Annotated in this window: 58 protein-coding genes, 3 tRNA genes, 1 other RNA gene and 1 pseudogene (2 of these 63 cut by a window edge); 47 read left to right on the top strand and 16 right to left on the bottom strand. The window is 33.1% G+C overall.

Going from position 1 to position 57,671, the window contains the following annotated elements; genetic code table 11:
- From ANASTE_RS05190 to ANASTE_RS11355, 25 genes are all read left to right on the top strand, one after another.
- Positions 1–332, top strand: the end of a protein-coding gene (locus ANASTE_RS05190) for a dihydrolipoamide acetyltransferase family protein (protein ID WP_007049919.1). The gene continues 928 nt to the left of window position 1, outside the view; 332 of the gene's 1,260 nt are visible here — the last part of the coding sequence; its start codon lies beyond the left edge, outside the window; the stop codon is at positions 330–332.
- Between the two features lie 14 nt (positions 333–346).
- Entirely contained in the window at positions 347–1,708 is a 1,362-nt protein-coding gene (gene lpdA / locus ANASTE_RS05185; protein WP_007049918.1) for a dihydrolipoyl dehydrogenase, read from the top strand.
- Between the two features lie 12 nt (positions 1,709–1,720).
- Positions 1,721–4,183 (top strand): alpha-ketoacid dehydrogenase subunit alpha/beta, encoded by a 2,463-nt coding sequence (locus ANASTE_RS05180; RefSeq protein ID WP_007049917.1) that lies wholly within the window; start codon positions 1,721–1,723, stop codon positions 4,181–4,183.
- A gap of 407 nt (positions 4,184–4,590) precedes the next feature.
- The gene (locus ANASTE_RS05175) at positions 4,591–8,313 is read left to right on the top strand and encodes a phosphoribosylformylglycinamidine synthase (protein ID WP_007049916.1); all 3,723 of its coding nucleotides are present in this window, start codon (positions 4,591–4,593) and stop codon (positions 8,311–8,313) included.
- A gap of 12 nt (positions 8,314–8,325) precedes the next feature.
- The gene (gene purE, locus ANASTE_RS05170) at positions 8,326–8,814 is read left to right on the top strand and encodes a 5-(carboxyamino)imidazole ribonucleotide mutase (RefSeq protein ID WP_007049915.1); all 489 of its coding nucleotides are present in this window, start codon (positions 8,326–8,328) and stop codon (positions 8,812–8,814) included.
- 14 nt (positions 8,815–8,828) lie between these two features.
- Entirely contained in the window at positions 8,829–9,533 is a 705-nt protein-coding gene (purC, locus tag ANASTE_RS05165; RefSeq protein WP_007049914.1) for a phosphoribosylaminoimidazolesuccinocarboxamide synthase, read from the top strand.
- A gap of 42 nt (positions 9,534–9,575) precedes the next feature.
- Positions 9,576–10,994 (top strand): amidophosphoribosyltransferase, encoded by a 1,419-nt coding sequence (gene purF, locus ANASTE_RS05160; RefSeq protein WP_007049913.1) that lies wholly within the window; start codon positions 9,576–9,578, stop codon positions 10,992–10,994.
- 1 nt (position 10,995) lies between these two features.
- Positions 10,996–12,027 carry a phosphoribosylformylglycinamidine cyclo-ligase gene (purM, locus tag ANASTE_RS05155; RefSeq protein ID WP_007049912.1) on the top strand — a complete coding sequence of 344 codons (1,032 nt, stop codon included), beginning with the start codon at positions 10,996–10,998 and terminating at the stop codon, positions 12,025–12,027.
- The gene (gene purN / locus ANASTE_RS05150; protein ID WP_007049911.1) at positions 12,018–12,638 is read left to right on the top strand and encodes a phosphoribosylglycinamide formyltransferase; all 621 of its coding nucleotides are present in this window, start codon (positions 12,018–12,020) and stop codon (positions 12,636–12,638) included. The genes purM and purN overlap by 10 nt, the downstream gene beginning before the upstream one ends.
- Positions 12,639–12,665: 27 nt before the next feature.
- Positions 12,666–14,207 (top strand): bifunctional phosphoribosylaminoimidazolecarboxamide formyltransferase/IMP cyclohydrolase, encoded by a 1,542-nt coding sequence (gene purH / locus ANASTE_RS05145; RefSeq protein WP_007049910.1) that lies wholly within the window; start codon positions 12,666–12,668, stop codon positions 14,205–14,207.
- Positions 14,208–14,221: 14 nt separating this feature from the next.
- Entirely contained in the window at positions 14,222–15,472 is a 1,251-nt protein-coding gene (purD, locus tag ANASTE_RS05140) for a phosphoribosylamine--glycine ligase (protein ID WP_007049909.1), read from the top strand.
- 12 nt (positions 15,473–15,484) lie between these two features.
- Positions 15,485–16,381: a ComEC/Rec2 family competence protein gene (locus tag ANASTE_RS05135; protein WP_007049908.1), complete on the top strand. Its 897-nt coding sequence runs from the start codon at positions 15,485–15,487 to the stop codon at positions 16,379–16,381.
- Between the two features lie 3 nt (positions 16,382–16,384).
- Positions 16,385–16,567: a DUF3006 family protein gene (locus ANASTE_RS05130; protein ID WP_007049907.1), complete on the top strand. Its 183-nt coding sequence runs from the start codon at positions 16,385–16,387 to the stop codon at positions 16,565–16,567.
- Between the two features lie 18 nt (positions 16,568–16,585).
- Positions 16,586–17,377, top strand: coding sequence for a MerR family transcriptional regulator (locus ANASTE_RS05125; protein ID WP_039945165.1), 792 nt, complete (start codon positions 16,586–16,588; stop codon positions 17,375–17,377).
- A gap of 10 nt (positions 17,378–17,387) precedes the next feature.
- Positions 17,388–18,464, top strand: coding sequence for a metallophosphoesterase family protein (locus tag ANASTE_RS05120; protein ID WP_052294595.1), 1,077 nt, complete (start codon positions 17,388–17,390; stop codon positions 18,462–18,464).
- Positions 18,465–20,915 (top strand): ATP-binding protein, encoded by a 2,451-nt coding sequence (locus ANASTE_RS05115; RefSeq protein ID WP_007049904.1) that lies wholly within the window; start codon positions 18,465–18,467, stop codon positions 20,913–20,915.
- Positions 20,916–20,927: 12 nt separating this feature from the next.
- Positions 20,928–22,013 (top strand): tRNA 2-thiouridine(34) synthase MnmA, encoded by a 1,086-nt coding sequence (gene mnmA / locus ANASTE_RS05110; protein ID WP_039945164.1) that lies wholly within the window; start codon positions 20,928–20,930, stop codon positions 22,011–22,013.
- A gap of 69 nt (positions 22,014–22,082) precedes the next feature.
- Complete coding sequence (locus tag ANASTE_RS05105; protein ID WP_007049902.1) at positions 22,083–22,556, top strand: hypothetical protein; 474 nt, start codon at positions 22,083–22,085, stop codon at positions 22,554–22,556.
- Between the two features lie 33 nt (positions 22,557–22,589).
- A complete protein-coding gene (locus ANASTE_RS05100; protein WP_007049901.1) occupies positions 22,590–23,741 on the top strand; it encodes a M20 metallopeptidase family protein in 1,152 nt (383 codons plus the stop codon).
- Between the two features lie 150 nt (positions 23,742–23,891).
- The gene (locus tag ANASTE_RS05095; protein WP_039945161.1) at positions 23,892–25,388 is read left to right on the top strand and encodes a ComEC/Rec2 family competence protein; all 1,497 of its coding nucleotides are present in this window, start codon (positions 23,892–23,894) and stop codon (positions 25,386–25,388) included.
- 42 nt (positions 25,389–25,430) lie between these two features.
- Positions 25,431–26,441: a DNA polymerase III subunit delta gene (gene holA, locus ANASTE_RS05090; RefSeq protein WP_039945159.1), complete on the top strand. Its 1,011-nt coding sequence runs from the start codon at positions 25,431–25,433 to the stop codon at positions 26,439–26,441.
- 9 nt (positions 26,442–26,450) lie between these two features.
- Positions 26,451–27,296: a histidinol-phosphatase gene (locus tag ANASTE_RS05085; RefSeq protein WP_007049898.1), complete on the top strand. Its 846-nt coding sequence runs from the start codon at positions 26,451–26,453 to the stop codon at positions 27,294–27,296.
- 135 nt (positions 27,297–27,431) lie between these two features.
- Positions 27,432–28,025 carry an RNA polymerase sigma factor gene (locus ANASTE_RS05080; protein ID WP_007049897.1) on the top strand — a complete coding sequence of 198 codons (594 nt, stop codon included), beginning with the start codon at positions 27,432–27,434 and terminating at the stop codon, positions 28,023–28,025.
- Positions 28,018–29,040 carry an anti-sigma-I factor RsgI family protein gene (locus ANASTE_RS05075; protein WP_007049896.1) on the top strand — a complete coding sequence of 341 codons (1,023 nt, stop codon included), beginning with the start codon at positions 28,018–28,020 and terminating at the stop codon, positions 29,038–29,040. The genes ANASTE_RS05080 and ANASTE_RS05075 overlap by 8 nt, the downstream gene beginning before the upstream one ends.
- A gap of 159 nt (positions 29,041–29,199) precedes the next feature.
- The gene (locus ANASTE_RS11355) at positions 29,200–30,003 is read left to right on the top strand and encodes an anti-sigma-I factor RsgI family protein (protein WP_007049895.1); all 804 of its coding nucleotides are present in this window, start codon (positions 29,200–29,202) and stop codon (positions 30,001–30,003) included.
- A 43-nt stretch (positions 30,004–30,046) separates the two neighbouring features.
- On the opposite strand, the gene ANASTE_RS05065 is transcribed toward ANASTE_RS11355, so the two are convergent.
- The gene (locus tag ANASTE_RS05065; protein WP_007049894.1) at positions 30,047–30,268 is read right to left on the bottom strand and encodes a helix-turn-helix domain-containing protein; all 222 of its coding nucleotides are present in this window, start codon (positions 30,266–30,268) and stop codon (positions 30,047–30,049) included.
- Positions 30,269–30,377: 109 nt separating this feature from the next.
- On the opposite strand from ANASTE_RS05065, the gene ANASTE_RS05060 reads away from it, so the two are divergent.
- The gene (locus ANASTE_RS05060) at positions 30,378–30,677 is read left to right on the top strand and encodes an FxLYD domain-containing protein (RefSeq protein WP_007049893.1); all 300 of its coding nucleotides are present in this window, start codon (positions 30,378–30,380) and stop codon (positions 30,675–30,677) included.
- 65 nt (positions 30,678–30,742) lie between these two features.
- Here ANASTE_RS05060 and ANASTE_RS05055 read toward each other — a convergent pair whose 3' ends face one another.
- Positions 30,743–31,006 carry a cell division topological specificity factor MinE gene (locus ANASTE_RS05055; RefSeq protein ID WP_007049892.1) on the bottom strand — a complete coding sequence of 88 codons (264 nt, stop codon included), beginning with the start codon at positions 31,004–31,006 and terminating at the stop codon, positions 30,743–30,745.
- Between the two features lie 8 nt (positions 31,007–31,014).
- Complete coding sequence (minD, locus tag ANASTE_RS05050) at positions 31,015–31,806, bottom strand: septum site-determining protein MinD (protein WP_039945156.1); 792 nt, start codon at positions 31,804–31,806, stop codon at positions 31,015–31,017.
- Positions 31,807–31,999: 193 nt separating this feature from the next.
- On the opposite strand from minD, the gene ANASTE_RS12225 reads away from it, so the two are divergent.
- From ANASTE_RS12225 to ANASTE_RS05035, 3 genes are read left to right on the top strand one after another with little or no spacing between them, the layout of a single operon-like run.
- Complete coding sequence (locus tag ANASTE_RS12225; protein WP_007049890.1) at positions 32,000–32,575, top strand: hypothetical protein; 576 nt, start codon at positions 32,000–32,002, stop codon at positions 32,573–32,575.
- A gap of 14 nt (positions 32,576–32,589) precedes the next feature.
- Entirely contained in the window at positions 32,590–33,306 is a 717-nt protein-coding gene (locus ANASTE_RS05040; protein ID WP_007049889.1) for an MBL fold metallo-hydrolase, read from the top strand.
- A gap of 37 nt (positions 33,307–33,343) precedes the next feature.
- Positions 33,344–34,114, top strand: a complete 771-nt coding sequence (locus ANASTE_RS05035) for a TraX family protein (protein WP_007049888.1) — start codon at positions 33,344–33,346, stop codon at positions 34,112–34,114.
- A gap of 23 nt (positions 34,115–34,137) precedes the next feature.
- On the opposite strand, the gene ANASTE_RS05030 is transcribed toward ANASTE_RS05035, so the two are convergent.
- The 6 genes from ANASTE_RS05030 to ANASTE_RS05005 form a co-directional block, all read right to left on the bottom strand.
- The gene (locus ANASTE_RS05030; protein ID WP_007049887.1) at positions 34,138–34,614 is read right to left on the bottom strand and encodes a hypothetical protein; all 477 of its coding nucleotides are present in this window, start codon (positions 34,612–34,614) and stop codon (positions 34,138–34,140) included.
- A 20-nt stretch (positions 34,615–34,634) separates the two neighbouring features.
- Positions 34,635–35,906, bottom strand: a complete 1,272-nt coding sequence (locus tag ANASTE_RS05025; protein ID WP_007049886.1) for an ArsB/NhaD family transporter — start codon at positions 35,904–35,906, stop codon at positions 34,635–34,637.
- A 289-nt stretch (positions 35,907–36,195) separates the two neighbouring features.
- Positions 36,196–36,280 (bottom strand) — tRNA-Tyr (locus ANASTE_RS05020).
- A 15-nt stretch (positions 36,281–36,295) separates the two neighbouring features.
- Positions 36,296–36,372 (bottom strand) — tRNA-Asp (locus ANASTE_RS05015).
- 15 nt (positions 36,373–36,387) lie between these two features.
- Positions 36,388–36,462 (bottom strand) — tRNA-Glu (locus ANASTE_RS05010).
- 167 nt (positions 36,463–36,629) lie between these two features.
- The gene (locus tag ANASTE_RS05005) at positions 36,630–37,178 is read right to left on the bottom strand and encodes a DUF3795 domain-containing protein (RefSeq protein WP_039945154.1); all 549 of its coding nucleotides are present in this window, start codon (positions 37,176–37,178) and stop codon (positions 36,630–36,632) included.
- A gap of 453 nt (positions 37,179–37,631) precedes the next feature.
- On the opposite strand from ANASTE_RS05005, the gene ANASTE_RS05000 reads away from it, so the two are divergent.
- From ANASTE_RS05000 to ANASTE_RS04990, 3 genes are all read left to right on the top strand, one after another.
- Entirely contained in the window at positions 37,632–38,045 is a 414-nt protein-coding gene (locus ANASTE_RS05000) for an acyl-CoA thioesterase (RefSeq protein ID WP_007049884.1), read from the top strand.
- A gap of 166 nt (positions 38,046–38,211) precedes the next feature.
- Entirely contained in the window at positions 38,212–39,675 is a 1,464-nt protein-coding gene (locus ANASTE_RS04995; protein WP_083781753.1) for a UDP-N-acetylmuramyl-tripeptide synthetase, read from the top strand.
- Positions 39,676–39,690: 15 nt separating this feature from the next.
- Positions 39,691–39,960, top strand: a complete 270-nt coding sequence (locus tag ANASTE_RS04990) for a DUF1905 domain-containing protein (protein WP_007049882.1) — start codon at positions 39,691–39,693, stop codon at positions 39,958–39,960.
- A gap of 26 nt (positions 39,961–39,986) precedes the next feature.
- On the opposite strand, the gene ANASTE_RS04985 is transcribed toward ANASTE_RS04990, so the two are convergent.
- Positions 39,987–40,775 (bottom strand): HAD-IIA family hydrolase, encoded by a 789-nt coding sequence (locus tag ANASTE_RS04985; protein ID WP_007049881.1) that lies wholly within the window; start codon positions 40,773–40,775, stop codon positions 39,987–39,989.
- A 224-nt stretch (positions 40,776–40,999) separates the two neighbouring features.
- Here ANASTE_RS04985 and ANASTE_RS04980 point away from each other — a divergent pair, with 224 nt between their 5' ends.
- A complete protein-coding gene (locus ANASTE_RS04980; protein ID WP_052294594.1) occupies positions 41,000–41,878 on the top strand; it encodes a metallophosphoesterase in 879 nt (292 codons plus the stop codon).
- 100 nt (positions 41,879–41,978) lie between these two features.
- On the opposite strand, the gene ANASTE_RS04975 is transcribed toward ANASTE_RS04980, so the two are convergent.
- Complete coding sequence (locus ANASTE_RS04975) at positions 41,979–42,356, bottom strand: helix-turn-helix domain-containing protein (RefSeq protein ID WP_007049879.1); 378 nt, start codon at positions 42,354–42,356, stop codon at positions 41,979–41,981.
- Positions 42,357–42,579: 223 nt separating this feature from the next.
- On the opposite strand from ANASTE_RS04975, the gene ANASTE_RS04970 reads away from it, so the two are divergent.
- From ANASTE_RS04970 to ANASTE_RS04950, 5 genes are all read left to right on the top strand, one after another.
- Positions 42,580–42,795: a hypothetical protein gene (locus ANASTE_RS04970; protein WP_007049878.1), complete on the top strand. Its 216-nt coding sequence runs from the start codon at positions 42,580–42,582 to the stop codon at positions 42,793–42,795.
- Positions 42,796–42,962: 167 nt separating this feature from the next.
- A complete protein-coding gene (locus ANASTE_RS04965; protein ID WP_007049877.1) occupies positions 42,963–44,204 on the top strand; it encodes an immunoglobulin-like domain-containing protein in 1,242 nt (413 codons plus the stop codon).
- A 106-nt stretch (positions 44,205–44,310) separates the two neighbouring features.
- A complete protein-coding gene (locus tag ANASTE_RS04960) occupies positions 44,311–44,571 on the top strand; it encodes an ArsR/SmtB family transcription factor (protein WP_007049876.1) in 261 nt (86 codons plus the stop codon).
- A 94-nt stretch (positions 44,572–44,665) separates the two neighbouring features.
- The gene (locus ANASTE_RS04955; RefSeq protein WP_007049875.1) at positions 44,666–45,679 is read left to right on the top strand and encodes a permease; all 1,014 of its coding nucleotides are present in this window, start codon (positions 44,666–44,668) and stop codon (positions 45,677–45,679) included.
- A gap of 18 nt (positions 45,680–45,697) precedes the next feature.
- On the top strand, positions 45,698–46,048 hold the full coding sequence (locus tag ANASTE_RS04950; protein WP_007049874.1) for a thioredoxin family protein: 351 nt from the start codon (positions 45,698–45,700) through the stop codon (positions 46,046–46,048).
- 104 nt (positions 46,049–46,152) lie between these two features.
- Here the strand turns inward: ANASTE_RS04950 and ANASTE_RS04945 are convergent, their stop codons facing one another.
- The 3 genes from ANASTE_RS04945 to ssrS all read right to left on the bottom strand — a co-directional run bounded on the left by ANASTE_RS04945 (position 46,153) and on the right by ssrS (position 47,784).
- On the bottom strand, positions 46,153–46,668 hold the full coding sequence (locus ANASTE_RS04945; RefSeq protein ID WP_007049873.1) for a ferritin: 516 nt from the start codon (positions 46,666–46,668) through the stop codon (positions 46,153–46,155).
- A 123-nt stretch (positions 46,669–46,791) separates the two neighbouring features.
- Positions 46,792–47,310: a methyltransferase family protein gene (locus tag ANASTE_RS12385; RefSeq protein ID WP_007049872.1), complete on the bottom strand. Its 519-nt coding sequence runs from the start codon at positions 47,308–47,310 to the stop codon at positions 46,792–46,794.
- Positions 47,311–47,617: 307 nt separating this feature from the next.
- Positions 47,618–47,784: non-coding RNA, 6S RNA (gene ssrS / locus ANASTE_RS11725), on the bottom strand.
- 221 nt (positions 47,785–48,005) lie between these two features.
- On the opposite strand from ssrS, the gene ANASTE_RS04935 reads away from it, so the two are divergent.
- The 9 genes and pseudogenes from ANASTE_RS04935 (at position 48,006) to ANASTE_RS04900 (ending at position 56,896) form a co-directional block, all read left to right on the top strand.
- On the top strand, positions 48,006–49,223 hold the full coding sequence (locus ANASTE_RS04935; RefSeq protein ID WP_007049871.1) for an argininosuccinate synthase: 1,218 nt from the start codon (positions 48,006–48,008) through the stop codon (positions 49,221–49,223).
- 139 nt (positions 49,224–49,362) lie between these two features.
- Positions 49,363–50,175, top strand: a complete 813-nt coding sequence (locus ANASTE_RS04930; RefSeq protein ID WP_007049870.1) for an aldo/keto reductase — start codon at positions 49,363–49,365, stop codon at positions 50,173–50,175.
- A 185-nt stretch (positions 50,176–50,360) separates the two neighbouring features.
- The gene (locus ANASTE_RS04925) at positions 50,361–50,963 is read left to right on the top strand and encodes a hypothetical protein (RefSeq protein WP_148344964.1); all 603 of its coding nucleotides are present in this window, start codon (positions 50,361–50,363) and stop codon (positions 50,961–50,963) included.
- 420 nt (positions 50,964–51,383) lie between these two features.
- Positions 51,384–52,754, top strand: coding sequence for an argininosuccinate lyase (gene argH, locus ANASTE_RS04920; protein ID WP_007049868.1), 1,371 nt, complete (start codon positions 51,384–51,386; stop codon positions 52,752–52,754).
- 166 nt (positions 52,755–52,920) lie between these two features.
- Positions 52,921–53,925: a hypothetical protein gene (locus ANASTE_RS04915; RefSeq protein WP_039945149.1), complete on the top strand. Its 1,005-nt coding sequence runs from the start codon at positions 52,921–52,923 to the stop codon at positions 53,923–53,925.
- A gap of 350 nt (positions 53,926–54,275) precedes the next feature.
- Positions 54,276–54,725 carry an LPXTG cell wall anchor domain-containing protein gene (locus ANASTE_RS04910; protein ID WP_007049865.1) on the top strand — a complete coding sequence of 150 codons (450 nt, stop codon included), beginning with the start codon at positions 54,276–54,278 and terminating at the stop codon, positions 54,723–54,725.
- A 201-nt stretch (positions 54,726–54,926) separates the two neighbouring features.
- Positions 54,927–55,076: pseudogene (locus ANASTE_RS11720) on the top strand (DUF815 domain-containing protein); the annotation flags it as partial.
- A gap of 336 nt (positions 55,077–55,412) precedes the next feature.
- A complete protein-coding gene (locus tag ANASTE_RS04905; protein ID WP_007049864.1) occupies positions 55,413–55,916 on the top strand; it encodes a hypothetical protein in 504 nt (167 codons plus the stop codon).
- A complete protein-coding gene (locus tag ANASTE_RS04900) occupies positions 55,883–56,896 on the top strand; it encodes a hypothetical protein (protein ID WP_007049863.1) in 1,014 nt (337 codons plus the stop codon). Before ANASTE_RS04905 ends, ANASTE_RS04900 begins: the two co-directional genes overlap by 34 nt.
- Positions 56,897–56,967: 71 nt before the next feature.
- On the opposite strand, the gene ANASTE_RS04895 is transcribed toward ANASTE_RS04900, so the two are convergent.
- Both ANASTE_RS04895 and ANASTE_RS04890 read right to left on the bottom strand, forming a co-directional pair.
- The gene (locus tag ANASTE_RS04895; protein ID WP_007049862.1) at positions 56,968–57,516 is read right to left on the bottom strand and encodes a 5-formyltetrahydrofolate cyclo-ligase; all 549 of its coding nucleotides are present in this window, start codon (positions 57,514–57,516) and stop codon (positions 56,968–56,970) included.
- An 8-nt stretch (positions 57,517–57,524) separates the two neighbouring features.
- Positions 57,525–57,671, bottom strand: partial view of a deoxyribonuclease IV gene (locus tag ANASTE_RS04890; protein ID WP_007049861.1) — the end only. It continues 687 nt past the right edge of the window; 147 of the gene's 834 nt are visible here — the last part of the coding sequence; its start codon lies off the right edge, out of view — the gene reads right to left on this strand; it ends in the stop codon at positions 57,525–57,527.

Below are 57,671 nucleotides of genomic sequence, written 5' to 3'. Positions count from 1 at the left end.
TATCTATAAGAGCCAAAGAACTCGGTTCTATGGCAGGAGAAGGGAAAATAAGTCCAGATCTTCTTACGGGAGCCAGCTTTACGGTCAGCAACCTTGGTTCATTCGGTATCGAAAGTTTTACACCTATAGTAAATCCTCCTCAAACAGGGATACTCGGTGTATGCGGGCTTACGGACAAAGTAAAAGTGGTAGAAGGGAATATCGTTCCTTATAAATCTATGAACTTATCATTTACTTGTGACCACAGAGCTGTTGACGGAGCGGACGCGGCAAGGTTACTCAAAGATTTATGCGAAAACTTGGAAAACTTTAGTGCATTACTTGCAAAATAGGAGGAAATATTTTTATGTATGATGTAATCGTTATTGGAGCAGGTCCGGGCGGATACCTTGCTGCCGAAAGAGCGGCGGAAGGCGGAAAGAAAACTCTTTTGATAGAAAAGGAACATATCGGCGGTGTATGTCTTAACGAAGGATGTATACCTACAAAGACATTATTATATTCAGCCAAATTATACGACGGAGCTCTTCACGGAGATAAATACGGAGTTAAGGCTGAAAAGATAAGTATAGACCATAAAGCCGTAATAAAAAGAAAAGATAAAGTAATAAAGACTTTGGTCGGTGGTGTATCTGCGGCTCTTAAATCGAAAAAAGTGGATGTAATAACAGGAAGTGCCGTTATAAAAGGTAAAAAGGACGGCAAGGTACAAGTCGAAGTAAATGGAGAAATAAAGGAAAGTACATATTTGATAATCGCCAGCGGTTCGGACAGTGTTAAACCTCCTATCCCCGGGGTTTTAGAGGGGCTTGAAAGCGGATTTGTGCTTACGAACAAAGAAGTATTAAAGCTTGATGAACCTCCGAAAGAGTTCGTTGTGATAGGAGGAGGAGTCATAGGTCTTGAAATGGCAAGTTATTTCAACAGTATCGGAAGCAAAGTGACAGTAGTTGAAATGCTTGATAAAATTGCAGGGCCGACCGATGCTAAAATTTCCGGGATTTTAAAGAAAGAATACGAAAAGAAAGGCATAACATTTAACTTAAGTTCCAGAGTAACGAAGCTTGATAATGAATATGTATATTTTGAAAAGGACGGAAAAGAAGAAAAAGTAAAAGCGGATAAAGTCCTTCTTTCAATAGGCAGAAGAGCAAATACGATAGGTCTCGGTCTTGAGAATTTAAATATATTTATAGAACGCGGATGTATAAAGGTAGATGAAAGACAGGAAACGAACGTAGCGAACGTCTATGCCGTTGGAGACTGTGTAGGAGGTATCATGCTTGCTCATACCGCTTACAGAGAAGCGGAAGTAGCGGTAAACAATATCCTCGGTAAAAAAGATAGGATGAAGTATAATGCGGTTCCGAGCGTTATTTATACAAATCCCGAAATAGCCTCTGTTGGAGAGAGCGAAGAAAGCGCAAAAGAAAAGGGAATGGACGTAATTGTAAAAGAACTTCCTATGCAGTATTCCGGAAGATACGTTGCGGAAAACGAAGGCGGAAGCGGTATCATAAGAATAGTCGTGGATAAAAAATGGAATACGCTTGTTGGCGTACATATGATAGCGAACTATGCAAGCGAACTCATACTAGGTGCCGTGACTATGGTAGAAAGCCAAATTAGTATAGATGAAATCAAGAAAATAATATTCCCTCATCCGAGTGTAGGCGAAATTATAAGAGAAGCGATATTTACTTTATAAGGAGAGTTAAAAATGACTAAAAGCATATTTGTAGACCCTAATGAAATGAGAAAAAAGGGTGAAATAAAGTTTGAAAATATAAAAGTTAACGAGTATCAAAAGAAAGTTAAAGATGTTACAGATGAATTCTCTAAAGATGATTTTAAGAGGATTTACAGAGATATGTGGTACATAAGAGAATTTGAAACGATGCTCAATCTAATAAAGACCACGAACAGCTATGAGGGTATGGAATATAATAACCCGGGACCGGCGCATCTTGCAATAGGTCAGGAAGCGGCTTATGTAGGTCAGGCTTACGACCTTACAATAGACGATTTTTCTTTCGGCTCTCACCGTGCCCACGGAGAAGTATTGGCTAAAGGTCTTTCCGCAATAGAAAAATTAAGCGATGAAGAACTTATTAAAATCATGGAAGAATTCGATGAAGGAAAGATATATAAGATAATAAAAGAAAATACGGATACTGATGATGTAAAAGAAATAGCAAGAGACTTTTATCTGTATGGTTTCCTTGCTGAAATATTTGCAAAAGAAACGGGATTTTCAAAAGGTCTCGGGGGTTCGATGCATGCTTATTTCTTGCCTTTCGGACTTTATCCTAACAATGCCATTGTAGGAGGTTGTGCTCCTATAGCAACGGGTGCGGCACTATTTAAAAGAGCTAACAAGAAAAAAGGTATAGTAATTTCCAACTGCGGAGACGGAGCAATCGGCTGCGGTCCCGTATATGAATCAATGAACTTTGCGAGTATGGACCAGCTAAGAGGACTTTGGGAAGAGGGATATAACGGCGGACTTCCTATAATATACAATGTATTCAACAACAGCTACGGAATGGGTGGACAAACAAAAGGCGAAACCATGGCTTACGATATGGTGGCAAGACTTGGTGCGGGAGTGACTCCTAACCAAATGCACGCGGAAAGAGTAGACGGATACAATCCTCTTGCGGTAATAGACGCATACAGAAGAAAGAGAAAGATAATCGAAGAGGGCGAAGGTCCCGTTCTGCTTGAAGTGATTACATACAGGTTTACAGGACATTCTCCTTCAGACGCTTCTACATACAGGACAAAAGAAGAAGTTACCGCTTGGGAAGCTCAGGATTCTATAATCGATTTCGGAAATCAAATGATTGAAGCCGGTATATGCGACGAAAAAGATTTAAAAGATATCGAACTAAAAGTAAGAGAAGATATCAAAAAAGCCGTTAAACTTTCCATAGACCCTGAAATCTCTCCTAGAATGGATTTGGATAATCATCCAGAACTTATGGAAAACATCATGTTCAGTGATGAAAAAATAGTAAACAGAGATGAAAGCAGGACTCCAGAGATAAACCTTGAAGATAATCCGAGAGTAAATGCCATATCAAGAAAAGTAAGGTCTGCTTATGATAAAGACGGAAAAGCAGTGTCCAAGAATAAGACATTCCAAATCAGAGACGGCTTATTTGAGGCTATACTGGAAGGATATAAAAATGACTCTACGTTAATAGCGTACGGCGAAGAATGTCGTGACTGGGGCGGAGCCTTCGCCGTATACAGAGGTCTTACGGAAGCACTTCCTTATCACAGACTATTTAACTCTCCTATTTCTGAAGCAGCCATAGCAGGTACCGCAGTAGGATATGCAATGGCGGGCGGAAGAGTCATAGCTGAACTTATGTATGCAGATTTCATAGGAAGATGCGGAGATGAAGTATTCAACCAAATGGCTAAATGGCATGCGATGAGTGCGGGGGTACTTAAGATACCTGTAATACTGAGACTTCCTGTGGGCAACAAATACGGTGCACAGCATTCTCAGGACTGGAGCGGACTTTGTACCCATATACCGGGACTTAAAGTAGTTTATCCTAATACTCCTTACGATGCAAAAGGTCTTATGAATTCTGCCCTAAGAGGAACCGACCCTGTAATATTCGTTGAAAGCCAAAAGATGTACGATAAAGGCGAAGAATTTGAAGCGGAAGTTCCCGAAGGATATTACGAAGTGGAATTCGGTGAACCGAGCATAAAGAGAAAAGGAACCGATGTAACGATACTTACGATAGGACCTACATTATATACCGCAATAGAAGCTGCGGATAAACTCAGCGAATATGGTATAAGTGCGGAAGTAATCGACGCAAGGAGCCTTGTTCCTTTCAATTATGAAGTTGTTATTGAATCTGTTAAGAAAACCGGCAAGATAATCCTCGCATCGGATGCGGTAACCAGAGGTTCACATCTTCAGGATATGGCAAGTAACATAACAAGACTTGTATTCGATTATTTGGACGGACCTCCTGTAGTAGTGGGAGCTAAAAACTGGATAACACCTGCACATGAACTTGACCATACATTCTTCCCTCAGCCTGAGTGGATAGTAGACGCATTCCATGAAAATATAATGCCTATACCGGGATATTCACCATCTCATAATTTCACCGATACCGAACTAATCAGAGAAAGTAAACTAGGCGTATAATACTGAATAATTTTATTTATCCCTTCCTTTAATCATGAGGAGGGGATTTTATATTTCGGGGCACTACGCCTGCCTTCGGCAGATTCCGCGTCCCTTACTTTTCTCTCTTAACTGAAAATTCGAATCTTTTTAATTAAATAACCTAAAATTAAAACTTAAAAACATTGAAAAAAATCATCATATAGTGTAAAATTTAGCGTATTTCTTTTAATGAAAAACACATAATGTGACACATGTTATATAAAAATTTATTTAAGAGAAATTGTCTGATTTATAACAAAATTTTATAGTTTTTTATATAAAAAAGTATAAAAAGACTAATTACTTTTTATAAAAATGTGGTATTATTAAATAATACACAAAAAGTTATAAAATTTTTAATATTATTACATGATTTGGAGTAAAAGATGATAAAAAGAGTATTTATAGGTAAAAAAGATGGATTTGACACTTCAGGTGCAAATTTACTGTCAGACTTAAAAGTAAACTTAAATATATCGGGTTTAGCGAAGCTTAGTATATTCAATCGTTATGACTTACTTGTAGACAGTGAGGAACATTTTGATAATCTTGTTAAAAATGTTCTGAGCGAAGTAAATGTAGATGATGTGTTTGTCGATGAACTTCCTAAATTTGACGGTGCTAAAATTTTTGGTGTTGAATATCTTCCCGGACAGTACGACCAAAGAGCAGATTCTGCGGAACAATGTGCAAATTTGATCATGTCCAATAAAGATTTAAAAATCAAAAACGCAAGGATATATATACTTGAAGGGGATATAACAGATAAAGATTTGGAAGAAATAAAAAATTATCTTATAAATCCCGTTGATTCAAGAGAAGTTGATGTAAACAGTAAGATAGATCTAAGCGAAGAAGAAGTCGAAGTTAAAAAGACTCCGATAATAGAAGGATTTACAGATGGTGATGAAGATTATTTGAATAATCTTTTAAATGAAATGGGTCTTGCTATGGATATAAATGACCTAAAACTAATTCAGGAGTACTTCAAAAATGACGAAAAGAGAAATCCGACTTTAACCGAAATCAGGGTTTTGGATACATACTGGTCGGATCACTGCCGTCATACTACTTTCTCTACTCATCTTACAGATATAGAAATCGAAGAAGGCGGAGTAAACGACGAAATCAAGTCGGTTTATGATGAATACTTATCACTCAGAGATAAATTATATGCGGGAAAAAATAAACCTGTTACATTAATGGATATGGCTGTGATAGGTACGAAAGAAATAAAAGACAGAGGACTTGTTCCCGATCTTGAAGAAAGCGATGAAATAAACGCATGCAGTATAAGGGCGGATGTCGATGTTGACGGTAAAGACGAAAAATATCTGATCATGTTCAAGAACGAAACACATAATCACCCTACGGAAATAGAACCTTTCGGGGGTGCCGCAACTTGTCTTGGCGGAGCTATCAGAGATCCTCTTTCGGGAAGAGCTTATGTTTATCAGTCTATGAGAGTAACGGGAAGTGCAGACCCTACAGTTCCTTACGATAAGACTTTAAAGGGTAAACTCTCTCAAAGAAAGATAACTACAGGTGCATGCCACGGTTTTTCTTCTTACGGAAACCAAATAGGTCTTCAAACAGGACAAGTCAAAGAATATTATCATCCGAATTATGTAGCAAAAAGAATGGAAGTCGGAGCTGTTATAGCTGCGGCTAAAGAAGAAAACGTAAAAAGACTTACTTCCGACCCGGGAGATGTAATAATCCTAGTTGGAGGAAGAACGGGAAGAGACGGTATCGGAGGCGCTAGCGGTTCGTCAAAAGAGCATACCGAAAAATCCGTATTGACAGCGGGAAGTGAAGTTCAAAAGGGCAACCCTATAGAAGAAAGAAAGCTTCAAAGACTGTTCAGGACAGATGAAGTTGCGAAGATGATAAAAAAATGCAACGACTTCGGAGCAGGCGGCGTAAGCGTTGCAGTAGGCGAGCTTGCAGACAGTTTGAATATAAATCTCGACAGTGTACTTAAAAAATATGACGGACTGGATGCTACGGAAATAGCAATAAGCGAGTCTCAGGAAAGAATGGCTGTCGTAATAGCAAAAGAAGATAAAGATAAATTTATCGAAGCCGCTAAAAAAGAAAATCTTGAAGCCGTTCAAGTGGCTACCGTTACAAACGACGGAAATATCGTAATGACAAAAGACGGCGAAGAAGTACTTAAAATAAAGAGAAGCTTCGTAGATACAAACGGAGCAAGCAAGAATGCTTCTATAAAAGTAGGAAAAACTTCCGATGAAATATCAACTTTAGCAGATAAAAACAAATCTCATAAAGAAAACTTTATAAATATACTCACAAATCACAATGTTTGTTCTCAAAAGGGTCTTGTTGAATATTTTGACAATACTATCGGGGCAAACAATGTTTTGATGCCTTATGGCGGTAAATATATGTTAAGTGAAGTGGACGGAATGGTTTCAAAAGTACCTCTTGAAAAAGGTGATACAACTACCGCTACGGTTATGACCAACGGATTCGACCCTGAGCTTTTAAGTGAAAATCCATATATAGGAGCGGTTTATGCGGTGCTTTCTTCCGTATCGAAAGCTGTAAGCATGGGTGCCGATTATAAGAAACTCAGACTTTCGTTCCAGGAATATTTCGAAAGACTAAGAAAAGACCCTACCAGATGGGCTAAACCTTTCATTGCACTTCTCGGTGCTTTAAAAGTTCAGCTTGAATTAAATACTCCCGCAATAGGCGGAAAAGACAGTATGTCGGGTTCTTTTGAAGATATAGACGTTCCTCCTACGCTTATTTCATTCGCTGTTGGTGTGGTGGATGCAAATAAAGTTGTAAGCAGTGACTTTAAAAATGCAGGTAATAATGTATATGTAATAAAAATAGATAAAACCGAAAACAATACTCCAAACTACGACAGCGTAAGAAGTGCTTTTGATTTGGTTCATAAGTTGATCGAAGAAGGAAAAGTAAAATCAAGTAAATCCATTACCGTAGGCGGAGTCGCAGAAGCGGTATCAAAAATGTGCTTCGGTAATAAAATAGGTTTTGAATTCTTGGATAGTGATTATGATATTTACGCTAAAAACTACGGCGACATAATAATCGAAACAAGCGAAGATTTGAATGATAAGAATGCTGTTTTACTGGGTAAGACAACAGAAGCAAAAATCATCAAGGTAGGAAATGAAGAATTAGACCTCGATACACTTATAGAAAAATGGGAAAATCCTCTAACAGGCGTATTCCCAATCGACAGCGGTGTCGAAACAAAAGTTAAAGAAATCGAATATACAAAGGGAAGCATTATCACGAGAAAGACGAGCATAGCTTCTCCGAAAGTCCTCGTTCCGGTATTCCCGGGTAACAACTGCGAATATGATACGACGAAAGCCTTTGATGAAGCAGGGGCAGAAAGCGATATATTCGTATTTAAAAATAAAACTCAAAATGATATCGAAGATTCCGTAAAAGAACTTGAAAGAAGGATAAGAAGCTCACAAATGATAGCTCTTCCGGGAGGTTTCTCTGCGGGAGATGAGCCTGACGGTTCGGCTAAATTCATCGTAAGTGTATTTAAAAACGAGAGGATAAAAGATGCTGTCATGGATCTTCTTAAAAAACGTGACGGTTTGATGCTCGGTATTTGCAACGGCTTCCAAGCACTTATAAAGACGGGTCTTGTTCCTTACGGAGAAATAAGGGATTTGGACGAAACCAGTCCTACGCTTACATTTAATTTAACAAACAGACATATTGCGAATATATCTTATATAAAAGTTGCTTCAAACTTATCGCCTTGGTTCAAAAACGTAAAGGTAGGAGATACTTTCATAAATCCTATCTCACACGGAGAAGGAAGGTTTGTATGTAACGATGAAGTGCTCTCTTCACTTATAGAAAACGGACAGGTCGCAACTCAGTACGTAGATGCAGACGGAAACTTATCCTCTTCTCCTAGAGTAAACCAAAACGGAAGTGTATGCGCCATAGAGGGTATAACATCTCCTGACGGAAGGATCTTGGGTAAAATGGGACATAGTGAAAGAAAAGGCACAAACCTATATAAGAATATCTATGGTGAAATGGAACAAAATATATTCCTTAGCGGTGTTGAATATTTTAAATAAAAGGAGAGAAAAATGGGTAAAGTAGCAGTTATAATGGGAAGCGACTCCGATTTAGGAGTTGTTGAAAAAGGTTTAAAAGTATTAAAGGATTTCGGTGTTGAATATGAAGCGAGAGTGATCTCCGCACACAGGACTCCGAAGCAGGCGGAAGACTTTGCGAGAAATGCAAAGGAAAACGGATTTGATGTTATCATTGCGGCGGCAGGTAAAGCTGCTCATTTAGGCGGAGTTTTGGCGGCTATGACTACTCTTCCCGTTATCGGTATACCGATAAAGACATCTTTGATGGGCGGTATGGATTCGCTTCTCAGCATAGTTCAAATGCCTAAAGGTATACCCGTTGCAACGGTAGCGGTTGACGGTGCGGAAAATGCGGCTCTTTTAGCTATTCAAATGATTGCCCTAAAAGATAAAGACTTGGAAAAGAAGCTTGAAGAATATAAAGTAACAATGGAAAAAGAAGTTGTTGAAAAAGATAGAAAGTTACAAGAAAGAATTTAAGGAGAGTATTTAAAATGGAAAAATTAGAAATGTTATACGAAGGAAAAGCAAAAAAAGTATTTAAGACCGACAAGAAAGATGAATATATCATCGAATATAAAGATGACGCGACAGCATTCAACGGAAAGAAAAAAGATACTATTTCAAATAAAGGTGTAGTAAATAATAAGATGACGAGCATTATCTTTGGTATGCTTGAAGAAAAAGGTGTTCCTACACATTTTATTAAAATGCTTGACGACACACATCAGCTTGTAAAAGCAGTTGAAATCGTGCCTGTTGAAGTAATCATCAGAAATGTTGCTGCGGGTTCTATTTGTAAAAACTTAGGTTTGGAAGAAGGAATGGAGCTTGATCCTACAGTATTCGAATTCTGTTATAAAGAAGATAAATACGACGATCCTTTGATCAATGACTACCATGTACTTGCAATGGGACTTGCTACAAAAGAAGAAATCGAAACTATAAAAGATTATACTTTTAAAATCAATGAACTTCTAAAAGAATTCTTTATGAAAAGCAATCTAAAACTTATCGATTTCAAAATCGAATTCGGAAGATATAACGGACAAATCGTTTTAGCTGATGAAATCTCTCCTGATACTTGCAGACTTTGGGATAAAGATACAAACAGAAAAATGGACAAAGACAGATTTAGAAGAGACCTTGGTGATGTTGAAGAAACATATAAAGAAGTTTTAGACAGAATAAGCAAATAGTTTAGTTTGATTTAGTATTTAATACTTATGAAATAAGGAGAAATGACTTTGTATCAATCAGATAAATTTAAAGATGAATGCGGTGTAATGGGTGTCCTTCAGGATACACCCGAAAATACTGCTGCATATGTATATTTGGGACTTTATGCTCTTCAGCACAGAGGACAGGAAAGCTGCGGTATAGCAGTAAACAACGATACTGAGATCACTCAGCACAGAGGAATGGGACTTGTCGGAGATGTATTCACATCCGAAGAGTTAAGGAAACAAAAAGGCGATATTGCCATAGGACATGTAAGATATTCCACGGCGGGGGACAGCGATATCAAAAACGCTCAGCCTCTTACGGTAAATTGCAAAGACTGGCAGATAGCCCTTGCTCATAACGGTAATCTTGTAAATGCAGACGCAATAAAAAATATGCTTCAGGATGACGGTGTAATATTTATGACCAGCTCCGATACCGAGGTTATCGCGAACTTGATTGCGAGAAACTATAAATTCGGTATAGTAGAGGCTCTTAAAAGAGTGGGTCAAATAGTTAAAGGTGCTTATGCTCTCGTCCTTACTATGGGAGATATGCTTATCGGTGTAAGGGATCCTTACGGACTTAGACCGTTATGCTTAGGTCAGCTTGATAACGGCGGTTACGCCTTGGCAAGCGAGTCCTGTGCACTTGACGCAATAAACGCCAAGTTTGTAAGAGACGTCGAACCGGGAGAAATAATCGTTATAAGCGATAAGAATATAGAAAGCTACAAAATAGAAAGCTGGGCAAAACCTAGAAGATGTATATTCGAACTCGTATACTTTGCAAGACCCGATAGTTTGATCGACGGCGATGAAGTCCACGAATCCAGAGCCAGAGCGGGAAAACTCCTCGCGAAGGTAGACGAAGGAAAGATAAATGCGGACGTAGTAATGGCGGTTCCCGACAGCGGAGTTTCCGCTGCGATAGGATATGCGGAAGAGTCCGGTATACCTTACGGCGTGGGGCTTATCAAAAACAGATATATCGGAAGGACTTTTATTCAGCCTACTCAGTCTATGCGTGAAGAAGGTGTCGATATAAAACTAAATGTTTTAAGGTCAAACGTTGAAGGAAAAAGCGTAGTTTTGATAGACGACTCTATAGTCAGAGGTACTACTTCAAAGAGGATAGTCGATAAACTTAAAAAAGCCGGTGCCAAAGAAGTCCACTTCAGAGTTGCTTCTCCTCCGACATCATACAGCTGTTTCTTCGGTATCGATACACCGAACAGAGATAAGCTTATTTCTTCCAAGTTATCAATGGAAGAAATCAAAGATTTCATAGGTGCGGATTCTTTATATTATTTAACTATAGATGAACTTAAACAAACAGTCGCCGACTTTGACAAAGGTTACTGTATGGCATGTTTCAACGGTGATTATCCTATGGAAGTGCCTTTTAAAGAAGAACAGGTAAGGAGCAGTAAATAAAGTGGAAAAATTAACATATAAAAACAGCGGTGTAGATAAAGAAGCCGGATATGAAAGTGTTGAACTTATAAAAAAACACGTTAAGGAAACATTCAGCGAATATGTTTTAACGGGGCTTGGCAGTTTCGGAGGAGCGGTGGAGCTTCCCGAAGGATATAAAAAGCCGGTTCTTATAAGCGGTACCGACGGTGTCGGTACAAAGCTTGTACTTGCTCATAAACAGGATATCCACGATACGGTAGGTATCGACCTTGTCGCAATGTGTGTCAACGATATTTTATGTCACGGTGCAAGACCTTTATTTTTCCTTGATTATATAGCCTGCGGGAAAAACTTCCCCGAAAAAATCGAAGCTATAGTAAAAGGTGTAAGCGAAGGCTGTAAACAGGGAGAATGTGCATTGGTAGGCGGTGAGACCGCCGAAATGCCTGGAATGTATAAAGAAGAAGACTATGACCTTGCGGGTTTTTGCGTAGGTGTTGTAGACAAAGATAAATTTATCTCCGGAAAAGATATCAAAGCGGGAGATAAAATCATAGGTCTTCCTTCAAGCGGTCCTCACAGCAACGGATATTCACTTCTCAGAAAATTATTCTTTGATATAAAAGGCTATGAAGTAGATACTTACGTTGAAAGTCTTGGTACCACGATAGGAAAAGCACTTTTGACTCCTACGAAGATTTACGTAAAGAGTATCCTTCCTTTGCTTGATAAAGTAGATATAAAGGGTATGTGTCATATTACAGGGGGCGGATTTGTTGAAAACATCCCTCGTGTTATCCCTGAGGGTCTTTGTGCTAAAATAGATACCAAAAAAGTAGACGTACTTCCTATATTCGATTTGATATCAAAAGAAGGAGAAATCGACAGAAAAGAAATGTTCTCCACTTTCAATATGGGTATCGGTTTTGCGGTTGTTGTTGATGACAAAGATGTGGATAAGACAGTTAAAGAACTTGAAAGTTTAGGCGAAAAACCGGTGGTATTCGGAGAAGTGACCGAAGGCAAGGAGAAGATCGAATTATGTCTTTAAAAAAAATCGCTGTTTTGATAAGCGGAGGCGGAAGCAATCTTCAAGCCGTAATAGATAAAGTACATAAAAAAGACGGGATCATAGATGTTGTGATTTCCGATGAAGATGATGCGTACGGACTAATAAGAGCCAAAAATGCCGATATAGATACTTTGGTTATAAATAATAAAAACTATCCTTCAAGAGAAGACTTTGCGGATAAAATAAAAGAAGAATTATTAAAAAGAGAAATCGATTTGATAGTCCTTGCAGGGTTTATGAAAATCCTTCCCCCTTCATTTGCCAAGACATTTAAAAATAGGATAATAAATGTACATCCTTCTTTGATACCTTCCTTCTGCGGTAAAGGGTATTACGGGATAAAGGTCCATGAAGCGGTTTTAAGCTATGGTTCTAAGATAACCGGAGCTACAGTGCATTTTGCTGATGAAGGAGCAGATACCGGGCCTATAATAATCCAGGGTACCGTCCCTGTTTTTGCGGAAGATACTCCCGAGATCTTACAAAAAAGAGTTTTGGAAGTTGAACACATGATCTTGCCTAAGGCGGTAAGTTTATTCTGTTTGGATAAGCTTGTGGTAAAAGGCAGGATAGTATATATTAAAGAATAAATCAGATTTTATTAAGGAGATATACCAATGATTAAAAGAGCACTTATAAGCGTTTCCGATAAGACGGGCATAGTAGATGTAGCAAGAGAACTCGAAGAGATGGGAGTAGAAATAATTTCTACGGGCGGAACGAAAAAAACTCTGGAAGAAGAAGGCATAAAAGTTATTTCAGTTGAAGAAGTAACGGGATTTCCCGAATGTTTGAACGGAAGAGTAAAGACTCTTCATCCCGGAGTAATGGCGGGACTTCTTGCCAAAAGAGATAACGAAGAACATATGCAGCATTTATTTGATTTATCTATCGAACCTATCGATATGATAATTGTAAACTTATATCCTTTCAAGAATACAATTTTAAGAGAAGGTTGCACTTTTGAAGAAGCAATCGAAAATATAGATATCGGCGGACCTACGATGCTCAGAGCTGCCGCTAAAAATTTCCAAGACGTTGCTGTTGTAATCGACCCGAACGATTACGATGTTGTTTTAGGTGAACTTAGAGAAAATGGCGAAGTTTCTTATGATACAAAACTAAATTTAGCTAAAAAAGTATTTATGTCGACAAGTTATTATGATACATTAATAGCAAGTTATTTGAGAGAACAGGTGGGAGATGATTCATATCCTGAAACTCTTACCCTTTGCTATGATAAAGCTCAGGATCTCAGATACGGAGAAAATCCTCATCAAGACGCTGTTTTTTATAAAGAAGTACGTCCTATGAAAGGTTCTTTACCTCTTTCAAAACAGCTTCACGGTAAAGAGCTTTCTTATAATAATATCAACGACACCAACGGTGCACTTGAAATATTAAAGGAATACAGCGATGAGCCGACTATAGTAGCGGTAAAACACGCCAATCCTTGCGGGATAGCTTCAGATGTTTCCATTGCGGTTGCATTCAAAAAATGCTACGAAGCGGATCCTCAGTCTATATTCGGAGGTATCATAGCTTCAAACGAAGAAATAGACGAGGAAACAGCTCTTCAAATAAGCAATATTTTTATTGAAGTGGTAGTTGCTCCAAGCTATACCGAAGAAGCTTTAAAAATACTTACAAAGAAGAAAAATATAAGAATATTGCAGCTTGATGATATAAAACACAATCAGGAAGGCAAAGATATTAAGAAAGTTATGGGCGGGCTTCTTATGCAGGCAAGAGATACAAAGCTTTTAAGCGATGAATTAAAAGTGGTTACAAAAAGACAGCCTACAAATAAAGAAATGCAGGATTTGATTTTCTCATGGAAAGCCGTTAAGCATACTAAGTCGAATGCTATTTCCATAGCAAAAGATAAAATACTCGTTGCCAACGGTCCGGGGCAGGTAAGCAGGATATGGGCACTTGAAAATGCTGTTAAACAAGGCGGAGAGAGAGTAAAAGGAGCAGTTCTTGCTTCCGATGCATTCTTCCCGTTTGACGACTGTGTAAAAGCTGCTTATGAAGCGGGTATAACCGCCATAATCCAGCCGGGCGGTTCGATAAGAGATGAAGATTCTATAAAGGCTTGTAATGAATATGGTATCGCCATGGTATTTACAGGTGTTAGGCATTTTAAACATTCATAAAAGGAGAAATTGAAATGAAAGTTTTAGTAGTTGGTTCCGGTGGCAGGGAACACGCATTAGTTTACAAATTAAAACAGAGCCCTTTGGTTACGGAGGTGTTCTGTGCTCCCGGTAATGCGGGAATAGCGAATATTGCGGAATGCGTAGATATCAAAGTAGACGATATAGACTCTCTTAAGGAGTTTGCCAAGACAAACGAAATAGGGCTTACCGTAATAGGTCCAGAACTTCCGTTAGTTATGGGTATTGTGGATGAATTTGAAAAAGAAGGTCTTAAAGTTTTCGGTCCTAACAAAAAGTGTGCTGCTTTTGAAGGAAGCAAAGGGCTTACGAAAAGATTTTTGGAAAAATATAAAATACCTACAGCTAAATATTTGGAAGTCACCACATATGAAGAAGGTGTGAAAAACCTTGAAAACTTCGGTTTTCCTGTGGTTGTCAAAGCGGACGGACTTGCTGCGGGCAAAGGCGTTATAATCTGCGAAAACAGGGAAATGGCTGTCAATGCTTTAAAAGATATTATGGTCGATAAAGTATTCGGAGATTCCGGCAACAGCGTAGTTATCGAAGAATTTTTAACGGGAACCGAACTTTCCACACTTTGTTTTGTAGACGGCAATAAAATCATCCCTATGGAAAGTGCGAGGGATTATAAACCTGCTTACGATAACGATGAAGGTCTTAATACCGGTGGAATGGGAAACTATTCTCCAAATAAGATCTTTGATGATAAGCTAAATGCGAAAGTCAGGACAAAGATTTTAGACCCTATCATAAAGGGATTTAAAAGCGAAGAACTGGACTATAAAGGCGTGCTTTTCATTGGTCTTATGGTTGAAAACGGAGAACCTAAAGTTCTTGAATTCAATGTTCGTTTCGGTGACCCCGAAACACAAGTGGTAATGCTAAGGCTTGAAAGCGACCTTGCGAATATCATGCTTAATACCGCTGACGGTATCCTCGAAGAAGACGACATCGTATGGTCTGATGAATCTTCAGTATGCGTGGTTATGGTTTCAGGAGGATATCCCGAAAGCTATGAAAACGGAAAAGTGATAAGCGGTCTCGATAAGGTGAGCGAAGACGTTATAGTATTCCATGCGGGAACAAAAAGAGAAGGCGAAGATATCGTAACTAACGGCGGCAGAGTCCTTAATATTTGTGCGGTCGGTGAAACTTTGGACGAAGCAAGAGAAAAAGTTTATAACGAAGTAAATAAGATTTCTTACGACGGCGCATATTTCAGAAACGATATTGCAAGATAAATAAGGTAACTAATGACTAAAACTAAAAAAATAATAATAACATTGCTGGCAGTAGTTTTAACTTTTATGACTGCTGCCTGCAGTTCTGATTTACAGGATTTATATTCTTTTGTAAGCGGGGACGATTACATATCAAAAATCGAAGACGGTGCCACTCTCGTAGAAGATATAGATGTAGGACAGGGCGACAGCTATTTGATTTCCAATAGCGGTTTCGGGAATATACTCATAGATACCGGAGATACCGAGCATAAAGATATTTTGGTTTCTCACCTTAAAAAGAGAGGTATCAAAAAAATAGATTACGTTATTTTGACTCACCCTCATTCCGACCATATAGGAGGGATGACAGGTGTACTTGATAATTTTCAAGTGGAAAATATTTATATGCCCAAAATGACGCATAATACCGCTACATTTAAAAAGATGATAAATAAAGTAAAAGAGAAAAATCTTTACTTTAAAGAAGCCAAGAGCGGTGTCAAGATAAGTCTCGGCAAAGGGAGCAGTATAAACTTTTTGTCTCCGACAAAGGATATGTCTTTGAAGGACTTGGATAATTCCGATGCGGTATGTATGCTTAAAAAAAACGGCAGAAAAGTATTGTTTACGGGAGATATATTCAAGGAAACTGAGATCAAACTGATACCGAGGATAGGCAGGATAGATATCTTAAAGGTTGCTCATCACGGAAGTCATAAAGCAACCTGCAAAGAATTATTAATGGCTTCAAAACCTACATATGCAATGATAGGTGTAGGTGAAGATAATAAGTATGACCATCCATCTAAGTCCGCTTTGAATAGACTGGATAAATATAATGTCAAAGTCTACAGGACGGATCTTAGCGGAAATATCGGATTTACAATAAATAATGACGGAAGTATTAAAGTAAATACTAGCAGGTAGATTATGATAAAAGGTATAATAGATAGATTTGAAAACGATAAAGTCGTAATAGAATTTGAAGATTTGAAAATCGGAGTTCTCCCCAAGAATATCTTTAAAAAAGGTATAAAAGAAGGGGATGAAGTAACTCTTAACATAGATACAAAACACACAAAAAATATTGATATTGATGAACTATTCAAATAGTCATATGGGGAGATATTTATGAGCGAATATTACATGAAAATGAAAGAATTGATTTCAAGGCTGAAAGCCGACGGATACAGCATTACGGGAAGGATGATAAAACACTATATCGATATAGGTATCCTTCAAAAACCGGAGTATAAATGTCCTAATCAGGCTTTATATGCAGACTTTCATTATATCAGACTTAAAAGGATTTTATCCAATAAAAAAGCAGGAAAAAGTATAGCCAAAATCAAAGATGAAATTTTTAAAGAAAATGATGATTTACTTATCAAAATCAAAAACGATGATTTAGACAGTTCCAATATAAACGACATCATTAAAAAGCTTGGTATAGTGGAAAGAGAAGAAGCGGATCTAATTAAAAGCGAACTTAATGATAATAAGACTTATACCAAAGTAGATATCTTGGAAAAGCTCGACAGCGACGGAAGTATACTTGATTTAGCCGTTGATACGGGAGTCATTTCGGATAAAGATACTTACAACAGTTATGAGCTTTATATTTTGATTTGTATAAAGAACTTGATAAAAGTAAAGAAACAAAATAAAAATGCAAGCGGACAGCTGATCGAGAGAATAAGCGAGATTTCAAAACTAAACAGTATTGCGAATGAAATTTCATATTTAATCAACAGTGATAAAGATAATTCATGGCTTTACACTTATCTTTTAGAGTCAATCGTTTTAAGTAAAGTCGATAAGAAAATCATCAGAAAACCTATGACGGAAGACAATGACTATAAATATAAAAAAGCTTTGGAAGATTTGGAAAGCATGGAATTTGACAAAAACTATGAGGGATAGGAGGTATATTATGAAGTTTATACATACAGCGGATTTGCATCTTGGTTCTTCGTTTCTATCTTCTTCTTTTGATAAAAATACCGCAAAAGAAAGAAGAGAAGATTTATTCAAAGCATTTAATAAATTGATAGCAGCCTGCAAAAAAAGAGAAGCGGATCTTCTTTTGATTGCAGGTGATTTATTTGAAGATGAGTTGGTCAGGGCGAGTGATGTAAACAGGATAATAGACGGATTTAAAATGATCCCCGAAGTAAAAGTGGTTATAGCAGCGGGAAATCACGATTATATCCATGAAAAGTCTTTTTATAAATTACTGACTTTCCCAAAGAACGTAACTATATTCGATAGCGATACATTGGATAAAATCGAGTTTGATGATATAAATACATGTGTTTACGGACTTAGTTTCCTTAAAAAACATTATGAAGAGGATATTTTGGAAGTTCCCGAACTTGATTACAGTAAAAATAATATACTTGTTCTTCACTGTGATGCAATAAGTAAGGCGAGTGATTATCTTCCTATCGATAAGAATAAGCTTGCCGATTCGGGCTTTGATTACTGTGCTTTGGGGCATATACATAAATCTGTGAAGTTATCCAATAATTCGGTATATCCGGGCAGTTTGGAGCCTTTGGACTTTTCGGAAACGGGATATCATGGATATATTTATGGAGAGATAGTTGATAAGAAGGTCGGTGTCAAGTTGATAAAGAGCAATATAAAGCAGTTTGTTAGTTTGGACGTAAATGTAACGAGTATGGAATCTCTTGAAGAGATAATAAACGTAATAAAAACCGAAGCTAAAATCGGTCTGGACAAGTTCTTGTTTAGAGTAAATATCGAAGGTACTTTAAGTGACCTCGTTAAAATGGAAGATATAAAAACCAGATTAAATGAAGAATTTTACTATATAGAAGTGATCGACAGTACAACGGTTGATTATAATATAGCTAAGATTTATGCGGAAAATAAGGATAACGTGATAGGTCATTATATGAAAGCATTAAAAGGCAAAGACGACGAAATAGATATGGAAGCATTGTATCTGGGTCTTGATGCACTTCTTAACGAGGGGGCTAAATAGATGAAGATAAAAAAATTAGGTATAAAGAGTTTCGGTAAATTCCAAGATAAGGAAATCGAATTTAAAAACGGACTCAACATAGTATACGGAAATAACGAAGCCGGGAAATCTACCACACATAAGTTCATTCAAGGGATGTTCTTCGGTTTTTTTAAGCCTTACAGTAAAAATAAACTCTACAGTGATGAGTATAAAAGATACAAACCATGGAACAGCGAGCTATATAAAGGAAGCCTTGAATTTACCATAGGTAAAAGCGAGTATAGGATCGAAAGAAACTTCGATAAAAAGAATGAAGATTTTAAACTGTTTGATAATATTACGGGAGAAGAATTAACGGACAAGCTTCCTTACGACGGTTCTACCAAGCAGCGTATAATATCTCCCGTTATAAGATTAAACAGCGTATTATTCAACAATACCATTTCAATAGCTCAGCTTGGAAATAAGACTGAAAAGGATTTTAAAAAGGAAATCAGCGAGACCCTTGCCAATTATGAAAAGGGAAATGACAATAATATTTCCGTAAATAAAGCCATTGCATATCTTGAAAAGCAAAAGGCTGAAATCGGAACGAGGAAGCAGTCCAAATCCAATTACGGAAGTGCGGTCATAAAACTTGAAGAATTAAAAAAATCCAAAGAAAAAGCTATCCTTGCAATGGACGAAAACAAGGATTATTATCTTCAGGTAAAAGCTTTGGAAGAAAAGCTCAAAGAACTGAGAAAGAAAAAGAGAAAATTAGTAAAAGACTTAAATGATATAGCGAGAAACAGGGAAAAGCATATTTTCTTTAAATATAAAGCCGTCGAAGATGAAAATAATCAGATAAGAGAGAAAATCGAAGAATTAAAGAAGTATAAAGATATAAATAACGATATTTATGCAGAATTCTTAAATCTTTATACAGAAAACAAATCTTTGAACGAACAGCTTGAAGATTTGAAAAATAAACAGGAATATGTCAATAACACCCTTATGGAACTTGACGGTGAAGCAAAAGAAGTAAATAAAGAAACAAAAGGTAAAGACTACAATAAAATAGTAAATGATATAGAGATACTAAAAGACAGACTCGGCAATATCGAAAGACTTAAAGGGAGATTATCTGAAAAGAAAGATGTTTCCGTTGAGAAAGATTACTCTTCCAAGAGCACTACCAATAAAGTCATAAATATAGTTTTCGTAGTAAGTGCTATAATAACCCTATTCATGCTTGCATTCAGCTTTACTATTTCAAAGAGCCTGCTTCTTTATTTCTACATTGCTCTAGGCGCTACGGTAGTTCTCGGTATAATGAAGTTAGTCATAATGAGTGTATTTAAGGAAACAAGCAAGAAGTATGATAAATACGATACTTCACTTATCAGGACTCAAAATATGATAGAGCTCAATGAAGTTGAAATCAATAAACTTTTAATGGATTATGAAGAAGAAGATCCTTATAAGCTCATTGAAATACTTGAAGAGAAGAGTATCATTGCAAAAGAGGCTTCCGTAAATCAAAGTAAGCTTGAAAAATATAAAATGGACCTTGAAGATTTTGAAGGTACAACCGAAATTTTAGAACAAAAGATAAGCGACAACATCTACAAGATGAATGAGATACTTGTTAACAATAATATTTCGAGTATAGAAGAGTTCAAAGATGCCCTTGAAAAAAGAGAAGAGTATGAAAAATCCATTGAAAGATATGAAAGCAACAATAAACTTTTATTGAATATCATCGACGGCAATGATATAGCTGAACTCGAGAAAAAATTTGCAGGTGAAGAAATAGACCGAGCTACGTTGGATACGATAAAGTCAAATGACAGTGCATTCCTTACAAACAGTGTAGATGATTTGAATGATGAAATCACGGGAGTGTCTGCGGAGCTTTCAAGGATAAACGGTATCTTGGAAGAATCCAATGCGTTTAATGAAAATCTTTGCGTAATAAACGAAGATATTTATAAATATGAAAACAAGATAAAAGAATATGAACATAAATTGCTTGCTTTGGAAACTGCCATAGCAACGATAAACAACATTTCCAAGGAAATCCATACAAGCGTCGCACCTAGTCTAAATGAGACTTTGGGTACTATCATGACTAAAATCACTAAAGGTAAATATTCTACGGTCAAAGTAGATGACAACATGGACGTAATGGTTCTTGATGAAGTCAGCGGTCAAATGGTTGACGCCGAAAGTTTAAGTAACGGTACTATAGACCAGATTTATTTGGCTTTAAGGTTCAGTATTATTGATAATCTTTTATATAACAACAAAATGCCTATCATTTTAGATGATTGTTTTGTTCAGTATGATGATTACAGACTTAAAGAAGTTCTTGAGTATCTTTACAGCGTATGCGGTGAAAAACAAATAATCATGTTTACATGTCATACGAGAGAAGCAAGAGCACTTAACGAACTTGGAATAGATTATAATAAAATCGTTTTATAAAGGAGAATTTAATTGAAGAAAGTTGTCATAGGAATGAGCGGCGGAGTAGACAGTACCGTAAGTGCTTATCTGTTAAAAAAGCAGGGATATGATGTCATAGGCTTATTCATGAAAAACTGGGATGAGACGGATGAAAACGGAGAATGTAGTGCTGAAGAAGACTACGACGATGCGAGAGCCGTATGCCTGAAGCTCAATATTCCTTGTTACACCGTCAACTTTACAAAAGAATATTGGGATAATGTATTTACTTATTTCCTTGATGAATATAAGAAGGGAAGAACGCCAAACCCCGATGTTTTATGCAATAAAGAAATCAAATTCAAATGTTTCTTGGATTATGCCATAAATGTGCTTAATGCGGATTATATAGCTACGGGACATTATGCGAAAGTTGAGCATACAAAAGAAGGTACTCGTCTTTTAAAAGCAAAAGACCAGCATAAAGACCAAACTTATTTTCTGTCTTTACTTAAAGAAAAACAGCTTGAAAGAGTTATTTTTCCCCTTGCGGATGTGGAAAAAGGCGAAGTTAGGGAAATTGCTGAAAGGGAAGGCTTCAGAAATGCCAAGAAAAAGGACTCTACGGGGATATGCTTTATAGGAGAGAGAAACTTTACTCAGTTCCTTCAAAATTATCTTCCAAATCAGCCGGGAGATATGATAGATATGGATACCGGAGAGAAAAAAGGCGAACATATAGGTCTAATGTATTATACCTTGGGGCAGAGAAGAGGTCTTGGCGTTGGAGGCTGCGGAAGCGGGGAAAGGTGGTACGTTGCCGATAAAGACTTAAATAATAATATTTTATATATAGTTCAGGGAGATAAAAATCCGAAACTTTATAAAAACGGATTTATCGCCACTGATGTAAATATGATTTCGGGTCATTATCCGTCTGATAAGTTTGAATGTGAAATGAGGTTCAGACATCTTCAGCCGCTAAAAAAAGCTACGGTGGAAGTAATAGACGAAAGTACTGCAAGAGTTATATTTGATGAAGAACAAAGCGGTGTGACTCCGGGGCAGATAGCGGTCTTTTATGACGGAGAAGTGTGTCTCGGCGGAGGAACTATAGATAAATTAATCAAATTTTAACATATTTTTTCTATATATTTAATTTTCTTTATGGTAAAATATATGTTGAATGAAAAGAGGTAATCAATTATGAAGAGAATGAAGCAAATACTTAGCATTTTAATTATTACTATACTTTTGGGAGCTTTAGCCGGCTGCGGTACCGAACCATCTGCACACAGCAGCGATTTTTCCGATGCAAAAAATAAATGGACACAGGACAGTATCTACATAGACGCACATGCAAAGAAACCTGTTAAAAATACGAAGACGGATATGGTGCTTGATGATTCATCTATGACTGTTACCGTTACATCAAAAAAAGGTTCACCTAAAACTACTACATATACCGTAAACGGAGCAAGCGACGGAAAGTTTACTGCTTCCGGAAATGGCGAAACCATAGAATATACTTTTAATTACGATCCCGGAGCAAAGATTTTACATCTTTACAATACAGATTCTAAAGGCAGAGAAGTACATACGGTGTATAGAGAATATTCGGAAGCTCTTCCTTGGGATGACGGAAATGCGGATAAAACAAATAACAACACTACAAAATAATTTTTGTAGTGTTTCTTATAATAGGAGACAAAAATGTTTGATACTTTAAAAGATAAATATTTTGATGAAATAAAAAGACTGAGAAGAGACCTTCACAGGATACCTGAAGAAGGGCTTAAAGAGTTTAAAACAAGTCAGTATATAAAGGACTATCTTACAGGCCTCGGTCTTGAATACGAAGAGATAGCTGGTACCGGAGTATTATGTTATATCGATGTGGGAAGTGAAACGACCTATGCTTTCAGGACGGATATGGACGGACTCAGCATCGTTGAAAACAATGAAATCGACTTTAAAAGCACTCACCCTGATATGATGCATGCCTGCGGTCACGACGGTCATATGTCTATATTATTGATATTTGCAAAATATTTATCTGAGAATAAAGATAAACTCAAAGATAATATTTTACTTATATTCCAGCCGGCGGAAGAAGGCCCCGGAGGAGCAAAAATCATTATCAAAGAAGGGGTACTGAAAAAATATAATGTAGCGAATGTATTTGCTCTTCATTTAAGCCCCAATGTTCCGAAGGGAAAATATTCTTCAAAACCTTACGGTTTTTATGCTGCTTCCACCGAATTTACGGTCTTCATTGACGGAAAGGCTTCTCACGGTGCTGCTCCTCATAACGGTATGGATTGTATAGTTATTGCAGCACAGTATATAAATGGAATTCAAAGCATAGTGAGCAGAAATATAAATCCCATAAGAGAGGGGCTTGTTACCATTGGTACTATTAACGGGGGAGATAGGATAAATATAATCGCCGAACACGTCGAAATGGAAGGTACCATAAGGACCCTTGATAAAGAAACATATAATATCATAGATAAAAGGATGCATACTCTCGCAGAAGGTTTAAGCGAAGCTTATGACTGTAAAATAACTTATGACTGGAGACCATTCTATGGGATAACCTATAATGATAAAGAATTATATGAAAAAGTGGTTCCTGCATTTAAAGATGATTACATTCTCGGTGATGCGATTTTAAGTGCGGAGGATTTCTCTTTTTACAGTGAAGAAGTACCTTGCTTTTTCTATGAGCTCGGTATAAGAGAAGAGGATAAAGGTTATGTTCATCCTCTTCATAATGCATGCTTTAACTTTGATGAAGAGAGTCTTATATATGGAGTAATGGGTGATATCAATATATTAAAGACTTTAGGTGCAATTGAATAAATATCTATAAAATAAAAGTTTCCTTTTGGGAGCTTTTTTTGTGGATTAACTGTGGATAACTCTCCCGTCTTATCATTCCGACTGGTAGTATTAAAAGCTGATTTCTATATGCTAAAATTTAAGAAAAATGTCGAAATACGGAAGATGGATATGAGTATAAAAAGACCTGCGGTGATAATATTTTTATATATTTTATATGGACTTTTAATGTCTTATTTTAATGTAGCAAATATCATATTCTTTACCTTACTTTTTATCTCCTTTGTTATGCTTTTCATTATATTTAGGGATAATTCTCTTAGGATCATCTTTATGATTTGTATCTTTCTTGGTACATTTACTTTCTTTCATACATCTTACAGGCTTGATTATATAAGCGATTTGGATAAATTCACCGATGACAATATAAGCATAACCGCAAAAGTAGTGAGTGCTCCTTCCTATAAAGAGAAAACTACTTGGATTTATGTAAAAGATGTAAAGTATGAACTTGATGGTAAGATATATACTTCCAAAGATAAACTGCAAATAGTTATTTATAATGATAACGGAAAATACAAAGTCGGTAGCTATTACAGGTTTTACGGAAAAGTAAAACATCCCATTGCCCTCAAAGATTTTAACTATAATTTATTTCTTAGGACTTTGAATGTGTATAACTATATGAATGTAAATTATAAAAATATCGATTTTGTAATGGAAGACCACTTTCCATTTTATTTGGATAAGGCATTTGTTTTAAGAGATAGATACAGAAGTAACTTGGAAATAAATATGAAGAGCGAAGATAACGTCAACCTTTTAATGGGAATGCTTTTCTCCGAAAAGAATGTAGATGATGAAACTTATGCAAATTTTAAGATCACAGGTCTGAGTCATGTCCTTGCGGTTTCCGGACTTCATGTCGGTCTTATTTATGCTGTGATAGTTTATTTTCTTTCAATGTTTGATATAAAGAAACGCTACAGAGTATTTATCATTGCTCCAGTTTTATTTATATATGTAATGCTTGCCGGTATGTCTTTTTCTGCTACCAGAGCTATGATGTTATGTCTGTTTAATGAAGTTTTATCCATGAAACACGAAGAAGACAACGATCCTTTCAACCATACTTTTATAATCGCATCGATACTTCTGCTTATAAACCCGCTAAGTATCTTCCATGTAAGTTTTCAGCTTTCATTCTCCGCAGTTATGGGTATCTTTCTTTTATCTCCGGTGATGAGAAATAAACTTCTCGATGTATTCAATGAAGATAATAACATTGTGAAATATTTTATCGAGCTATTTTGCATAAGTACTTCTGCGTATTTATTCACACTTCCGATAATCATAAATACTTTCGGTGCCATGTCTGTTATAAGTATATTATGCAATTTAATAATAGTTCCGTTTATTGCACCCATTATTATAATGGGATTGATAGGCGGGCTATCCGGCAGGTTCGTGTTTGGGTATATAGTATTAAATCTTTTGGATATGATTTTGACTTTTATCAGAAGACTCGTTAAAATACTGGCTTCCGTTCCCTTTGCTTCGGTATCTGTCGGTCATTTGAACATTGTTGTTTTATTCCTTTATTATACTTTGCTTCTAATATTTGCGGGATATATAACTATTTCCAAAAAGAAAAAAAGTGAATTTTAATTATCATATTTTTATGTTACAATGTCCATATGGGAGAGAGTTATGGATTACATTAAATTAAACGATAATATTAAAAAGAAGGATTTTAAAAATATATATCTCTTCAACGTCGGGGAGAATTACATCGCGAAGATGATGCTGGACAGCCTCAAAAATGCCCTTATATTAAAGGATTATGAAGATTTCAACTACTCCGTATTCGATGGTAAAAAACTTGATATAAATAAAATATCGGAGCTTATAGAAACTCTTCCTATGCTTGATGAACATAGACTTATTCTGATAAAAAGCGAATACGCCAAAAATAAGGATTTCAGCAAAAAGCTGAATGAAATTATCAAAGATATACCTCCTTCAACGGTAATCATAATTTGGTCTGAGGGAAGTTTTGATAAAAGGACAGCTCTTTTTAAAACGATCAAAAAAGAGGGGGATATCGTTGATTTTGAAAAGTTCAAGGAATATAAGCTTGAAAACTGGATCAGGAGTAAAATAAAAAATAAAAATCTTATTTTAACTAAAGATGCAATAGGCTATTTTATAGAAGCCAGCGGATATTTGCTGGACGGCAGTGAGGTTGATCTCGGATACTTCGTCAGTGAAATAGATAAGCTTTCAAGTTTAGGTAAAAGGGAAATCGATTTAGAAGATGTAAAGAAGATAATAAGCGTGAATATAAAGGATGAAATATTTAAGCTCACCGATGCGCTCAGAGATAAGGATACCGATTATGCCTTTAGACTCCTTAGTAATTTGGAATATAATAATGTAAATTTCATGCAGATATTGGCTGTTGTAATAAGAAATCTCGAAAATATGTATCTATGCAAGGAATATATGAAAAAGAGAAAGAGTGAACAGGATATAGTTAAAGATTATTCACTGCACCCTTATGCGGTTAAGATGGCGAATATTTCCGCAAAGAAATATTCCGATAAAGAAATACATGAAGCCTTGAATTTATGTCTTGATTTGGATTATAAAATCAAGATAGGCGAAATGAGGAACAGGGAAGCGGGAATAATATTAATAGAAAAAATTTCAAACAGGTAGGGGGTAACTATGTATAAAGTATCACTGCATAATCATACGACTTTGAGTGACGGGAAAACCGATATGGAAGAAATTGTATTGGCTGCAATAGAGAGAGGATTTACTCATTTTGGTATTACCGATCATGTATGTACTTACGGATATGAAGACCATTCTTTAAAACCCGATAAGTACGATGAATATGTCGATAAAGTACATGAACTCAGAGATAAATATAAGGATAAAATCGAACTTTTTGCCGGGATAGAAAGCGAAAGATATTCTAACAGGGGATATTTGGTAAGCGATTTAAGCAAGATAAGACCCAGACTTGATTATATTGTGGGTTCCGTTCATGTTACATATCCGGGTGAAATAATGGAACCTGTAGATGAACTTTGTTCAACTTTCAGAAAGTCTTTGGAAAGAAGTTATGATAATGACGCAAGAAAATTTGTGACGGATTATTTTGAAAATTATTACAATAACTTGAATGAATTGAAACCGGAAGTGGCGGGACATATAGATTTAATAAAGAAAAACAATATAGACGGAATTTTCTTTGACGAGTCAAGCAGCTGGTATAAAGATTTGGTTTCTGATGTTCTTGATAAAATAAAGGAAATAGACAGTGTGCTGGAGCTTAATACCGGAGGAGGATATAAGCATGGAGTAAGGAGTCTTTATCCCTCTGATGTAATAATAAAAATGGCAAAGGATAAAGGTGTAAAATTTACCATGTCAAGCGACGCACATAATATAGAAATGCTGGATGTTTTGTATGATTTGGGTGTAAACAGATTAAAGAGAGCGGGTATAAACGAGTTATATACTTACTCAAATAAAGAGAGGGGATTTATCTCATTTGATATTTAAAGGATATATTTTATATATCCTTTTTTATTTTTATGCAATAAAAATACGTATTTCTTTGTTATATATATGAAAGGTTTGAAATAGAAATAGTTTTCATATAGAATATAAGTATATTTTATATGAAGAGGGGAAATTATGTTACTTTTTGCTGAAGTTCTGGGAGGAGCCGAGAGCGTAAATTCTAATAAGGAAATACCTATAGATGACGATATGATAATGGAAATAGGTAAGAATTCCAAAGAAGCCTTTGAAAAGTTTTATTACGCTACAGATAAAGTCTTATATGCTTATATACTATCATTTTTAAAAAATCATGAAGATACTATGGACGTCCTTCATGACACATATATAAAAATAAGATCGGCGGCTCATCTTTATAAACCCATGAATAAACCTATGGCGTGGGTATTCACCATTGCAAGAAACCTTGCAATGACCAAAATAACCAAAAATAAAAGGACCTTGTATTCTGATAAACCCGATATAGAAAATGATCTAAGCTTTTCTTATGTGACGGACGTTGAGGATAAAATGGTTCTTATTACCGTACTTAAAGAACTTTCTAATGAAGAGAGGAGCATAATTTTACTTCATGCGATATCGGGACTTAAGCATAAAGAAATCGCGGAGGATTTAAAACTGCCGCTGTCTACGGTTTTATCAAAATATAACAGAGGATTAAAAAAACTTAAAAATATTCTAGAAAAGAAAGGAGTAAGATATGAATAAATATGAAGAAAAGCTAAAGAACGCGATATATCAAGCTCCTTTACTGGATCCGGACGAACTTTATGAAGAAGCTATCATCAAAATGGAAGAAGATGATGAAATAACATCTGATAAAAAGAAATTTGATTTTAAAAAGTTTTTTGCTCCCGCACTTAGTGCCGTTACATGTTGTTTGATCATATTTGTATTTTGGTATTCTCAAAATCTTATGCCTTATAACTTAGTTGATTTTGATGTGAATCCGAGTATGGAAATAGTAACGAATAAGAAAGATAAAGTAATTGATATAGAAGTTTATAATGATGACGCAAAGAAGATAATATCTTCTCTGGATTATAAAAATCAAGATATAAAAGTAGTTGTAAACATGATATTGGATAAAATGATAGAAAATAAATATCTTGTAAAGGGGTATGATTTCATGATGTTGTCTTCCGATAATAAAAGACTGGAAGAAAGCAAAGAACTTTTAAACAGCTTAGATGACGATATCTATGATTACCTATCTAAATATGATATAGATTCCATTATTTTAAAACAGTTTTATGACGATGATAAATCTGCAAAAGAGATAGCTAAAAATTACAATATGTCTCTTGGAAAATATAAATTGATTCAAAGGATAATCAAGTTAAGCCCTAACAGAGATATTAATAAACTTAAAAAATACTCTGTAAAGAAACTTATTGAAATATATTACGATTTGACTGATGATGATAAAGACGACATTATAGAAGTTAAGGATAAAAAGAAGGTTAAGAATGTCATAAAAAGAGATGTCCCTAAAAATAGCAGCTATAAAGACGATTATGATGATAAATATGATGACAGGGATGACGAGAAAGATGACGACAGCGATGATGAAAAAGAAGAAAGAGATGACGATGATAATAAAAAGAAAACCGTAGTCAATAAGAATAAAAATAAAAGTGATGACGATGACGAAGATGACGAGAAAGACAGTAACAATGAAGACGATGATGAGGATGAAGTCGAAAGAGAAGAAGATGATTAAATAATTTGAAATTTAATGCAATAAAATGTTCTCTTCCTTAGTTATATATATAAATAGGAAAAAAAGGAGAACATAAAAATAGAAAAATACAAAAAAAATTAATTCACATGTTTGGGAGTCATTGCAGTAGCAGTCATAGGCATTTGCACATGGTCATATATGTCGAAGCCCGTAAAAGCAATATCCTTTGATGTCAATCCAAGTTTTGAAATCGAAATAAACAGGTTCGGGAACGTAGCTGGAATAAACACAGTGAATGAAGACGCAAAGGAGCTTTTAAAGGGATATGACCCAACAAACGAAGATTTGGATGATGTTGTTGAGGTAATCATGAACAGACTGATCAATGCAGGTTATGTTAAAGAGAGTCAGAGAAATTGTATCATGGTTTCAGGAAGTAAATCCGATTCTGCAAATGCACTTAAAGTTGTTAATGATGAAGTAAACGAGGCACTTGCCGAAAACAATCTTAAGTCTTTTGTATTAAATCAGGATATACAGTTTAATGAAAAAATGGTAGAAGATGCTCATAATAATAATGTTTCGTTTGGTAAATATGCAATCATAGAAAAACTGTTGAATGACGATGAAGATAATATAACGTTGGAAGAATTATCAAAATACAGCATAGATGAATTGATACAGTTTGCAAAAGAAAATAAATTAGATGTAGATGAACTAATAGATGAATACAATGATAATTTAGAAGATTTATTGGAAGATGAAAAAGAAAGACATGAAGAGCAAGCTGAAGAAGCAAGAGAAAAAAGAGAAGATGAAGCAGAAGCAGAAGAAGACAGGTTAGAAGAAAAACGAGAAAAGGAAGAAGATGAAAGGGAAGATCGTGAAGACCGCGAGGAACATAAGTATGAAAAAGACGACGATGACGAAGATGACAGACACGACTCCGACCATGACGATGACCATGATGAAGATGACTATCATGACGAAGACGATGATTAATGATTGATTTGATAACCATAAAAGCTCACATAATTGTGAGCTTTTATTTGTTTATTTTCTTATTTTTAGTTCTTCCCAAAATATAATCTGTTGACACGTTATAAAAGTCAGACAGAGTTATAAGATGCCTAAGAGGCAGTTCATTTATGCCAAGTTCGTATCTTGAATATACTTGCTGAGTTGTCTTTATAATAGCTGCTACTTCGCTTTGCTTAAGGAAATTATCTTCCCTCAGTTCTCTTAGGATTTCTGCATATTTTTCCATATACACCCCTCCATTAAAAATTATTATAATCAAGGTAGGTTTTAATAATTGACTATACAACTTATGTGGTGTATAATGATTATTAAAAATATGTACGGGGTAAACATCGGTGATTTGTAAAGAATATAAAAACTCAGATATTGAAATTTTTGAAAAGACAACTTCATATAAAAATCAAGACAATAACTGCTTTTATATAAAAGGGGATCTATATAATAAAAGTAATCAAAATTTCGGTTATGTTCAAATTACTTTCGATTGTTTTGATGAAAACGGCAATTATATCGACTCGGCAATAGATGTAATAACCAATTTTATTTCCGGTAATAAGTGTAAATTTAGTGCGGTATGTTCAAAAAATGTTGAAAGAATATATACTTATAAATTAAAAGAAATATATTATAATTAGTTTAAACCGTTTATTTATATTTAAACATTAAAAAAGTCCTATAATTTAGTTTATAGGACTTTTTATCATTCTTTTATTACCATAAGCGAAACCAAGACGTTTTCTTCTTTTTTCTCTTTCCCGATTTTCATCTTTGTAAGATAAGTTTTGCTTCTCATTTCATTTACTTCAAAATATTCGTTTACCACCGATAAGACATCTTTTTTTACCATCTCGAGTTTATCGTTTGAAATATTGGTCCTTTCTTTCATCAGTATGTTTTGAAGCCTTTCTTTTGCGACATCTTTGCTTTTGCTTTCATCTGTTTTATCTTTTAAAAAATCAAACATATCTCCTCCTAAAATCCAAGACTGTGAACGAGTCTTCTGACAAGATTTTCTTTCTTTACTATTTCCGTTATAGGTATCTCTTCTCCCGTTATCCTTCTTGCTATATCCATATAAGCCTGTCCGGTTATAAGGTCATTTTTTCCTGCTACCGGTTCACCTCTGTTAGAAGATATAACGATTTCTTTTTCATCGGGAACTATACCTATAAGCTCAATACCCAAAATATCCAATATATCGTTGGTATCCATCATCTGACCTTTTTTCATCATGTCTTCCTTGGCCCTGTTTATAATAAGTTTCGTATTTTCTATTTCATTTACGTCGAGTAAAGATATTATCCTGTCCGCATCTCTTACCGCTGAAACTTCGGGAGTAGTAACGACTATTGCTTCTTCTGCTCCCGCAATGGCATTTTGAAAACCCTGTTCTATCCCCGCAGGAGAGTCGACTATTATGTAATCAAAAGTATTTTCCAGTTCTCTGCAAACTTTCTTTATCTGTGATGGACGCACCGCACTTTTATCTTTTGTCTGCGAGGCCGGGAGCAGATATAAACCGTCGTATCGCTTGTCTCTTATCAAAGCTTGCTTTAATCTGCATCTTTTTTCAACAATATCAACTATCGTATAAACGATCCTGTTCTCAAGCCCTAATACTACATCTAAATTTCTAAGTCCTATATCAGCATCGATAACAACTGTCTTTTTCCCTAATTTGCTGAGTGCCACTCCTATATTAGCGGTAGAGGTTGTCTTTCCGACGCCGCCTTTACCCGATGTAACTACTAAAGTCTTTCCCATTTTCGCTTTCTTCCTCTTTTCTCTTTTCACTGTTTTTAGTAAATAATAGCAAGATAATGTAAAATTTTTTGTCTTTATTTGTTAACTAACATAAAATTTGAAATTAATTTTATTTATGTTAGAATATATTTAGTTAATAAATAAATTATTGTTTATATATTTTATAGAATATTAATATAAGGATTTAACTGTAATGATACCTAAACCAACTGAGGAAGAAGTAGTTAAATATATAAAGAAATGGGATTTAAAAGAAAATTATGTTTTACAGGAAAATAGTCTCAATAAACTATTTGGGGAATTAATTCCCCAAAATAAAAATATAGAAGATATACTTTTGAAATGCAGTACGCTTAATGATTTTTATAGTACAAATATATTTTCTATATATTCGGTTGCAAAACACATTTTATATTTAAATATTGATAGCAGGTTAAGTAATGGAGATTTATCTTTAATAGAGGATATTGCAAATGTGACAATAAATGGAAAGAAAAAAAGATTTTATTCTTTTGCAACAAAATATTGTTCACATCATAATAATAAGGATTTTCCTATTTATGATAGCTATGTAGATAAAATACTAGGATATTTTAGAGATTTAGATTGTTTTTGTGAATTTAAAAAATACGAATTAAAAGATTATAAAAAATTTACTGAAGTTCTTTATGAATTTAAAAGTTTTTATAAATTAGAAAAGTTTGATTTAAAGGATATAGACAGATATTTATGGCAATTGGGTAAAGAATATTTTCCAAATAATTATTAATAAGGAGAAAGTTGATGAAATTACATATTTTAGGTTGCTACGGACCTGTTTCAGGAAATGACGGTCCTACAAGTTCGTATTTGATGGAAGTAAATAATAAAAAAATATTGATGGATATAGGCTCGGGTTCTCTTGTCAATCTTCAAAAAGTATGCAGGATTGAGGATATAGATATGATAATCCTTTCTCATCTTCATTCGGACCATATAAATGATTTGTTTGTCCTCAGGTATTATTTAAAACTTATAGATAAAAAAATACCTCTTTATGCTCCAAATAGTCCAAGCAGTGAATTTGATAGGTTTAAAGATGAAGAATGTTTTGATGTTAAAGTGTTGGAAGATGATACGGAAGTGGAATTGGATGATATTAAAATATCATTTTTAAGTACCCAACATCCCGTAGATACCTTTATGACGAAGATTGAATATGATAATAAAATTTTTGTTTACAGCGGGGACAGTATAGTTAATGATAATTTAAAAACATTTATAAAAGGTGTGGATTTTGCACTTCTGGACGGTGCGTTTTTAAGCAGTCAAAAATTAAATAGGAACACACATATGAGCTCTTATGAGGCAGCCAAAACGGCTAAGGAAATGAAGGTTAAAAAGCTGATGATCACTCATTTGGCACCCTTTATAGATAGAAAAGAATATCTCTTTGATGCAAAAAAAGGTTCTGATGAGGAAATATTGCTTGCTTTACCTATGCTAAAAGTTGAAATTTGATTATATTATAACTATATAAGTCAACAGGTACATTATAATGAAACAAAAAAGAGCAAATACAATAAGTTTAAGCGGTAATATGCTTAAATTAATTGCAATGATAACAATGATAATCGACCATATCGGAGGGGTTATTTTAGAAACCGGAGTTATGCAGTATCAAAATGAAGCAGTTAATAATGCAATTATGGCTACTTCATGGGGAAATCTAATGAATACCATAACATTTATGACCAGAATGATCGGAAGGATTTCCTTTCCCATATTTTGTTTTTTGATCGTAGAAGGTTTCTTACATACTAAAAATGTTAAAAAGTATTTGCTTAGGGTTGGTTTGTTTGCCTTTATTTCTCAAATACCTTTTTCTATGGCTCTATTTAATACATATTTTGATTTTTCTTATTTGAATGTATTATTTACATTCTTCATAGGAATTATAATGCTTATATTTCTTAGAAAATTTGAAAAGGATTATTTAATGCAGGGAGTTATAGTTGCATTAAGCTGTGCTTTTGCATATTTATTTAAGACCGACTATGATTTTATAGGTATACTCTTTATTGCAACATTTTATCTTCTCAGAGGTGACAAGAATAAAATTCTTATGATGCTTATCTTATCTGTACTTTGTATATATGAATCCAAAGTGTTTTTATATTCTGCTGTTCTGTCTTTGATACCTATACATTTTTATAACGGAAGCAGGGGAAAGGTAAATTTAAAATATGTTTTCTACTGGTTTTATCCGGCTCATTTATTGGTCTTTACATTGATTAGAATATTTGTATGTGGTATACCACTGTATTAAAAAAGACATCAAATTGATGTCTTTTATTTTTCTTCTTCGATTTTTATTGGTTTATATGCATCTTTGCAGTTATGCATTTTAATTACTTCCATGATTTCTTTAATTCCGATTTCAATGTTGTCCATCATTTCTCTGTCTACATTGTAATTTAAGAATAAATCTTCCATATACTGTGCTATATATATACTGCTTTGTGCTATTTCTATAAACTTATTAAAGTTTTTACTGTTCGTTGCATTTTTGAATTTATCAATATCTTTTTTTATAAATTCAACTATCTGCTGAACGTTTGAATATTTTTCTTCACTTAGTGGATATGGTTTTATCCTTTGAAGATAAAATTTATCTTGGTTTGTTATTGTGAATATATAGGATACTACGCAGTCTTCGCTTATATCAAACTCCACAAGGTGCATTTGACTGTTGAACTGGCTTACTTTTCCACCTAGCTGCCTTAGGTTTAAATCTATTATATCGCCGCTTACTGAATTTCTGTTCATATTTTATTCTCCTTTTAAATTTATGCAAATCTTAATAGTAGATATCCGGTACATATTATTATTGAAACTATCATCATCGGAAATCCCACTTTAAAATAATCCTTAAAAGTTATCGGGTATCCGTTTTTATTACTTATACTGGAAAGGACCACATTAGCAGAAGCACCTATAAGAGTTCCGTTACCTCCGAGACATGCTCCGAGAGAAAGTGCCCACCATAGTGGCATTACATCTATCCCGCCTGCTTGCTGCATAGTGATTATTAATGGGATTAATGTTGCAACAAATGGGATATTATCTAGGAATGAAGATATTATTGCAGACGCCCAAAGTATTATTATCATAGTTAGGACCATGTTTCCGTTTGTAGCACTTATTAGCATATTTGCAAGTTTTTCTATGATTCCCGTTTCTTCCAATCCCCCGACTACGATGAATAATCCGATAAAAAATAGTATCGTAGACCATTCGACGCTTATAATAACTTCTTCTGCGTCCTGACCGCCGAATAGAAGCATTATTATTGCTGCGGTTAATGCAATTGTGCATGATTCCATACCGAGCTGAGAATGGAATACAAAGGCTACTACAACGAGTATTATCATTATAATACTTTTTATCATCAAAGATTTATCTTTTATGGCTTTGTTTTCGTCCATTTTCATTATATTTTCTATGGCACTCTCTTTTACCTGCATATGTTTTTTGTATAAAATCAAGAAATAAATTATTGCGGCAATAAGAGCTATAACTGCAGGTACACCTGTGTTTAAAATAAAATCCGTAAAACTTAGGTTTGCGGCACTTCCTATCATAATATTGGGAGGGTCACCTACCAGTGTAGCGGTACCGCCGATATTGGAGGCCATGATTTGAGTTATCAAAAATGGTACCGGACTTATATCCAAAATCCTTGTTATTGCTATTGTCATAGGTCCGACAAGAAGTACAGTGGTTACGTTATCGAGGAATGCGGAAAGGACTGCTGTAATTATTATGAATATTATCATAATATTGACCGGTTTTCCTTTTGCTATCTTTGCGGATTTTATGGCTATGTATTCAAAGATACCCGAGTTCTTTACTACTGCTACGAATAACATCATGCCGACAAGCACACCTATAGTGTTCATATCTACATATGATATACTTTTTTCTATTGTTAAAATATGAGTTACTATCAGGAGGATTGCTCCTGCAATGGTTGCTACGGTACGATGTACTCTTTCTGTCATTATTGCAGTCATTGTGATAAGAAATATAATTACTGAGATAATTTGTGTTGTTGTCATTCTTATACACCCCTTTAATGAAAAAATATTAATGAAAAATATTCTATTTAAACAAATATTTCACAATTATATATTAATTAAAGAGGTAAATCAATAATTTTGTTTTTCTTAATATATAAATTATATACTACGTATATATAAAAATATATTATGGTTGATTGTTTTGTGATTATTTTTGTTTATATAAATAATATAAGCAATTGTATATATTATTTATATTTATATTATATCATGTAAATTCGATAATAAAAAAACATCTTTCAAATGAAAGATGTTAAAATCGAAAGGATGGTGGGGGAGAATGGATTCGAACCATTGTAGGCTGAGCCAACGGATTTACAGTCCGCCCCCTTTAGCCACTCGGGCACTCCCCCATATTAAATTAAAAATGGCGACTCGGAAGGGACTCGAACCCTCGACCTCTAGCGTGACAGGCTAGCATTCTAACCAGCTGAACTACCGAGCCATAATAAAAAGACTTTGGTGACCCCTAGGAGAATCGAACTCCTGTTTTCGCCGTGAAAGGGCGACGTCTTAACCGCTTGACCAAGGGGCCTTGTGAACAGTCCTTTTTTATTATACACGAAAAAGGGGCAAATGCAAGTATTTTTTTTATTTTATTAAAAAAAAGAAAAAATTTGTTTATAAAGCCGAGATGATTGATTTAAGGTTGTCTTTATTTTCTAATATTTATATTTATTATGTGATTTATGATATTGAAAATCATTTCCTTTTCTTATTCAGTTTTAAAGTGATATTTTTATTTTTTGCCGCTGAATTAAATAATTCTTGTGCAATTTTTGCTTTTTTCTTTAAATCAGTTTCGTTTCTAGTTTTTTCATTTAATTTCGAAATAACTTCATTTATATCATTTAGTTCAAGTAAATTTACCGCGAGGCAGTAAAATGATTTTTTCCTTCCATCGTTATATTTATTTAATAAGAGATTTAGTATTTTGATTTTTTCTTCTAATTCTTTTTTATATTGTTCTATTCCTATATTATTTAACTTTTTTAGATTAGCAAACATATTTTGGTGTGTTATAAATGAATCGAAATCTGTTATGTGTTCGTAATTTTTACATGGATATTCACTGCATAAGCTGCAGAATTCCGGTGAACTTGTTGTAATAGCACATTTCACTATTTTGCATGATTGATGACCGTCTCCGCCTCCGCATCCGGGGCAGTATCCGTCAATATGCATGGTACATAATCCGCAGTTTAATCCGCATAATGATAATAGGGCGTAGTCTCTTTTATAATTTTTCATTTATTTCCTTAATTACTTTAATGTTTTTTTTATTTGACTTATTTATATAAATGTTTGTGTATATATAATAGTTTCTTTTATCTGTTTTTATAAATATAGTTGAATTTTATTATCTAAAATTTACATTGTCAATAATTTTATTTGTAATATTTTATTATCATTATATTATAAAAGTTTTAAAGTAAAGTTATTTGATATTAATTATTTTTATAATGCTAATGATATACCTGTTTTGGAAGTAGTCATTATCATTTCTGTGATGTTTATATTGTTATAAATGATAATCATAATGGCGGTAAGTATTATTGATCTATTATTTTTAAACATCTTAATGTTCTATATTATTTAAATATATTTAGAACTCGTTTACTTTCAATTTCAAATAATTAAAGTTATAATAAGTGTACCAATTTAGTTAATATAAAAAATGATTTGAAATATAAGGAGGATATAATGAAAGATTATGAACATAAAGCAAGATATCACGAAACAGATAAAATGGGTATAATACACCATTCAAACTATATAAAGTGGTATGAAGACGCAAGGATCAATTTTATGGATATACTTGGAATAAGCTATAAGAAAATGGAAGAGGCTCAAATCATATCTCCCGTACTTGAAGTCAGAAGTGAATATAAGAATATGGTCTATTTCGATGATACAGTGATAATTCATGTAGATATAGTAAAATATAACGGTATAAGGCTGGAGCTTAAGTATATCATCACAAATAAAGAAAGCGGTGAAATCGTAAATATCGGATACAGCAAACATTGTTTTTTACATAATGGAAAGATAATAAATTTAAAGAAACATGCTCCGAACTTCCATGAAATGTTTTTAAACGCTTCAAAATCAATATAAATCTTAAAAAGCTATGAATATATTTTTAATATAAAATTAAATGCTACTATGAATATATTTTTTAGTGTATAATATTTATAACGTATTTTTACATATTTTTTAAGAGGGAATTGTTATGAATATAAAAGTAAAGGATATTATTAATATCCTAAACAGAGAAAATTAGATAGTTGAAATAAAGGTTTTAAATCAAAGTGATATCATAAGTGATGTTACTTATAATTCAAAAGCGGTAAAAGATAAAGATGTATTTGTATGTAAAGGTCTGAACTTTAAAGAAGAGTACTTAACAGATGCCATAAGCAGAGGTTGCGGTCTTTATATAAGTGAAAAAATATATAACTATAATATACCTTATATTATAGTAAAAGACGTACGAAAATCTTTTGCACTCATATCTAAATTGTTCTACTCAGACAAAACAGAAAAGCTTAAGCTTATCGGGGTAACCGGAACAAAAGGGAAAAGTACTACTTCTTTTTTTATTAAAAATATACTTGATTTATATTTAAAAAGTAAAGGTAAAATGTCTTCGGGTATAATTTCCACTATCGATACTTATGACGGAAGTGAACTTAGTGAATCCTTACTTACCACTCCTGAGAGCCTGGAATTTTATAAGTTATTAAATAATGCTGTTAATAATGAGCTTGAATATTTTGTATGTGAAATTTCTTCAATAGCGTATAAGTACAGCAGGGTATATGGTGCAAATTTTAATGTGGGAGTATTTTTGAATATTGGATACGATCATATTTCAGATGTAGAACATAAGGATTTTGATGATTACTTTTCTTCAAAGATAAAACTTCTTGAAAATAGCGAATATATAGTGATCAACAAAGACTTATTAAGGTATGATGAAATAAACGAAGTATTAAATAATAAAGAAAAGGATAAAATTTTTACATTTTCCATTGATGATAAAGCTGATTATAAGGCGATGAATATAAAAAGAAAAAATAGATTTACTTCATTTGATTTGGTTCATAATGGTGAACTTAAAAATTATAATCTCTTGATGAGCGGTTTATATAATGTGGAGAATGCTATAGCTGCTATTATAGTTTGTGAAATATTATGTATCGATTATAAATATATTTTTAAAGGTATTTTAGGTTCTGCCGTAAAAGGCAGAGGAGAGATATATAAAACCAAAGACGGGAAGAAAACTTTGATAGTTGATTATGCTCATAATGAACTCAGCCTTAAAAGGTATTTTGAATTTGTTAAAGATGAATTTAAAGGTAAAAAGCATATCTGTATAATAGGGGCTCCGGGAGGAAAGGCTTTGAACAGAAGAAAAGAGATCGGGACTCTTTGTTATAAAAACTGTGACGAGATAATCCTTACTTCGGATGATCCCTTTTATGAAAGTTTTGATAATATATGTTCTGAAATCATGAGTTTTATTCCTAAGTATAAAAAGATCAGAGTAATAGAAAATAGGACAGAAGCCATAAAGGAAGCAGTAAATTCCTATAAAAATGAAGAAACGATAATATCTATTTTGGGGAAAGGCTCCGAGACCAGTCAGAACTATAATGGTATATCAAGAGATTATATATCCGATAGTGTAAATGCGAAAATATTTGTAGAGGAATATAATAAGAATATAAATCAAATTTAAGAAAATAATAGGATTATGAAAGAAAAAACATATGAATTTAATGCTGTAATAAAAAAAGTTGAAGGTATTGACGGTGCGTATATTGAATTCCCTTATGATGTTAAAGAGGAATTTAATAAAGGCAGAGTGAAAGTTCATGCTACATTTGACGATTTTCCTTATGACGGAAGTCTTGTAAGAATGAAAACTTCATGCCATATAATTGGTATAAGAAAAGATATCAGAGCAAAAATAGGTAAGCAAGCAGGAGATATTATTCATGTAACGATAAAAGAAAGAAAATAAAAAAGAATGATATTAATCATTCTTTTTTATTTTATATATGGTATCATATCGAATGCTTTATCAAATATTAAATCCGGAGCAGTATCGAATTTTGATATGTCTTCTTCTTTTGTTTCCCCGCTTAAAACTAAAATCCCTTTTGCTCCGTTATTTACTCCCGTTGCAACGTCAGTATAAATCCTATCTCCTATAAATGCGATTTCTTCTCTTTTGTATCCTGTGCTTTCCACTATCATATCTACTGTTTCTTCAAAAGGCTTTCCCAGATATTTGGGTTTTACTTCGGTAGATTTTGTAATAAGTTCACACATAGCTCCGCAGTCCGGCATAAATCCGTCTATGGTAGGGCAGTTTATGTCTAAATGTGTTGCTAAGAACAGTGCTCCGTTTCTGATATAATGACAGGCTTTATCAAGTTTTTCATATGTAAGAGTGGTATCAAAAGTCATTACAACGATATCCGGATTTTCATCTACAAGTTTAATCCCTGCTTCTTTAAAACTTTTATAGACCTTAGGAGTGGCTGCAAGATAGACTTTTTTACCTTTATATTTTGTTTGAAGATATTTGATTGTTACATCTCCCGAAGTCATAACATCTTTGTCCTCTACATCAAATCCCATATCATTAAGCTTTTTTACATATGTTTCTCCCGTCCTTGAAGAATTGTTTGTAAAGAACAGAATACCTTTATTTGTTTTTCTTAAGTGACTTATAAAATCCAATGAGCCTTCTATCAGAGTATTGCTTAAATAAATCGTCCCGTCCATATCTAGTACGAAAAGTTTTATATCTTTTAAATCTTCCTTTTTCATATGTTCTCCTTAATGTTTAAAATTATATTAATTAGATTATTATTTAAATAAATTTGTAATTCTTTTTATCTACCGCTTTAGCTTGTGGTTGGAGCGATAGTTCTTTTAAAATCATGGCTTATATTATAACATAAAATTTACTTTCATAAAAATTTTATATAACATTGGGTAAAAAAACATATTATGATATAATAACTGATAAACTATATATAAGGAGGTTTCAATTGAGAAAATTTAAAATTTGTTTTTTAGTAGCTATTTTACTGCTTTTTGTATATTTATATTTTGAAAATACCTCTTTGATTACAGTGGATAAGACAGATATAGTTTCTAACAAGATAGACAGCAGTTTCAACGGATATAAAATTTTACAGCTTTCGGATTTACATTCAAGAAGGTTTGGAAAGAATAATAAAAATTTAATCAAGAAAATCGATAAAGTAGACCCTGATGTAATAGTTTGTACAGGTGATATGATGAATTCCACAGATGATGAAGGAAATGTATTTATAAATTTAGCGGGAAAGCTTACGAAAAATTATCCGGTTTACTATATAGACGGAAACCACGAACAGCTTGTTCAGTATAATAATGTGAGTGTATATGACGATTATATAGCATCTCTTAAAAATCTTGGAGTACATGTACTTAAAAATAAAAAGGTTCAGGTCAGAAAAGGCTCCTCATATATAAATATGTATGGGCTGAACATAGATTTGATTTATTATTCTACACAAAATGATTTAAAAAATTCTAATATTAAATACAGCGAGCGAAATTTTTCTAAGACCATAAATAAAGAGACCTTTGAAAAAGATAAATTCAATGTTCTTTTAACTCACGATCCGTTGTATTTTGAAGTATATGAAAAAAGTAAAGTAGATTTGATTTTGACCGGTCATATTCATGGGGGAATAGTCAGGATCCCTTTTAAAGGCGGACTTCTTTCTCCGGATCAGGATTGGTTTCCAAGATATTATCACGGTTTATATACTTTGAATGATACAAATATGATAGTAAGTGCCGGGCTTGGAAACTACACTGTGAATTTCAGGTTTTTTAATCCTTTTGAAATAAATTTGATTACTCTTAAGAGCGAATAATAGGATAAGTAAGGGGCGCGGAATCGACGTCAGTCGGCGTAGTGCCCCGATAGAAATAAAAATAAAAACAGCGCGTATGTGCTGTTTTTTTGTTGCATATTTATATTTGCTTTATTGAATTTTCATTATCTGTATTTTTTATTTTTTTCAGCTGTGATTTAAAGAATAATAAATTTTCCATTAGAAAAGTTCGTTCTTTCAGTGAACAATCGGAAAATATATTTATAAAATCCTTATTTAGAAAATTATCCGAACTCTTTTTAACACTCATGTTTAAAAGTTCATCCATACTGATATCAAGAGCATTGGTTATGTCAACGAGAGTTTGAAGCGATGCTTTGCTTATTCCTCTTTCGATCTTACTTATATGCTGTACCGATTTATCTATTTTCTCTGCTAAATCGGACTGCGAATATTTCTTTTGTTTCCTATATTTTTTTATTTGTTTTCCTAAATTTTCGTAGTTAATCTTAATCATTTGAACATTCCTTTTTAATTTAAGAAATCCTTTTAATCTTCTTATTCGACTATATCTGACAATATTCTACCATTTTACTCAATTAAATTAAAGTAAATTAAGCATTAAAATACTATTTTTTACAAAAATATGCTTTATAGTTCTATTTTTCGACAAATTTCTACATAATGGTTGTTCTATAATTTAGACAACAAATAACAAAAAACAACAGGAGGACATTAAAATGAAAAGAGGACAGCTGTTTATACTTGAATATTTAATAGATTTTTATGAAAAAAAGGGAGTAAAACTAAGAGGAAAAATTCAAGATGAACTGAGAAATAATTGTGATGTTATGAATACTAATATAATAAACATGTATAAAAAATATTTTAAAATACAAAATACGATTTTGAAATTAAAAAATAAATATATGGATTTGGCAATATCATTGGTTTAATCGTAAAATAAAAATAATTACATATAAATCTTTCATAATTAAATAAAAAATATCATAAATAAAATTAAAGAAAGCACCGTGAGGTGTTTTCTTATGGTTTTTAAGATATCAAAATAACTTATAAAATGATATAATATCATTATATATTACATATTCGGAGAATTATTATGAGAGGGAAATTAAGTATACAAAATTGGATTAAAATTATAATAGGTATTGTACTTTTGGTTGTTGTAATATCCGGAGTCGTAAATGTTTATTATACAAATTTAGAAAAGCTTAATATAATAGGTGAAAGTGAAATCACCGTTGGGAGATACTCTGTTTATAAGGATAAGGGAGCAAAGGCTTTAAACAACAATAAAGATGTAAGTGATGACATTAAAAAAGATGGCATAGTCAATACCGATGTCCCCGGAGTTTATACCATAACTTACAGATATCATAACAAAAGTGTTGTCAGAAAAGTAAAGGTATTGGATAAAATGATACCAGAGCTTAGTCTTAAGGGCAGTGACGATATAACATTAAAGCTGGGTGAGAACTATAAAGAAGAGGGTTACGGTGCTGAAGATGATGATGGAAATAGTTTAGTCAAAAACGTAAAAGTAAATATCCCTGATTTAAAAAGGGTAGGGGTATATAATATTACTTATTTGCTAACAGATAAAAAAGGAAATACAACGAAGCGTATAAGGAAAATCAGAGTTATTCAAAATACTGATTATAAAACCGGTGGACTTAGTATTTGTATGTATCATTATGTTTATGATAAAAATAATGTCCCCGTTAGTATGAATTCCGCAAATAGAGGAAACTTCATAGAAGTAAATGATTTAAGGGATGAAATGCAATATTTGAAAGATAATGATTATTATTTCCCGACATGGAAGGAAGTGAAGGAATATACCGAAGGCAGATTGTTACTACCAAAAAAGAGCATAGTCATAACATTTGATGATGCCGCTCAGTCGTTTCTTGATAATGGTGTTCCTATTTTAAATGAGCTTAAAATCCCTGCAACTTCATTTATTATAACTTCTCATAATGGTAAGAAAAAAGTAAAAGATTATAAAAGTAAGTATATAACATTTCAGTCACATTCACATGATATGCATAGATCAGGGGGAACAGTTGGTCACGGCGGAGTTATGACTGCACTCACTGAAGAAGATATAATCAAAGATCTAAAAACTTCTTTTAAGATATGCGGTCATAGTGAAGCTTTCGCATATCCCTTCGGAGATTACAGTGAAAGCTGTGAAATTGCTTTAAGAAATGCAGGGGTATTATGTGCACTCACGACCAATTACGGAAAAGTTTATCCCGGAGACGACCCTTTATTGTTGAATAGAGTAAGGATGAATTACGGGCAAAGTCTTGATGATTTTATAAATAAGATAAAATAAAGGAACTTTGTATAGTGCTTTTTTATTAAATCGATGTTATATATATTGACATTTATCAATATGTGAAATATAATTATATCGACAAGTATGAATATGAGGTATTGTAATGTATCAAGATGAAATTAAAAAATTTAAAGCACTGAGCGATGAAAATAGATTAACTATAATTCATTCACTTAAAAATAATGAGAAATGTGCATGCAAACTATTGGATGAATTGAATATAAGTCAATCAACTTTATCACACCATATGAAAATATTATGCGATGCAGGCTTGGTTATATTTAGAAAAGAAGGCAAGTGGATGCATTATCGTATCAATAAAGATGAAGTACAAAATATAATTGATTTGTTGGAAAGTATATAAAAATTAAGTTATGTAATAAAACCATCCAAAGGATGGTTTTAAAATGATTAATATATCGATACTTGTAAATTTATGAATATGAAAGGAAGTTTTTATGATTTTAATTGAAAATATTGGGATGTTTATACAAGATCAAATTTTAGGAATGAAATGGTTAAATATACTTTTGGGAGAGTTTTTAGAAAAACTTGGATTAGATTTAACCACTCGTTTTGGGGGAAGTCTAAAATTTTTTATATACGATACTATAAAAATTTTTATTTTATTATCTGTGTTGATTTTTATGATTTCATATATACAAAGCTATTTCCCTCCCGAGAGGACAAAAAAAATCCTGGGGAGGTTTCATGGTCTTTGGGCTAATACTCTTTCTGCACTTCTCGGAACTGTAACACCTTTTTGTTCCTGCTCATCAATACCGTTATTTATGGGATTTACAAGTGCCGGTTTACCCCTAGGCGTTACTTTTTCTTTTTTGATTTCTTCTCCTCTTGTTGATATAGGTTCTCTTGTTTTACTTACGAGTATTTTTGGAGTTAAGATAGCATTTGCTTATGTAATCGTCGGATTAGTTCTTGCTGTTGCAGGGGGAAGTTTGATAGAAAAATTAAGTTTGGAAAAGTATGTGGAAAGTTTTATAAAAAATGCATCGGCTATAGATATTGATGTTCCGGAATTAAGGAGAAAGGATAGGATTATTTATGCAAAGGAGCAGGTTTTTGAAACTGTAAGAAAAGTGGCACCGTATATTTTTGTGGGTGTTGCGATCGGAGCATTGATACATAACTATATTCCCGAAGCCTTTATAGAAAATATACTTGGTGCCGATAAATGGTACTCTGTACCTCTTGCTGCTTTTGTCGGCGTCCCTATGTATGCCGATATATTTGGAACAATACCGATAGCTGAAAGCTTATTTATAAAAGGAGCAGGTCTTGGGACTGTATTATCCTTTATGATGGGAGTCACTGCATTATCTCTTCCATCGATGATAATGCTTAAAAAAGCTGTAAAGCCTAAGTTACTTGCCATATTTATCACTATCGTAACTGTAGGAATAATTATAATTGGATATTTGTTTAATTTGTTAGGATTTTTATTTATATAAAATATAGGAGGAAATAAAATGTCGATATTTAAAAGGAAAAATGATTGTAAATGCTGTCGTTCCGATAAAAGTATTTCATTGGAGGAAATATCAAAGGATAATGCTGAACAAAAACAAGGTACTTTTATTAAAGTTTTAGGGTCAGGGTGTATAAAATGTAATGAACTTGAAAATAATGTTAGAGAAGCTTTAAAAGAATTGAATATGAATAGTGAAATAGAGCATATTACCGATTTTTCACAGATTGCTTCATATGGTGTGATGTCTACACCTGCATTGGTCTTGGATAAGAAAGTTGTATGTTACGGAAAGGTCATATCCAAAAAAGAAGTCATAGAGATTTTAAAAAGAGAATATAAATGGATTTAATAAGATAACAAAAAAGACACCAAGGTTAATAAGGTGCTTTTTTGTTTAATACGTAAGGTTATCGTTAGGTTATATTTAATATAAATTTGTTGGTAAGGTTATAATTATTCTGCAGCGATACTAGGAGCTGCATAAGCTCTTCCTAAGAATTCTTGATCTAATAAGTATAAACCCTTAGGGTCTGAAGCAAATAATTCAAATTTTCTGATATTGTCTTCAGCATTCTTTTCTTCTTCCATTTGTTCATTTACAAACCAATCTAAGAAGTGCATAGTTCTGTAGTCTTTAACATCATGAGCTGCTGCATAGATATTGTTGATAAGACCTGTAACGATTTTTTCATGTTCAAGAGTTACATTAAGAGGGTCTTTGATATCGCTGTATGTATATTCAGGTTTTTCGATTGCTTCAGAAGTGATTTTATGACCGTTGTCTTTTAAGTAATTTCTGATTAACATAGCATGGTCTCTTTCTTCCTGAGCTTGAATATAAAACCAATTTTCAAATCCGTCTAAGCCGTAATCAGCGTAGAAGTTTGCCATATCTAAATAGATATAAGCAGAGTATAATTCTTTATTTATTTGATCATTTAATAGTTCGGCAACTTTTTTATCTAACATTTTTCGTTTCTCCTTTTATTTAATTTATATTTAAATTATAATCATTCCAATTTAAAAGTCAAGTCTTTTATTAAATTTTTTTACGAGAATATGGTAAATTTTTTAAAAATGTAACTTTAAATATCAAATATAACGTCTGACTTTTTTCATATAATCAAGATATTCTTTACCGAATTCATTTATACACCATCTTTCTTCGCTGATAATTATTACATGCGACGTTATTATAAATAATATTACAAAGGCAAGAAGCAATAATGATTGCGTAATTAAAACACATCCGAAGAAAAATATAAAGTATGACAAGTACATAGGATTTCTTGAAATTTTATATATACCATTTTTATTTATTCCCTTTTTGGAAGGATACGAAAAATTTATTATAGATATCATAAGGAGGAAAGCACCGAAGATGTAAATAAATAGATCAATAAAGAAAAGCCAAGTGGGAGAAGTTTTTATTTTAAGAAAAAATAAATATATGATTATAAATATATTTGAAATTTGATATATATAATAAGCGGTTTTTTCTTTGTTAAGTAGCGGTGCAAAGTAAGCTGCACGTTTTACCGCTTCTTTATTTAATATAGATAAAAGACCGAAACGAAAGAGGAAAAAAGGTATAAGTAAGATAAATCCCATTTATAAAACTCCATTTATTTTTTGTCTGTTGTTTGATTTTGTATTGATTTTATTATAGTAAATTCAGCTATAATAAAATTCTAGTGTTTAAATTGTTAAATGTCAAATAAAGACTATATTAAAACTATATTAATTATAAATATTTATTGATTTTATGATGATAGAAATTAAAACATAAATAATATTAATAATAAAATCTTATTTAATTAATCATTTTAACTAAATAATATAATAAAAGAAGTAAAATGTAAAATAACATTATTATAAAATAAGTAAGTTATTTTATTTTTAAATTTGTTTAAAATAAAAAAGACCTTAAAGGTGCTAGAATTTTGATCCTATCTAAAAAGATAGGTGGGTTACCTGCTTACCGCTTCTGCCGTCCACTTATAGAGGCGTGACATCCACATAAAGACTCGGTATCCCTGTATAAAAGTGTAGGTTCAAAATAACAGCAGTCCTTTTAAGGTCATATATATTATATGATTAAATAGTAAAAATATCAACATAAAAGACTATTAATAATTATTAAAATATGGTAATTTATAATTATATAAAATCAATGTGATTTAAAAACTTAAATAAATACTGATAAAATAGTAAAATATATAAATTAGGTGTTGACTAATTATACATTTTTATGTATAATTAGTCAGTATTTTAAATCAGAGATTTATTTTGGAGGTATATATATAATGAAAGATAAAATAGTTTTAGCTTATTCCGGGGGACTTGATACATCTACAATAGTTCCTTGGCTTAAAAATAATTACGACTGCGAAGTACATGCAGTGTGCGTAGATGTAGGACAGGTCGATGATAATGAAAAGCCTGATTTGGAAAAAAGAGCTATAGAGTATGGTGCAGACAGTATAGATATTATAGATGCTACTGAAGAACTTGTTAATGACTACATATTCCCAATGCTAAAATCAGGGGGTAAATATGAAAACAAATATTTACTCGGTACTTCCATTGCAAGACCATTAATATCTAAGATTTTGGTAGATAAAGCAAGGGAACTTGGTGCAAATTGTATTTGTCATGGTGCTACGGGTAAAGGTAACGACCAAGTTCGTTTCGAGCTTACTATTATGGCGCTTGCTCCCGATATCAAGATAATCGCACCTTGGAGACTTTGGGATATAAAATCAAGACAAGATGCGCTTGATTACTGTATACAACATGATATAAAACTTAATATGTCAGCGGAAGAAAGTTATTCAAGAGATATGAATATCTGGCATTTATCTCATGAGGGACTTGAACTTGAAGACCCTGCAAATATGCCTGACTACAGAAATCTTCTTCAAATGACTACATATGTCGAAGACGCTCCCGACGAAGCCGAAGAAATTTCAATCGAATTTGAAAAAGGTATACCTGTAAGCTTGAACGGTGAAAAAATGGATGGTGTAATGCTTCTTACAAAACTAAATGAAATCGGCGGTAAACACGGAATAGGTGTTATTGATATGGTCGAAAACAGGGTCGTAGGTATGAAATCCAGAGGTATTTATGAAACTCCGGGAGGAAGTATTTTATATTATGCACACAATGAACTTGAACAGCTTTGTTTAGACAGAGAAACTCAAGCATATAAAAGAACTGTTGCAGTCAAATATGCCGACCTTGTGTATTCGGGAATGTGGTTCTCTCCGTTAAGAGAAGCGCTTGATGCTTTTGTAGATAAGACTCAGGAAACAGTTACAGGTAAAGTTTCACTTAGATTATATAAAGGAAATAAAATCACAAAAGGTATTGAAAGTCCATACTCCGTATACAATGAAGAAATCGCTTCATTCGATACCGGTGAATTATATGATCATAATGACGCGGCAGGCTTTATCAAACTTTATGGACTTCCTCTAAAAATTAGAGCTTTTATGAAACAAAATACTGAAGATAAATAAAAAGTAGTTAAAAATAATTTTTATCTTTCTATTTTTCTCGCACTCCTCTACAATGGGGAGTGTTTTTATATATTGGGATTTAAGAGGTTTTATAGTATAATCGTTAAATATAGAGAAATATTTTATAAAAGGAAATAAAATGAATGAAGTAACTTTAAATAATGGCGTCAAAATGCCGATACTGGGGCTTGGTATATATCAGTTATTGGGTATTAAAGGCCGTGAGGCAATAGAAGAAGCGATAAATATTGGCTACACTTTGATTGATACCGCACAGATGTATAATAATGAACATATACTTGCCGATGCGATAAAAAGTTCAAAAGAGAATTTAGGTATTAAAAGAGAGGATTTATTTATAACCACGAAATTGTTTTCTCCAAGCAGAAGTTATAAGCTGGCAAAGGAAGGTATAAAGGAGTCTTTAAATAATTTAAGGACGGATTATATAGATTTAATGCTTATCCATGAGCCATACAGAGAAGCACTTGATATGTACGGAGCTTTGGAAGAAGCTTATAATGAGGGGATAATAAGAAGTATAGGGATATCTAATTTCAATATAGATGAGTATTTAAGTTTTATAGATAAATGTGATATAATCCCTTCTGTCAATCAAGTTGAAACACATATATTTCATCAGCAAAAAGAGCTTTGGGAAGTAATGAAAGAACATGGCACTTTAATGAATGCATGGAGTCCTTTTGCTGCGGGGAAAAATAATATATTTCAAAATGAAGTGTTATTATCAATAGGAACCAAATATGGAAAAACCGCCGCTCAGGTAAGTCTTCGGTATTTTGTGGAAAGGGGTATTGTTGTAATACCTAAATCGTCTAATAAAGAAAGACTAAAAGAAAATATTGATATATTTGATTTTGAGTTAAGTGACGAAGATATATGTAGAATAGAAAAATTAGATACCAAAAAGAGCTTATTCGGTTGGTATTGATTATTGATATAAAGGGAAATAATAAATATTTTAATATTATATATGGGATAAGATTAAAATATTCATTATTATTTGAACTGGTATTAAGAATTGATAAATAAAGGTAACCAATGTTTAATCAACATCGTTATTATAAAATTACTTGGAAATTAATATTGGTAAAAAGTCAAAAAGAAAGGGAAAAAATGAAATTAAGAGATCATCATTTCAGAGATTACGAAAAGAAATTTGTAGAGGTTTCAAATTCGGGAAACGTGCTTTCAAAAATGGGTGAAGAAGATGTCAAAGAACCTTTTATAGGATATATGTATGTGGATAATAATAGAGGTGTTACACTAAGGCTACTTGGCAATACTGAAAATGAAGTTCATGAAAAGTATTTAAAAGAAAAAATATCCGTTGCCGGATACGATTTAATAGAAGATTTTGACATAGAAATAATCCAAGAGGAAATCCCAAGCCTTGAAATAATCAGAAAGCATACAGATAAACACTACGGTGAAGCACATATTGAAAAGGTCAGAGACAGAATAGAGATAGACAATTTAAGAAGCAGGGCTTACCCCGATGATGTGGAGATCGTTATTCCCTATAAGGAGGGTTACGTGGAAAAGATGTGGGTAAGGTCATATGATTATATATTAAAAGAAAATATTTATATATTTTCTCTTCTTAAAGATTCTTGCTATGATGAAAGTTTAAAAAAAGGCGAATTGATTGCTTGTAAATACTTTAAGAAAAATAATGCGGAAGCGTTGATCTTCTTCGGAAAGGTAGAGGCTTTATAGTTATCATTACATTTTTATTTAATATGAATGATTGATTATAAATATTAAATTAAAATTGGATATAAAATAAAAATAATTTTTACTAACTTTTATAAAAAGTAAGTTTTCTGATAATTTAAGACATCGTTTATAAATAACAATTTATAACAGAATTTAAAATAATATATAAAAAATCATATATTATATTTTAAAGAAGTTTTTTGATAAATTTTAAATAATGCTACATTAGATTTAATATAGCAATTTTGCACTGTTTGATTTCCGATATATAAATAAAATGTAAAATCAATTTTGAGGCTTTTAATTAGTTTAATTGGGATTTTATAATCTTTTTAGAGGATTAAAATATTGTCACAAAATGGATAATATGGTATTGTATAAGACGTAGAATAAATGTTTAAGATATAGGAGTAATTTATTATGAAGATGTGGGCAGGAAGATTTTCCGAACAAAATGCAAAGGAAGTGGATATTTTTAATAATTCTCTTCACTTTGATAAGGTTTTATATAAATATGATATTTTAGGGAGTATAGCACATGTAAAAATGCTTTCTAAGCAAAATATCATTTCCAAGGATGATGAAGAAAAACTTGTTAAATCATTAAATGATTTGATGAAAGATATTGATGAGGGAAAAGTAACTTTTGATGAAGAATATGAAGATATCCATATGGCAGTCGAAAGTATATTGACCGACAGGATAGGGGACAGTGCAAAGAGGATACATACATGCAGAAGCAGGAACGATCAGGTCGCGCTGGATATGAAGATGTATGTTAAAGCGGAAATCAAAGAAGTCATCTCACTTATTAAAAATCTTTTATACACACTACTTGAAATTGCGAAGGATAATACGAAAACCATAATGCCCGGATATACTCATATGCAAAGAGCACAGACGGTCACTTTTGCACATCATTTATGTGCTTACTCTGAGATGTTTAGAAGAGATGTAGATAGACTTAAAGATACATATAAAAGAACAAACGTTATGCCTCTCGGTGCGGGAGCCCTTGCCTGCTCTACATTTGATATAGACAGGGACTATGTAGCCGAGCTTCTTGATTTTGATAATATAACTCTAAATTCTCTCGATACGGTTTCAGATAGAGATTATGTAATAGAGCTTTTAAATGATTTAGCCATAATAATGATGCATTTATCTCGTTTCAGCGAAGAAATCATTTACTGGGCAAGTGATGAATTCAAATTCATTGTGGTTTCCGATAAATATTCCACTGGTTCGTCTATGATGCCTCAAAAGAAAAATCCCGATGTTGCGGAACTTATCAGGGGTAAGACCGGTAGGGTTTACGGAAATTTGATGGCAATGCTTACCGTTATGAAAGGTATACCTCTTGCTTACAATAAAGATATGCAGGAAGATAAGGAAGCTACATTCGACAGTGTAAATACCGTAAAACAATGTATAAGTATATTTACGGGAATGATATCGACTATTACTGTAAACGAAGATGTTTTAAAAGAAGCCTGTGTAAATAGTTTTATGAATGCTACGGACGTTGCGGAATACCTCGTTAAAAAAGGATGTCCCTTCAGAGATGCTCATTTTATAGTCGGTAACCTTGTTGGCAAATGCGTGAATGAGGATAAATTCCTGCAGGATTTAACTTTAAGTGAATTTAAAGAGCAAAGCGGACTTTTCGAAGATGATATATACGAAGTGCTTCATGTTACAACGGGAATGAATAAAAAGAATATGACGGCTTCTCCCAAAGAAGAAATAGTTAAGAGATATATAGACGAGATATTGGATGAAATAAAGTAGAAATAAGACAAAAAATGACCTGTTCTAGGTCATTTTTTTATTTAAATGAGCATTTGAGTATTGTGGTAAAATAATTGCACAGTTGAATATTTATGCTATAATATCTAATATAAAGGTAAAGTAACCAGTTTTTGTTTTTGTATGGGAAAAGAATTAAGAGGTTTTTATGTGTAAAAGAAAAATATTGGGATTTATATTCTGTTGTTTGATTTCATTGTTTTTTATGCCTAACTATATATTTTCGGCAAGCCCGATTACTACTGACGGATCCTATGAGTTTACTGGATCCCCGGGAAGTATTTCCGTGGCTGAGAATGTTAACGCAACTATAACATTGACGGATGTCAGCATATCGGGAGGCACTTGTATAGATATTAAGCCTGGGTCAAATTTAACATTAATCATTAAAGGGGTAAATAGGCTTGCCGCTACTATCGATGGTATAGGCTGCGGGATCCATGTTCCCGAGGGTGCTGTACTTACAATAAAAGGAGACGGAAAGCTTTATGCTACCGGAGGTTCTTATTATAATGGCGGGAGTGCTGCAATCGGTGCACGTGCTGATGAAGACAGTTGTGGTACCATAAATATTGAAAGCGGATATGTTTATGCTGTTGGTGGTAGTAAAGCTGCCGGCGGTGATACGGGAGCAGGTATAGGTCGTTCATTTTACAATGGAAGAGGCGGTACTGTTAATATTACAGGAGTACAGGTCGTTGTAAGTGGTTCAAACACACATTTATCTTTTGGTTTATGTGCTACGAACATAAATATTGAGAATGCAGTTTTGTATGCAAATCGAATTTCCGGCAACAAAATTATTACAAATTCGATTATATACAATGACGCTAATATCAACTTAAATTGTTATGATGTAAATAGTGATGGTAAGGTCACTAACTCTAAAGGAACAGTTTATGGGACATATGAGATAAAAAACGGAAATACTTTTGAAATAGAAAGTACCAATAAGCTGGAAATCCCTTCGGGAACCAGCCTTATCAATAATGGAATTCTAACCAATAACGGAACTTTAACCGATAAAGGAACTTTAATCAATAACAGAGTTTTTAATAATAACGGAGATACTGATTTGGTTGCAGGTTCTCTCTTTACCAATAACGGAACCATTAATTGTACTAATCATAAAGCGGTACAGCTACGTGCTTAAAAAAAGCAGAGTGCAAAATATGCAGCGATGAATACGGAGAAATAAATGCAAATAATCATGTTAATCTTGTTAATGGAGATACTATAGCTCCAACTTGTGTAGCACAGGGATATACAAATTATCACTGTAATGACTGCGGAAATGATATAAAAGATGATTACGTAGCCGTAAATGCCGATAATCATACAGATCTCGTTAAGGGAGATACTATAGCTCCAACTTGTGTAGCACAGGGATATACAAATTATCACTGTAATGACTGCTGAAATGATATAAAAGATAATTACGTTGCCGTAAATGCCGATAATCATGCAGATCTTGTTAAGGGAGATACTATTGACCCAACCTGTATGGAACAGGGATATACAGAGTATCATTGTAATGGCTGTAATGCAGATATAAAAAAAGATTATGTAGCTGAACTCGGACATGAATATAAAGAAATCGTTACTCTTCCAACCTGTACCGAAAAAGGATATACAACTTATACCTGTACGAGATGTAATGATACTTATGTAGATAAGTATACTGATGCCTTAGGTCATGATTTAGATAATTATGAAATAATCAAAGATCCTACTAAGAATAAGGAAGGTCTCGAAGAAGCAAAATGCAAAAGATGCGGGGAAAAATTTACGAAGTCTATTCCCAAATTAGAAGTAAAAGATAATGAAAAATCAAAACCCGAAACTCCGAATACTTCGGATAATTCCAATATGTATTTGTATGTAGGTCTTTTGGTCGTTTGTATAATAGGTATCGGTTCGGTTATTATATATGTTAAAAAGAAAAATGAATAATATATATTTAACTTTAGAAAAAAGGCGATAAAATCGCTTTTTTTATTATTATTTTTGTAAAAATGTTATTCGTTCAGGTTAAATACACTGACTTTTAAAGTAAATTTAGAATTATTTTTGTGTTGATTTATATAATATTATATTAATTGGAAAAGTGTCAAAATGTTCTAATAGTTATGGAAAATATAAGATGAATATTTAAATATCGTAAAAAATCTCGCAAAGCAATATGAAGTGGAAATCGATGAAAAAGACTTATATATAAAGGCAGAAGCTTTTGCCATAAGAAACAACGGAAGAAGTGCAAGGACTGCAAAGCAGTTTGTTGAGTTATTAAAAATAGGTATATAAATTTAGCTATAATATCTTTTTGATTTGTGATTGGTAGCATATAGTAGTATATTAAAATGTGATAATTATATAAATCTTGTATATTTTTGTATACATTTTGAAACAAGTATGATATAATTAATAATATCATTATTTTGACATAATATAATATATTATTATTTAAACCACAACAAACTTTTACTGTAAATGTAATATAACTTCATGTTACAAAATATATGCTTTAAGGTTAATTATAATGGTTTTAAAATAAATTTAGAATAGTTATTTGTTTATTTATATAATATTATATTAATTGGAAAAGTGTCAAAATGTTACAATAATTTTGGAGGATATAATATGAAAAGAAAAATGTTATCCATTCTTATAAGTGCATTTATGTTTATAACAATATTTCCTGCTACTGCTTTTGCTAGTGGAGATACAGTAACAGATGCTAATAGTTTATGGATTACAAGTGAAACTACCAATGATGATATTATATCAGCATGGGGGGAAGATGCAGCAACGATTAAAGCAAATGAAGACGGTTCTTATACTGTAAAATTACTAAAGAATATTTCTTTGGCTAATAGTAAAACAGTTAGTTTCGGTAAGCAGTTTGGAGGGGAAGCGGATCCGCTCATTGTTTTGGATTTAAACGGTAAAACTATTGAGGGAACGTCTATTCCTGTTGCAAATTATGCGAATTTGACTATAAAAGACAGTTCTGCTGATAAAACCGGAGGTATTTCTTATACCGGAAACGGATATTTTGTTGCCATAAATAATGTAGGTAATAAAATGACAATCGAAGGCGGTAATTTTTCATGTGCGGGTGCGGGAGTTATAATGCTGCTATAAGTACAGCAGGCGGAGTAAAAACTGTCATTAACGGCGGTAATTTTACTTGCGATAGTGCGGGTGCGATAAAAACATATGGTGAAACGGTAATTAATGGCGGTAATTTTGAAGGTAAGTATGGAGTTGTTGCTCAGGTAAATAGTGAGGGTAAGGTTGGAAGTATAACTTTCCCTGAAAATTCAACGGCTATCGTAAATGCGGATCAGATAGCATTTGTATCAAGCGGAAATGCAGATTCCGCAGGTATCATCAATGTTAAAGGAGGTACATTTACATCATCTAAAGTTCTAGGAACTATTGGAGATGGCGTTGATAAATCTTCTGTCCTTAATGTAACAGGTGGTATTCATTCTGCCGATCCAGGTGAATTCGTACCTGATGGTACATCTTTTGCTAAATTTACTTCATCCGAGGGAACGGAAGTATGGGTATTAGGAAAAGATAAGATTAAAGAAGCTGCTAAAAATGCTGATGAAGGTGATACAATAGTAATTTTATCCGGTGATATTGATTTATCCGAATTGGATAACGGTATTACAGTAAAGAATGAGGGCTTAGGAGATGTAGTTGTAAATGGTTCAAAAGTTGATTCCGGCAGTGAAATTTTAACACATGCTCATAAACTTGTAACAAAAGGTGCAAAGAAAGCAACTTGTACATCTGAAGGTTATACCGGAGATAAGGTTTGTGAAATATGCAATCAAACAATAGAAAAAGGAAAAGTGATTGCTAAAAAAGCACATGATTATAAAAATGGTAAATGTGCTGTCTGCGGTGCTGTAGATCCAAATTATAATTCAACCGGAAATTCAAGTAATGAAAATAATTCAACATCAAATGATACGAATATATCTAAACCTAATTCTCCTGATACATCAGATAACAATAATGTAATTATTTGGAGTCTGTTAGCTGTTTGTAGTATAGTAGCAATGGGTATAACAGTAATTTTTTGCAAAAAAAGAAGATACATAAAATAAACTTATGATAAAAAACTCTGAAGTATATATACTTCAGAGTTTTTTGTTTATTGGTTTAAAATGCTTACTTGCTAATCATGAATTATATAATCCACGGGAATATCATAATCTTCTCTCGGAACTTTATCCATAATCTGTTCTTTATAACAAACTCCGATTTTTTTGGCTTTGAGATTTTTAATAGAAAAAAATTTATCATAAAAACCTCCTCCGTAACCGACTCTGTAATTATCTTTATCGAAGACAACTCCCGGCGTGATTATCACATCCAATATTTCCGGGCTGCAAATCCTTATATATTCTTTTTTAGGTTCTAAGATATTATAAAAACCTGTTTCAAGTTCATCAAAAGAGTTAAGCTTAGAGATATTCATTACTTTATTTTTACTGTCTATGATTGGAATATAAACGTTTATGTCATTTTTTAATAAATGTTTGATAAATTTATGAGTATTAACTTCGTCTTTGAAACTTACGAAGCACATGATATTTTTTGCGTGTTTTATATCTTTGTTTGAAATCAATTTATCGTAAATTTTATTATCTTTGTTATTTTTGATATTTATATCAATATTATTAAGTATTTTCAAAATATCATTCCTAAGTTTTGTTTTATCCATTTTATCCTCTAATATTTATAATTTTCTCTAAGCAGCTTTATTTCTTTTTTATATCCTTCCAGCTCGTTTGGTGTTTCAAGAAAAATCGGTAAATCTTTTATTGCGGGGTGGTTTATAAAATTGATAAGAGGTTCTGTCTTTAAAAATCCTTCTCC

This window comes from Anaerofustis stercorihominis DSM 17244 (assembly GCF_000154825.1).
Taxonomy (GTDB): Bacteria; Bacillota; Clostridia; order Eubacteriales; family Anaerofustaceae; genus Anaerofustis; species Anaerofustis stercorihominis.
The sequence above is the reverse complement of the archived record's forward strand: the minus strand, read 5'-3'. Positions and strand labels throughout refer to the sequence as shown.

Bases quoted from the DNA above. Each gene is read 5' to 3' on its own strand.
- lpdA (WP_007049918.1), top strand. From the start codon at position 347: ATGTATGATGTAATCGTTATTGGAGCAGGTCCGGGCGGATACCTTGCT.
- ANASTE_RS05180 (WP_007049917.1), top strand. From the start codon at position 1,721: ATGACTAAAAGCATATTTGTAGACCCTAATGAAATGAGAAAAAAGGGT.
- ANASTE_RS05175 (WP_007049916.1), top strand. From the start codon at position 4,591: ATGATAAAAAGAGTATTTATAGGTAAAAAAGATGGATTTGACACTTCA.
- purE (WP_007049915.1), top strand. From the start codon at position 8,326: ATGGGTAAAGTAGCAGTTATAATGGGAAGCGACTCCGATTTAGGAGTT.
- purC (WP_007049914.1), top strand. From the start codon at position 8,829: ATGGAAAAATTAGAAATGTTATACGAAGGAAAAGCAAAAAAAGTATTT.
- purF (WP_007049913.1), top strand. From the start codon at position 9,576: ATGACTTTGTATCAATCAGATAAATTTAAAGATGAATGCGGTGTAATG.
- purN (WP_007049911.1), top strand. From the start codon at position 12,018: ATGTCTTTAAAAAAAATCGCTGTTTTGATAAGCGGAGGCGGAAGCAAT.
- purH (WP_007049910.1), top strand. From the start codon at position 12,666: ATGATTAAAAGAGCACTTATAAGCGTTTCCGATAAGACGGGCATAGTA.
- purD (WP_007049909.1), top strand. From the start codon at position 14,222: ATGAAAGTTTTAGTAGTTGGTTCCGGTGGCAGGGAACACGCATTAGTT.
- ANASTE_RS05135 (WP_007049908.1), top strand. From the start codon at position 15,485: ATGACTAAAACTAAAAAAATAATAATAACATTGCTGGCAGTAGTTTTA.
- ANASTE_RS05130 (WP_007049907.1), top strand. From the start codon at position 16,385: ATGATAAAAGGTATAATAGATAGATTTGAAAACGATAAAGTCGTAATA.
- ANASTE_RS05125 (WP_039945165.1), top strand. From the start codon at position 16,586: ATGAGCGAATATTACATGAAAATGAAAGAATTGATTTCAAGGCTGAAA.
- ANASTE_RS05120 (WP_052294595.1), top strand. From the start codon at position 17,388: ATGAAGTTTATACATACAGCGGATTTGCATCTTGGTTCTTCGTTTCTA.
- ANASTE_RS05115 (WP_007049904.1), top strand. From the start codon at position 18,465: ATGAAGATAAAAAAATTAGGTATAAAGAGTTTCGGTAAATTCCAAGAT.
- ANASTE_RS05105 (WP_007049902.1), top strand. From the start codon at position 22,083: ATGAAGAGAATGAAGCAAATACTTAGCATTTTAATTATTACTATACTT.
- ANASTE_RS05100 (WP_007049901.1), top strand. From the start codon at position 22,590: ATGTTTGATACTTTAAAAGATAAATATTTTGATGAAATAAAAAGACTG.
- ANASTE_RS05095 (WP_039945161.1), top strand. From the start codon at position 23,892: ATGAGTATAAAAAGACCTGCGGTGATAATATTTTTATATATTTTATAT.
- holA (WP_039945159.1), top strand. From the start codon at position 25,431: ATGGATTACATTAAATTAAACGATAATATTAAAAAGAAGGATTTTAAA.
- ANASTE_RS05085 (WP_007049898.1), top strand. From the start codon at position 26,451: ATGTATAAAGTATCACTGCATAATCATACGACTTTGAGTGACGGGAAA.
- ANASTE_RS05080 (WP_007049897.1), top strand. From the start codon at position 27,432: ATGTTACTTTTTGCTGAAGTTCTGGGAGGAGCCGAGAGCGTAAATTCT.
- ANASTE_RS05075 (WP_007049896.1), top strand. From the start codon at position 28,018: ATGAATAAATATGAAGAAAAGCTAAAGAACGCGATATATCAAGCTCCT.
- ANASTE_RS11355 (WP_007049895.1), top strand. From the start codon at position 29,200: ATGTCGAAGCCCGTAAAAGCAATATCCTTTGATGTCAATCCAAGTTTT.
- ANASTE_RS05065 (WP_007049894.1), bottom strand. From the start codon at position 30,268: ATGGAAAAATATGCAGAAATCCTAAGAGAACTGAGGGAAGATAATTTC.
- ANASTE_RS05055 (WP_007049892.1), bottom strand. From the start codon at position 31,006: ATGTTTGATTTTTTAAAAGATAAAACAGATGAAAGCAAAAGCAAAGAT.
- minD (WP_039945156.1), bottom strand. From the start codon at position 31,806: ATGGGAAAGACTTTAGTAGTTACATCGGGTAAAGGCGGCGTCGGAAAG.
- ANASTE_RS12225 (WP_007049890.1), top strand. From the start codon at position 32,000: ATGATACCTAAACCAACTGAGGAAGAAGTAGTTAAATATATAAAGAAA.
- ANASTE_RS05040 (WP_007049889.1), top strand. From the start codon at position 32,590: ATGAAATTACATATTTTAGGTTGCTACGGACCTGTTTCAGGAAATGAC.
- ANASTE_RS05035 (WP_007049888.1), top strand. From the start codon at position 33,344: ATGAAACAAAAAAGAGCAAATACAATAAGTTTAAGCGGTAATATGCTT.
- ANASTE_RS05030 (WP_007049887.1), bottom strand. From the start codon at position 34,614: ATGAACAGAAATTCAGTAAGCGGCGATATAATAGATTTAAACCTAAGG.
- ANASTE_RS05025 (WP_007049886.1), bottom strand. From the start codon at position 35,906: ATGACAACAACACAAATTATCTCAGTAATTATATTTCTTATCACAATG.
- ANASTE_RS05005 (WP_039945154.1), bottom strand. From the start codon at position 37,178: ATGAAAAATTATAAAAGAGACTACGCCCTATTATCATTATGCGGATTA.
- ANASTE_RS05000 (WP_007049884.1), top strand. From the start codon at position 37,632: ATGAAAGATTATGAACATAAAGCAAGATATCACGAAACAGATAAAATG.
- ANASTE_RS04990 (WP_007049882.1), top strand. From the start codon at position 39,691: ATGAAAGAAAAAACATATGAATTTAATGCTGTAATAAAAAAAGTTGAA.
- ANASTE_RS04985 (WP_007049881.1), bottom strand. From the start codon at position 40,775: ATGAAAAAGGAAGATTTAAAAGATATAAAACTTTTCGTACTAGATATG.
- ANASTE_RS04975 (WP_007049879.1), bottom strand. From the start codon at position 42,356: ATGATTAAGATTAACTACGAAAATTTAGGAAAACAAATAAAAAAATAT.
- ANASTE_RS04970 (WP_007049878.1), top strand. From the start codon at position 42,580: ATGAAAAGAGGACAGCTGTTTATACTTGAATATTTAATAGATTTTTAT.
- ANASTE_RS04965 (WP_007049877.1), top strand. From the start codon at position 42,963: ATGAGAGGGAAATTAAGTATACAAAATTGGATTAAAATTATAATAGGT.
- ANASTE_RS04960 (WP_007049876.1), top strand. From the start codon at position 44,311: ATGTATCAAGATGAAATTAAAAAATTTAAAGCACTGAGCGATGAAAAT.
- ANASTE_RS04955 (WP_007049875.1), top strand. From the start codon at position 44,666: ATGATTTTAATTGAAAATATTGGGATGTTTATACAAGATCAAATTTTA.
- ANASTE_RS04950 (WP_007049874.1), top strand. From the start codon at position 45,698: ATGTCGATATTTAAAAGGAAAAATGATTGTAAATGCTGTCGTTCCGAT.
- ANASTE_RS04945 (WP_007049873.1), bottom strand. From the start codon at position 46,668: ATGTTAGATAAAAAAGTTGCCGAACTATTAAATGATCAAATAAATAAA.
- ANASTE_RS12385 (WP_007049872.1), bottom strand. From the start codon at position 47,310: ATGGGATTTATCTTACTTATACCTTTTTTCCTCTTTCGTTTCGGTCTT.
- ANASTE_RS04935 (WP_007049871.1), top strand. From the start codon at position 48,006: ATGAAAGATAAAATAGTTTTAGCTTATTCCGGGGGACTTGATACATCT.
- ANASTE_RS04930 (WP_007049870.1), top strand. From the start codon at position 49,363: ATGAATGAAGTAACTTTAAATAATGGCGTCAAAATGCCGATACTGGGG.
- ANASTE_RS04925 (WP_148344964.1), top strand. From the start codon at position 50,361: ATGAAATTAAGAGATCATCATTTCAGAGATTACGAAAAGAAATTTGTA.
- argH (WP_007049868.1), top strand. From the start codon at position 51,384: ATGAAGATGTGGGCAGGAAGATTTTCCGAACAAAATGCAAAGGAAGTG.
- ANASTE_RS04915 (WP_039945149.1), top strand. From the start codon at position 52,921: ATGTGTAAAAGAAAAATATTGGGATTTATATTCTGTTGTTTGATTTCA.
- ANASTE_RS04910 (WP_007049865.1), top strand. From the start codon at position 54,276: ATGGAACAGGGATATACAGAGTATCATTGTAATGGCTGTAATGCAGAT.
- ANASTE_RS04905 (WP_007049864.1), top strand. From the start codon at position 55,413: ATGAAAAGAAAAATGTTATCCATTCTTATAAGTGCATTTATGTTTATA.
- ANASTE_RS04900 (WP_007049863.1), top strand. From the start codon at position 55,883: ATGTGCGGGTGCGGGAGTTATAATGCTGCTATAAGTACAGCAGGCGGA.
- ANASTE_RS04895 (WP_007049862.1), bottom strand. From the start codon at position 57,516: ATGGATAAAACAAAACTTAGGAATGATATTTTGAAAATACTTAATAAT.